Source organism: Campylobacter sp. RM9328, from assembly GCF_012978615.1.
Genome location: NZ_LIWF01000001.1, coordinates 228,373 through 286,043 on the forward strand (window position 1 = coordinate 228,373; position 57,671 = coordinate 286,043).

The following is a 57,671-nucleotide window of genomic DNA, read 5'->3' on the forward strand; positions in this document are numbered from 1 at the left end:
TCGCCGTTGCGCTTTTCGTGTTCAAAAAGCTCATCGTAGCTTATGTTGTGAAAAATTTCTTTCACACCGTTTAGTCCAAGCTTTGCAAGTTCACTGATCATAACATTTCCTTATAAATTTATTTAAATATGGATAAAAGCACACCGGCTGCGACCGCAGAGCCGATAACACCCGAAACATTTGGTCCCATAGCATGCATAAGCAAAATGTTAGTGCAATCTTCCTTAATACCCTCTTTATTAGCAACTCTAGCCGACATCGGAACAGCGCTAACACCGGCTGCACCTATAAGTGGATTTATCTTGTCTTTGCTAAATTTATTCATAATTTTAGCCATTATAATACCAGCTGCAGTTCCTATAGAAAATGCAACAAGACCTAGCATTAAAATACCTAGCGTGTTTGGTACAAGAAATTTTTCAGCGGCCAATTTAGAGCCAACAGAAAGTCCCAAAAATATCGTTACGATATTTATAAGAGCATTTTGCATGGTATCGCTCAAGCGCTGAACTACGCCACATTCACGCACCAAATTTCCAAAAGCAAGTGCACCGATAAGCGGAGTTGCATCAGGAAGCACAAGGACACAAAGCATCAAAATCGTAATAGGGAAGATGATCTTTTCACGCTTGCTTACCTCTCGCAACTGCACCATGCGAATTTTACGCTCTTCTTTTGTCGTAAGCGCTCTCATGATCGGTGGTTGTATAATCGGAACTAACGCCATATACGAGTATGCTGCAACGGCTATAGCTCCAAGCAAATCAGGCGCAAGTCTGGAAGCTAAAAATATCGCCGTAGGACCATCCGCTCCACCTATAATACCAATCGCAGCGGCATCCGCTAAAGAAAAATTAAAAATGGAAGTATGTTGGCTAAGAGCCAATGCGCCAATAAGTGTTGCAAAAATTCCAAACTGTGCCGCGCCTCCTAGCATAGCTGTTTTTGGATTAGCTAGAAGTGGTCCAAAGTCAGTCATCGCTCCGACACCCATGAAAATGATAAGAGGGAAAAGTCCGCTTTCTATACCAAAACCGTAAATAATACCCAAAAATCCGTTTGGACCAGCGATTTCGGCAATCGGGATATTTGCCAGTAGTCCACCAAATCCGATAGGAAGCAACAAAAGCGGCTCAAATCCCTTTTTAATCGCTAAATAAAAAAGCAAAAAGCAGACAAAAAACATTATGATCCTGCCCCAGCTTTGAGTAAATTTGCTTAACTCATGTCCCGAACTATCTTTTAGCCCATCGGTCGGATTTAAAAAAGCATTTATGCCGGTAGTCTTGTAAAAACCCCTAAAAAGATCGCCTATGCTTTTTTCTTTATACTCAACCTTTGGCGCACTAGGAGCGGCTTGAACAGTATCTGCATAACAAAATATCGATGCGAAAGTAACAAGCATCATATAAAGTAAAATTTTTTTCATAAATTTTACATCCTAGCTAAGACTTGTCCATTTTGGACATTTTGACCCTGTATCACTTCAATGACGCTTATTACTCCATCATTTGCAGCAGGAACTTCGATCTCCATCTTCATTGCTTCTAAAATAACAACAGCTTGTCCTTTTTTAACACTATCGCCTACTTTGACTAAAATTTTACTAACAGTACCTGGCAGGCTACTAAGTATCGCTTCTCCGGTTGAAGTTTTAGATGAAGTCTGGACTTGTGGCGCAGACACAGGAGTTATACTTTTTACCTCGACACCATCACTAAAGCCCTCTTTAACTTCGACATTATAGGTCGTGCCATTTACAACTACGCTGTATTTTCCATTATTTGAGCTTGCAACTTGATTTGAAGCAACCTCTTTTGTTTTTTGCATTTGACTTATCTTGCGAACATTAACCTTTGCTTCACCTTTTAAGAATGCGATACCTTTTTCTTTACAGGCGGCGGCTATAAATAAATTCTCATCATTTATTTCAATGCCCTCTTTAGTTAAAATTTCTCTTGTATGAGCCAAAGATTTACTTTCGTCACGATCTGCTATATCAAGCGCTTTTTGCGTGGTAGGTTCTAATTTTAATTGCTCGGCAGCTAATTTTACGACTTCACTGTCTGGAGCGCAAGGGGTTTTGCCGAAGTAACCAAGAACCATTTTGCCATACCCTTCGGCGATCTTTTTCCATTTTCCAAACATTACGTTATTAAATGCTTGCTGGAAATAAAACTGACTAACAGGCGTTACACTTGTGCCATACCCACCCTTTTCAACGACTTCGCGCATGGCGTCAATTACTTGAGGAAATTTATCAAGTATGTTATTATCACGCATCATTTGAGTGTTTGCCGTAAGTGCGCCGCCAGGCATAGGAGAAAATGGTATCAAAGGACTTACTTGCGTTGCCTCAGGCGGAGTGAAATAATCACTCAAGCAACCTTTTAACACATCTTCGTATTTTAAAATTTTCTCTACATCAAGACCGCCAAGATCATAATCCTTACCTTTAACAGCATGAAGCATAGTTAGGATATCAGGCTGAGATGTTCCGCCGCTAAGAGGCGCGGCAGCCAGGTCTATACCGTCAGCCCCTGCTTCAAGTGCAGCCAAGTAACATGACACGCTCACGCCAGCCGTCTCATGAGTATGAAGTCGCACATGAGTGCCTTCAGGCAGTAGTCTTCTAGCCATTTTTATGGTTTCGTATACTTTTTGGGGGCTACTTGTACCGCTTGCGTCTTTAAAGCAAACACTATCATAAGGTATGCCTGCATCTAAAATTTCACGCAAAATTCTCTCATAAAAAGCAACATCGTGAGCACCAACACAGTTTGGCGGTAGATCCATCATCGTAACGACGACTTCGTGTTTGAGTCCGTGATGAACTATCCTTTCGCCAGAGTATTTTAAATTTTCAACATCATTTAAGGCATCGAAATTTCGTATCGTAGTTGTGCCGTGTTTTTTAAACATTTTTGCGTGCAGGTCGATAAGCTCTCTACTTCCAGTGTCAAGCATAACGGTATTTACACCGCGTGCGAGTGTTTGTAAATTTGCATCTTTTCCCACGATAGATCTAAATTTATCCATCATCTCAAAGGCGTCTTCGTTTAGATAAAAATACAAACTTTGAAAACGTGCGCCTCCGCCAAATTCAAAGTGAGTTATGCCGGCATCTTTTGCAGCCTCAAGAGCCGGGAAAAAGTCATTCATAAGCACGCGTGCACCATAAACCGACTGAAAACCGTCACGAAAAGTCGTGTCCATAATGTCAATAAATTTCTTTGCCATTTTTTACCTTCTTGTGTTTTTCTTGTATTGATTTATAGCGGCGCCTATGACTGCCACCAACTCGTTATTGTTTATCGAAGTTTGATTTGGTTTGGATGGGGGTGGTAAAACATCAGGCATACTTGCAAAGCGTTCAAAAATTTTAGCCTGAACCTTAAGCACAAGAACCATTAGCATGAGAAATAAAAATACACTACTCATGCCAAGGATCATAAATCTAAAACCTTCAGCAACTAGATTTACTTGCATAAAAATTTCCTTTAAGATCTCAAATTTTCTAAAAATATATCAAAAAACAACTAAAAAAGAGTTTGTCTACACTAAAAATATATCAAAAAATTTAAAAGTGTAGCAATCAGAAAACGGCACCTTTAAAACCAAAAAGATGCCGTTTGTCTATCAGCTAAAAAACAACATATTTATCATAATAGCTAGCACGAAAATAGGCGATACGTATCTAACCAGAATATACCAAACATCAAACATAAAATCAGTCATATATGGGCTAAATAACGTATATAGCGCCTCTTTTTTGATAATATATCCGGCAAATATAGCCCCGCCTATACCACCAAGCGGAAGTAAAATTTTCTCAGCCGTAAAATCAAGGAAACTAAAGAAATCTTTGCCAAACACCATGTATTTGTCACCAACTCCTTCGATATTTGCAAATATACAAAGTATACCAAGAGCAAAAATTCCACCGCCAACGATAGCTAGCGACTTTGCACGACTTATATCAAATTCACGTATAAGGAAAAATACAAAAGGTTCAATGATAGATATCGCAGAGGTTAGTGCCGCAAAACTAAGCGCCGTAAAGAACATGATCGCAAGAATATTGCCCGTAAAGCCTAAATTTGCAAAGAGTGTAGGAAGCGACATAAATACCAGCCCAACACCTTGAGACGGTTCTGCATCAAATTCAAATACAAATGTAAATATCACAAGTCCTGCTATGATAGCTATGAGGATATTTATACCGACAACGCTTATTGTAGACCTAAATAAATTTGCATCATCAGAGAGTGAAGCCGAGTAAGTAATAATAACTGCCATACCTAACGACATAGTAAAAAATGCAAGTCCAAGTGCTGAAAAAAACGAAGCTAATGTTATTTTGCTAAAATCAGGAACAAGTAAAAACTGTGCAGCTTTTATAAATCCATCCATGGTGCATGAGTAAAATAACATAAATAAAAGCATCAAAAATAGAGCAGGCATCATCCATACACTTATCTTTTCTATACCGCTTTTAACACCGCGAGAAAGGATAAGCAAGCAAGTAGCAAACGCTAAAGCAAAAAATACAAACTGCCCCAACGAATCTTTTGTTAAAAACTCAAGAAAATAATCCTTAGAGCTTTCGATATTTTTAGGCAAAGATGTAAAAGAGAGCGTAAGATACTTAAATACCCAACCTATAATCACTAGATAATAACTAGCGATAACAGCCGCAGTAACCATAGTAAGACCGCCGACATAACCCCAGAATTTTTTGTTTTTAAACGCTAATTTTCTAAAGGCGTTTACACTATCACTTTCACTAAGCTTACCTATGCTTAATTCTGCTAAAAAAACCGGTATCGCTACTAAACAGCAGATCAAAATATAAAGCATAACAAAGGCTGAGCCACCATTTTCTCCTACGACATAAGGAAATTTCCATATCGCACCAAGTCCTACGGCAGAGCCTGCCACCGCAAGAACATAACCTATCCTACTAAACTGTTCTTTTTGCACTATAAAATTCCTTTCACTAAAACTATAAATACACACACGGGAGCAATGTATCGGACTAGAAAATACCAAATTTTAAAGACCCTTTCTCCCATATATGGTACAAATAATTTTTTTAATGTATTAACTTGCATGAAGTATCCGACAAAAATCGATATAACTATACCACCAAGCGGAAGCATGATGTTTGAGCTTAGATAATCAAGACAATCAAAAAAACTTTTATCAAAAAATTTGAGTATCTCCTTAACCTCGTTTATATTTGAAAGCGCACAAAGTACACCCAAAACATAAACTACGCTACCTACTATAAGAATTGATCTTACGCGACTTAAGCCAAAATTTCTATTTAGATAGAAGATGCATGGCTCCACCATCGAAATGGCAGATGTAAGTCCCGCAAAGACAAGTGTTATAAAAAACGTAAAACAAAGCACATTACCAAGCACTCCCAGCTTAGCAAAAAGTGTAGGAAGCGAGATAAAGGCAAGACCGACACCTTGAGACGGCTGGGCATCAAATTCAAACACAAAGGTAAACACGATCAGACCGATGATAATGCTGATTATGATATTTAAAAAAACTACATATAAAGAAGAGGTAAATAAATTTGTATTATCATCAAGACTTGAAGAGTATGTTAAAACCGCCCCTATACCGATGCACATGGTAAAAAACGCAAGCCCAAGCGCCATAAAAATACTATCTGAATTTATCTTAGAAAAGTCAGGGACAAGCAAAAACTCCGCCGCCTTATCAAATCCATTCATGCTTGTAGAATAAGCAAGCATTAATAAAAGTAGGACAAAGAGTATCGGTATAAGCCATAAATTTATACGCTCTATGCCACTTTTAATACCCTTTGTAAGTATAAAAAAGTAAGCAAAAAATGCTATGGAAAAATACAAAATTTGTTCCCAAGCGTTAGTTGAGATAAAATTTCCAAACAAATTTGTCGAAGTCTCAATATCGGCAGGTAGCTTTGAAAGCGCAACGACGCTATATCTTATGACCCAACCGATAATAAGCGTATAAAAAGAGGCGACAAATAAACCAGTGATCATAATAACGCCGGCAAATCCCCACTCTTTAGAATGAGAAAGGGCTAGCTTTTTAAATGCATTTACCGTATCGCTAAGTGAAATTTTACCCATAGCCATCTCGGCAAAAAATATACTAAGCCCAACGACAATGGCGAAAAACAGATATAATAAAACAAATGCCGAACCGCCGTTTATGCCTACTAGATAAGGAAATTTCCACGCATTTCCAAGCCCTATAGCTGCTCCGACGATAGATAAAATAAAGCCTATTTTGCTAAATTTTTCACTCATATCAACTGCCAAAAATTTGATAAAGCATGATAGCAATTATCGCAAGCGGAGTAATATAACGAAGTAAAAAATACCAAATTTCAAACACTTTCTCATTCATAAATGATCCAAAAAGTGTAAGTAAAGCCTCTTTTTTAAGCATAAATCCAACAAAAAAGCTAAATACAATGGCACCAAACGGCATTAAGACGTTTGAAGTAGCATAGTCAAGAAGGTCAAACATCGGTTTACCTAAAAATGTAAAACTCTCAGATGTCGGCTTATAGTAAGAAAATATACAAAATGCACCCAAGACGTATACGACCATACCGATATAAATCAAAGCATTTAGACGAGTTATTTTAAATTTATTTACAAGATAAAAGACAAATGGCTCTATCATGGAAACCGCACTTGTAACACCTGCAAACAAAAGTGATGTAAAAAATGCAACCGATAAGATGTTACCCACTATTCCAAGCTTTGCAAAAAGAGTCGTTAAAGATACAAAGATAAGTCCTGGTCCAGCCTGTGTAGTGTCTCCGCCGTAAGCAAAAACAAAGGTAAACACGACAAGCCCCATCATGATACCGATTAAGATATTTATAAATATGATAGAAAGCGTAGCTTTTACCAAATTTGTTCCGTCAGAGAGATTTGCAGCGTATGTAGGAACAGTGCAAACGCCCATGGATAGTGAAAAAAACGCAAGACCAAGAGCCATCAAGACTGTATCTGCAGTTATAGCACCAAAATTTGGAACAAATAAAAATTCAGCCGCTTTTAAAAATCCATCAGCCATTGAGAACGAATAAAACAGCATTAAAACTAGCAAAACAAAAAGTGTCGGCATCATCCATATATTTAGCTTTTCTATACCGCCCTTTATGCCTTTTGAAACTACAAAAAATACAATAAAAAACACGACACTAAAACAGATTAAAGCACTAAAGACATCGCCGCTTAAAAGCAGGCCAAATATCGCTCCGGCCTCTGACACATCTTTAGGAAGCGCAGTAAAGCTTATGTATATATAGTATAGGATCCAGCCGATAACAACCATATAAAACGAAGCTATCAAAACAGCCGTTATCATAAAAAACCCTGTAAGTGACCATGCTTTTTTGTGTTTTGGTGCTAATTTATACATGGAATTTACTATATCCGTCTCACCTAATTTTCCTATGCTCAATTCAGCCAAAAAAGCAACAAAAGCAACACCAAAGGTAAGAGCCAGATAAAGCACTATGAAGGCAGAGCCTCCGTTATTTCCAACCATAGTTGGAAATTTCCAAGCATTACCAAGTCCTACGGCAGAGCCTGCCATCGCCAAAACAAATCCTATTTTTGAAAACTTATCATTTAACATTTGTAGCCTATTTTAAATTTTTTTTAAATAAATCAAACGATACCATAAAAATCATAAAAAAACTTTTATTTTTGAATAACTTTAAGAAATTTTACACTGTTTTAAAAAGCTTATGTTTTTATTTGAAACACAGCATAAAACTTTAAGAAAATCAAAGCTTTATTTTTGTATCATACGACTTCAAAAGTCAAGTAGGGGACAGATCCGAAAGCTTTTAAAAATTTCACAAGGAGTTACGATGAAAAAAGTCGTATTTTTAATGTTAGCTCTTGCTGGTTTTGCATTTGGCGCAGACGGCGAGATGGTTAGATCTTATTCTGTTATCGCAGCCGGTATCGGTCTTGGTCTTGCTGCTCTTGGCGGCGCTATCGGTATGGGTAACACAGCTGCAGCAACTATTAGCGGTACAGCTAGAAACCCTGGCGTAGGTTCAAAACTTATGACCACAATGTTTATCGCACTTGCGATGATCGAAGCACAAGTTATTTACGCACTTGTTATTACACTTATCGTTCTTTACGCAAACCCAATGCTTGGCTAAGCGCTAGACGTTAAATTTAGCCCCATTCTTGGGGCTTTTGTTCTTTCTTAAAAATTATTTTTGCGATCATGGTGGAATTGGTAGACACGCTATCTTGAGGGGGTAGTGCCAGTAGGTGTGCGAGTTCGAGTCTCGCTGATCGCACCATACACTTAAATTTAAACCGTCTTACATATCTTATATAATTAGGCTCAACTGTTAAAAATATTTATTGACTTTGTGATTTATAAAATTTTATAAAAGAGGACAAAACGGCAAGAGTGCCGTTTTGCGTGGATTACATAAATACAGGGATATTTGTATGCTCTAGGAAAAATCTTGATGTTCCGCCAAGTACCATTTCCATTAAGCCATTTTCTCCGTGTCTTCCGGCTACTATAAGGTCGGCATTTGCTTCATTTGCCACCTTAAGAAGAGCTTCGCCCGGTATAGAAGTTGTATCTACGACATCAAAAGTAGCTTTTATGCCGTGAAGACCAAAATACTCTTCAAGCTTTTTAAGATTAATCTCCGCATTTTCTCCAAGGCTTGCCTTAGATGTTACGCAATGAACATTTTGGGCACGTTTTAAAAGATCTAGTGAACTAGTTAACGCACGTGAACTTTGTGGAGTAGCCGTCCAGCTTACAAGGATATTATTTGCACTAAATTCTTTTAAATTTCTTGGTATAGCTATCACGTTTTTGCCACTTTTTATAACAGCGGCTTCAAAAGTCCCGGTTATCTTACCATTTAAAGGAACGGCAGCAACAACCATATCACAAAATTTAGACTCTTGCTCTACTATCGCGCTACGCTTTCCTTGATGTGTTACGAAATTTGCAGTGCACATGCCATCTATTGACTTGTCACTGATTTTAATATCAAGCTCTTTGCAAATTCGTTTAAACATCGCTTCATTTTGCTCGTGTTCTTCTTTCATGTCCGCCTTTGCCGACTTTAAAAATTCCTCAAACAAAACTCCGCCTCTTAACGTCATTTTCATGTTATAAACAATGCTAGGATCAAGCTGGCAAGCCATGATCTCCATGTGTGAATGAAACCACTTTGTAACTTTTAAAGCACCATAAACGCGTTGCTCTATATCATCACCTGCGCCTATTGGAAATAAAATCTTTTTATACTTCATATCAGATCCTTTGTGAAATTTTACTCTGCTAAAGATAGCGAAATTTTATTACCTTTTTGTTCGCTAACTACAACCTCTACAACATCGCCTACTTTTAGTGGAGTTTTTATTTTAGATATATGTAAAAGCCCGTCTACACCATCTTTTAACTCAACAAAAACACCAAAATCGACAACATTTTTTACAGCACCTTGAAATTTATCTCCGATATTAAACGTAGGCTTTACTCTATCTTTATCACGGTCGCGTCCATGTGGTTTCTTAGAAAAACCTCTTGAGCTATCTTTTGACGTGATTTCTATAATATAATCTTTTGCCGCATCAACATTTCTCTTAGCGCCACCGGCTATTTTAACCTCACCTTTTTCTCTATCAAGATCAATTGATACTTCAAAGCGTTCGATTATCTCTTTTATGGTTTTGCCGGCTTGTCCGATGATATCTACTATCTTACCCGGATCAACACTAAAGAGCTCAAGCTTTGGCAAAATTTCTTCATTAACAACGATCGCATTGTCTGCTTCTTCCATTAAATTTAAGATATGCTCGCGACCGCGTTTTGCCTGTTCAAGCGCCTCTTTAAGAACTTCAAGGCTAATTCCGCCAAGTTTTATATCCATCTGAAGCGCAGTTATACCGTCACGACTTCCAGCGACCTTAAAGTCCATATCGCCATCATGGTCTTCAAGCCCCATAATATCGGTTAAAACAGCATGCTTGTCGCCTTCAAACACAAGGCCCATCGCAACTCCCGCAACCAACTTTTGCGTGTCTACACCGGCTGCACGAAGCGCCAAAGAGCCACCACAAACACTTGCCATAGAGCTTGAGCCGTTACTTTCTAAAATTTCAGAAACAACACGCATTGTATATGGAGAATTTACATCTATGCTTGGAGTTAGTGCACGTTTTGCAAGGTTACCGTGTCCTAGTTCACGTCTGCCCGGTGCCTTAAGAGGGCTTGCTTCGCCAACGCTAAATCCAGGGAAGTTATAGTTAAACATAAATTTTTCTACAAGAGCTGTTTTTTCTGTTAAGATATCATACATCTGTGCATCGCTGTCAGTTCCTAGCGTAGCAACAACCAAGGCTTGTGTCTGACCGCGAGTAAACAAACATGAGCCATGTGCATTTGGCAGGACATTTGTTTCAATGCTTATTGGACGAACCTCGTCAAGTCTTCTGCCGTCAGCACGAATTCCTTCGTTGATGATTTGTTCGCGGACGATTTTTTTCTTAAATTTACCAAGAACATTTGAGATAACGCCCTCTTCCCATCCTTCTTGCTGGGCTATTTCGTCGCTTAAAATTTGCTTGGCTATCTTTGTAAGCTCGCTTGCACGCTCGCTTTTTGCCATTTGGTTGATAGCATTTTTAACATCGTTTTTATAAAATTTATCGATATAAACAGCTATGTTTTCATTTTCTATTTCAGGTTTTAGCTCAAGGACTGCGTCATCTTTTTTATGTTCTTTAAATGCCTCTTCGTAGGCATTGCTCGCGCGAAGTATCGCCTTAGCCGCAAAGTCTATCGCCTCGACCATTTTATCTTCACTAAATTCATTCATGCTTTGTTTGTCGATAATGTTATCTTCAAGGCTAGGACTCATTATCGGATCAATAGCCGCGATAGGTATTATCTGTGCGCTTTGTTGAGGGAGGCTTCTCATCTCTATCATCAAAAGCTCATCTTTTGTACCGGCTACGTAAAGATCAAGCGCGCTCTCTTTTAATTTAGAATTGCTTGGATTTATGACAAATTCATCATCTATATATCCAACCCTAACACCGCAAACAGGACGATTAACCGGTATATCACTTAGATAAAGTGCAACCGAAGCCGCATTAAGTCCTACAACTTGCAAATCAACCTCTGGATCTGCAGATAGCACCATAACAACTATTTGTGTAGGATAGGCGTAGCCTTTAGGAAAAAGTGGTCTTAAAGAGCGGTCAATAATACGCGCTGTTAATGTTTCAAAATCACCCGGCTTAGTTTCACGCTTTACATAACCACCAGGTATCCTTCCTGCGGCGTAAGCTTTTTCTATATATTGGACGGTAAGCGGTAAAAAGTCCTCGCTAACTTGCGTATCTTCCCTAGCTACCGTAGCCAAGACAACCGTGTTTTTAACACGTAGTAAAACCGCCCCAGCTGCTTGTTTTGCAACTTTATTTAGGTCAAAAATTTCAACCTGATTATTTACTTCTATACTATATTGCATTATTTTTCTCTCCTTGTTGTTTTTGTAACGGTAAATAGTAAGGACTCTCTTCTAAAATAGACATTATACTTTCACTTGTTACGGCTATCTTTTTAGCATAATAACTATCCACATCTATAAAGTCGGCTATTTTATTTATCATATAAATTTCATCTACTAAATCATTTAAGCTAGCAGCCACATCGGTTGCTATGACGGGTGTGGCATACGCGATTGATTTTACTTTTAAGCCCATTAAAGTCTTTATGCAAACTGATGCGGTAAGCCCTGTTTCGCAGCCTTCATCTATAAGCAAGATATTTCTATCTTTTAGCTTGCCAAGTAAATTTCCTTTTCTATACTTGTATACGTTTTTTAAAATTTTCTCTTCGTATTTTCTATGTGCTTCGCCGTATACAAAGTCATAACTTATATTAAAAGCTCTTATCAAGGCATCATCTAAAACGATATCTTCGGTTTCGCTTACTATGCCTATGCTACACTCCGGGTTATTTGGCGCAAATATCTGTTCGCTAAACAGCATCTCGTAGCTAAGCCCCAGACCTTTGCATATAAAATCCGTCAGTAAAACAGAATCAAGCGACATACAAACCATTATGGTCTTTCTGTCGACAAGCTCCTTTTTTGGCAAAATTTCAAGTAGTTTCGCCGCCGCATCGAGCTGGTCTTTAAATTTATCTATATTTTCAGCCATTAGTTGCTTCCGGTGCTAGGGTCAGACTCTACTGAGAAATCATAATTAATACCGCCCATAGGGTAAAAATTTACAGTGAATAAAAAGCCGTTTACTTTTCTTGTGGCTGAACCATCGGTTGTAGTTACAGGCTCTATGTCTTTTTTGTATATAAGACCGTAGTTCCAACATTTTCTATGATGTAGCACGCCAACACTCCATGTCTTCGTATAATCCCGCTCAAGGTCATATTGCCAAGTGCCTGTTATTTTATACTGACGAGGTAAATTTATAGATGTAGAGCTAGTTAAATAGCTGTCTTTATCAGAATTTCCTTTTTTTAACATAGTATGCATAATGCTCGCACCAAATCTATCATTTGAGTATCTTGCTCCGCTTTGAAGCTTTTTAAAATCATTATCTACGTGAGAATACTCAAGCTTGTTGTAAAAAGATAAATTTTTATTCGGATATAGTGCGATGGTATTTTTTAAATTTCCATACTCGTCTTCGCCGGTATAGTATCCTTGAGAAATGGTATGCCTTATAATTTTTCTGCCTTCTGAGTTGTAAAAATACTGAGTCGCATATGCTAAAAATTCATCTTTTGTTTTTTCTTGTGCTAAGAAATTTTCGTATTGGTTTTTAAGCCCTGCATATACGGTATCCGAGTAAATATACTCATCACTTAGATCACCCCTATTGTAGCCCTTTTTGATATACTCGACACCAAAATTTATAGCATGAAAGAAGTCATCATAAGGCTTAGCAAGGTCTGTGTGAAGCGCTAGTCTGTGATAATTATTTACATAAATATCGCTCTTGTCCTCGCTTAAATCAATCGCAGAGATTGCTTTTCTATTATAATCTATACGGCTTGCATAGAAATTTTCATAAAAAGAAAATGTCGCAGCTTCGTCAAATACCGGCAAGTGAAATGAAACAGGAACATTTAATTCATACTGAGTCGCCGTTACACCGATATGACGGTCGTATCTATGCGACTGAACATCAACAGAGTAAAGCAAATTTGGCAACACTAAAGTGTCGGTAAATTTATGATACTGAAGACTTGGTAGCTCTTGAAGGGTGGTTTTGTTTTCATATCTGCTACCTACTTTTTCAGTATCTATATAATACTTCGCGTAAGCTCCCAAAAAGTGCTTTTCATTTGCTATAAAATAGTTAAATTTAGAAGTCACCAACGAGTCAAAGTCGTCTTCTCTTCCCTTTAAATTTAAATAGTCTATGTCATTTAAATCAGTAGCATTTATCCACAAACCCTCTTGTAAAGGTGCGTCAGTTAGGTATTTTACAAGCTTATCGCGCTCATACTCAAAGCTAATACCTTTGTGAGTTTTGTTTTTTAGACTTAGCTCTTTTGTGTTTTTATTTGCCTCTCTTTCGCGGTAACTCTCACGGTCTCTAAAGGCTCCAAAGCTAAACTCTCCTCTTGAATCAGGCGAATCAACAAACCTAAACGAGCCATAAAGTCCGGCACCTCTTTTGGTGCGTATTTGCGGGTCAAGTTGCAAGTCCCACTCGTTATACGGGGCAAAATAAACAGGCTGTTTAAAATAAACCCCCTCGCCTGCACTATATCCCATATCAGGCGGCAAAAGTCCAGTTCTTCTAGTAGTATCTGTTGGAAATCCAAAATACGGAAGGTAAAACACCGGAGTATCGCCGACAAATGGTAGATCGACGGTAAAAACCGGGTTAAACATATGCAAAAATTTGCTTTCTTTATTTAACATGGCAGAGCTTGAAGATATACTCCAGTCCGGATCTTGCACATTACAACTTGATACTAAAGCTCTTTTTGTGCGGTAATACTCATCATCAGAGCTACTTTCGTCGCTCTTCATCCAGACTTCCATCTCTTTATCCATCATAAAAAGCGCTTCAAAACTACTTTCGTTGTTTTTTAGATTTATCTTTGCATAACTTGAGCGTGAAATTTCTCCAGCACCTTTCATCATGTTTACATTGCCAAAGAGTTCTATTATGGAATTATTTTGATCATAAATAGCACGGTCAGCCGTAACAAGGTATGTTTGAGAGTAGACAACAACGTTTTTTTTGGCAGTTATTACACCGGCTTCTTGGCTTACGTTATCGGCTAAAAGCTGGACATTTTGGATATCGGCAAAAGAATTTAAGCAGCAAGCTAATGTAAGCGGTAAAACTTTACGCAACATTTACTACGACCGTCTTTGCTAACTTATCATGCCATGTTTGACGAGCCGAGTTGCCAAATGCCCATACAAATCCAAGATAAAAAGACATCTCGCCAAACACTCTCATAGCCGCCCTTGAAAGACTAGCCGCCAAATTTGGCTTATCAAGGACATCAACATCTATGCAAATTATTTTCATCATGATTTTACCGATACTGGCACCATAATACCAAGTAAAAAATGTCTGGTATATTATCTTTAAAACCACCATCTGAAAGACAAGCGCCGAGGCCAATAAAACCGTCTCTTCATATGTAGTCACTTGCGCAAATTTATCCCAGTAAATCACCATAAACAAAATGCTTATAAGCACCTCATCTATGCAAAACGCATAAATTCGTCTTGTAAAACTTGCCAAAGAGATATTTTCTCGTTCAAGCTTTTGGGTTATCGTATCTGTGCTCATCTAAGAGCCTGCCAAGCTATATCTTTGCGGTATTGCATGCCTTTAAATTCTACATTTTTACAAAGTTCATATGCTCTTTCTTGCGCATTTTTTATACTATCTCCAAGACCTACACAGACCAAAACACGTCCACCGCTAGCATAAATTTCACCATCTTTTTCACTAACTCCTGCATAAACTAAATGTGAATTTTCAGGAATTTGCTTAACGCTTATCTTTGCTTTTGGTGAATTTTTATAAGGGTAATTTTCGCTTGATATCACAACACCGACAGCACATTGTGCTTTTAGCTTAACCGCTTCAAGCTTACCATTTGCCGCATTTAGTAAAATTTCACTCAAGTTTCCGTCTATTAAAGGCATTAACACTTCGCACTCAGGATCGCCAAATCTCACATTAAATTCAAGCACATAAGGCTCATCGCCAACCACCATAACACCTACAAAGAGCACTCCGCAAAAAGGCGCGCCCTCATTTTGCATACCTTTTAAAGTCGGTTTTACAACCTCATCCTCAAGACGTTTTATCAAATTTGCACCAGCCAATGGACTTGGGGCATATGCACCCATTCCGCCGGTATTTGGACCTTTGTCGTTATCAAGAAGACGCTTATGATCTTGAGCTACAGGCAAGCTTACAAAATTTTTTCCATCGCAAATAGCAAAAAAGCTTAATTCAAATCCGTCCAAATACTCCTCGACGACAACTCGTTTTCCAGCATCGCCAAAGCTATCTCCGCTAAGCATATCACTAACTGCATCTTTTGCCTCATTGTGGGTTTGAGCGATAATAACGCCTTTACCCGCACATAGTCCATCAGCCTTAATGACAACAGGAAGCCCTAATGTGTCTATAAATTTAAATGCCTCTTCCTTGTTGTCCGTGTTTAGGTACTGCGCGGTTTTTATATTATTTTTAGCCAAAAAGTCCTTCATATATGCCTTACTACCCTCAAGTCTAGCCGCGGCCCTACTTGGTCCAAATACAGCCAGCCCATGTGCTTTAAACACATCTACTACGCCGGCACTAAGCGGAGCTTCAGGCCCTACTATGGTGAGGTCTATGGCATTATCTATGGCAAATTTGGCCAGTTGTTCAAAATCAGACATTAAGATATTTTCGCCGATTTTTGTAGTTGCGCCGTTACCGGGAGCAAAATAGATCTTTTCAACATTTGTTTCACTTTGTAGTTTTAAACCGATGGCGTATTCTCTGCCACCGTTGCCAATGATAAGGATTTTCATGTCTTCTCCGTTTTAAAAACCCGAGTGAGCGTCGCATAAAAGAGTGGCCCAAAATCAAGCCAATCTTGCAAATAGATGACTGACAAACGGTTGCAACTTCTCGCACCCAATGTGCTCAAACGAAGCCACATCACAAGACAACCATACATCTTCGCTAATACAATAGTGTTGGACCCCGTTAAAATGCTTACTCGCTTCACTCAGGCTTAGAAATTATATAAAAAATTTACTTAAACTAACGTTTTGGCTATATTAATACATTCATTTACGCTTTGAAGCTGTGATATTTTTAAATTTTTAGCAAATTTAAGCTCGTTTGCGGTAGTTTTGCCGATAGCAACCGCCTTATAACTCTCGTCAAAGCCAAAATTTTTGATAAAATTTATAACAGCAGATGGAGCGGTAAAGATTATCACGCTACCGTTTGGCGGTCTCTGCTCATCCCTTAACGGCTTGTATAAATTTTCATAAGCTATGATCTGATCTATGCTAACGCCATCGTTTTTTAAAATTTCAAAGATATTTGAAGCGGTGGTTTTGGCTCTTAAAAAAACAACTTTTTTTGCAGCCAAAAACGGCAAAATTTCATGCGCAAATTCATTTCCGTGAGCATTTTTGGCAGTATAAATTTTATTAAAGCCAAACTCCATCGCGGCCTTACTTGTCGCCTTACCTATGGAGTAAATTTGCAAATTTTCAACTGGTAAAATTTCATTAAATTTTAAAGCATTTATGCTGTTTTTTGAAGTTATAATAAGAGCGTCGTAATTATTTAAATTTACATCAAATTTTAAAAAAGAAATTTCGTTTAAAACAAGTGTTTTAACACCTTCAAATTTTAAATCAGAACCGACTAGATAGATCATTTTCATCCTTTTGTCGGCTAATTTTAACGTATTTATTTAAATTTCTATAAATTTAGCTATCTTGCCTTTAAATATCCAAATTTATTTACCATCACGAACGATATAAGCACACCTAAAAAACACAAGCATATCACTATAGTCGTGCTGACAAATATATCTCCAAGCCCAACAAGTGGCGAAACTATACCACCTAGGAAAAACGGGCAAAAACCAAGCATAGCAGATGCCGAGCCCGCATACTCTCTGCCACAATTCATCGCAAGTGCCGAAGATGTCGGCAGTAAAAAGCCCGTAAAAAACATCTGGACAAAAAAGCAAGACACCACAAACCAAACATCAAGTCTTAACCCAAAAACCACGCTAAGATACACGCATGAAACAAAAAGTCCTATAACTCCGACATAAAGAGAGCGCCTTTCTTTAAGCTTGCTTGAGATACCGGCACCAACGCTTAAAGCAAAGCCGTTTGCACCAAAACAAAGTGCATACTCAACTTCACTAAGACCAAATACCTCTTGTAGTATAAACGCACTTGAAGCGATATACGCAAACATTCCGCCAAGCGCAAATGTTAAAATCGCAACAAAAAGCATAAATTTTTTATAAAGTATTATCTTTTTATAAATACCGTATGTCTCAAGCAACGGTACACTCATGCGACAATGCGAAGCAAGGCTCTCTTTGAAGTTAAAATTTGCGACAAAAAGCACAATACCTATCACGCTAAGCACGACAAAAATCCCGCGCCAGTCTGTAACTTTAAGCAGAAACGATCCGCCGATAGGAGAAAGAATGGGTGCTAGCGAATTTATAACCATCATGAGTGAGAAAAATTTAGTCATCTCATGACCGCTGTAAAGATCACCTACTACCGCACGAGCGATAACTACGCTGCCCGCACTTGAGAGTCCTTGGATAACCCTCATAAAGATAAACATCTCGATACTTGCGGTAAAAAATATACAAATCGTGCTTATAGTATAGATGATAAGCGATATCGTAAGAGGCAGTTTTCGTCCGAATTTATCACTTATAGGGCCGATTAACAACTGTCCGATCGCAAGTCCTGCCATACTTGTGGTAAGGGTGAGTTGCGTAAGCGAGGTTGAGACGTTAAACCAATGCGAGATAGACGGAAGTGCTGGAAGATAAAGGTCGATGACAAATGGTCCAAATGCGGAAAGTGCACCCAAAAAGAGCAATAAAAATATTTTTGAATTATGTTTGCGTTTCATGATTTCCTCAAATTTTAAAGGGGCGATTATACTATTTCAAACTAAATTTAAATGAAATTTGGATTTCACTTATTTAGTATAACCGCATACTCTTTTATAAGTCTTTCGAGGCTAAATTTGGCATTTCTAGGGCTTGTCGAAGGAAGAGGCGTGACGTTTTTGCCCGTTGCTTGTAAAATTTCGTCTTTTAAAAATTTGTTGCAAATTTCATAAGCTTTACCGCCGTTTGCATAAACTTGCCTGATCTTTGCCGTATCAAAAATCGGCCTTAAATTTACAGGAATTATCCGCCTCATATCAGCGTCACTTGAACCCTTTATCTCGCACATCAAAGCGGCGTCATAAAGGGCGATCTTATGTTTTAGCAAAAACTCTATCTTGCCATTTGTCTCTTTTGGAATTTGCTCGTTAAAAAGTGAAGCAAGAACTTTATAAAAGCGATTTTGAGGATGTGAATAATAAAATCCGGCCTCACGTGAGATAACTGACGGAAATGAGCCGAGTATTAAAATTTGCGAATTTTTATCGAAAATCGGCTCAAAAGGATGAGTATAACTAGCGCTTTTCACTTCGCTTGCTCTTTTTAGCGCTTAATGTAAAGCTCTCGTCTATGAGGTCAAAAACTTGTTCTTTTGAGATATCGCTGTTTAAATTTATGCTTACCCAGTGCTTTTTACTCATATGATACGCCGGGATTATACGAATTTGATCGTGCAAAAGATAAGCAAGAGATGGATCGCACTTTAAATTTAAAAGTTCGACTTCGCCTTTAAATTTCTGCCTTGCCTCATCGCTAAAATCAAGACTTTTAGCATCTGCCGATAGTATGATAGCAAACCATTTTTGGTTGTCCTTATGTCTAAAAACATTTATTTTAGGGTATTTTTCAAACACCCTTTCGCCCTTTATATCAAATTTATCTTTTATGTAGCTTGCGATACTTTCTTTTAGACTCATACTTTTCCCCTTTAAGATAATCACAAAATGTATTTTACCTCAAATTTATTTTAATCCCTTGTAACGATCAAAAGCATCTTAAATTTATCCATCACCTTTAGTCCATGTGGAACTTTACCGGGCATCACGATACTATCGCCCTCTTTTATGTTAAATTTCTCATCACCTATGGTAAGATCAAGCTCTCCGTCAAGCGCAACCAAAAGTGCGTCTCCTGGTGCTGCATGCGTAGAAAGTTGTGTATTTGCACCAAAACTCATCAAAGTCACAGTTGCTTTATCGTTTTTAACAAGAGTTTTACTTACCACCTTGCCATCTTGATATCCTACCGCTTGGACTAGGCTAAATACAGCCGCCTTATCTAAATGCTCTATCATTACATTCTCCTTAAAAGTTATCAAAATCAATTTACTCTGCTTTTTTGCAACAAATTTACGCCAAACACCATTTTCTATAAGACAGCTCTCGCCCGTTTTTAGCATAACTTCCCGAGTGTCATAGGTAAGCAAAATTTCACCGTGCACTACCCATGCAAGGCAGTCTGAAAAAAGCTTTTCTTTATCGATCTCCTCGCCTTCATCAAGAGCGTAGATATCTGTGTGTAAAATTTTATTTATAAATAATCTTTGACTAACTATGCTAGCATGCTCCATCAAGATATCATTGGTGAAATTATAAATTTTTGCCATTTTTATCCTTTTTATTTATTTCGGATAATTATAGTATGATTTAAAAATGTTTTTATAGATGTAGGTCAAGGGTTAAGGGAGTATATAAAATATTAATGATTATTTTCTTTATATTGGCTCAAATTTATATCATTTTTACCAAATTCTTTCTTCTAATTCCTTTTGATAAATTTTATATAATTCAATAAAAATATTATCGATCAATAATAAAATAGAAAACCATAAAAAATAATTTCTTGCATGCTCATCTTGATTCTTCAGCACAGTCAAATCTGGTAAATTTTGCTGGTAAGATAGTGTATTGTGTGCGATTCTGTTTCTTTGACTGTATAACAACTCGTATTTATTTTGAATTATATTTTCCACTAAATTATTTTTATTGTTTAAATATTGATTTTCTTTTATAATATCACTTTTAGAAAAATTTTCAAAAGAGCATTGGTCCCATATTGCTAAATTTGTATTTTCAAAAACGCTCTTTACAAATTGAAACGAACCCTCTTTTACTCTTTTTTTAATATCTGCATTATCAAAAAGATTTAAATCTTTTATTTGCTTACATAGTGATTTGTATATATCATTCTTTGCCTTATATGTTGAGCACTCTCCTAGTTGAAATTTATTACTTAAGAAATCTCTTCTAAATTCAAAGTCGTTGGTTGCGATTTCCCATATTACGCATTTCATTTTTTGTTCTTGATAACCTGTCATTTTTAGAAAAGTAGACTGCATTATATAGTCGCATAGCGGGTATGTTTCCACACCTGCGCCTATACCTGAACTGGCAATAATAGTCTCTTTTAAAACAACCGACATTGATGTTAAAATAAAATCATCATGCTTGCTCATATGTTACATCCCTTATAGCATATTTGCTGTATATCTCTATGGAACTGCCGATCCTTGATTTAAGATATTTAATTGCGCTTGGATTTTTTTTATGTAAATACACATTTTTAAACTTTGAAATTTCTTGATTTAACTCGCCAAGCAACTCATCTTTCTTTTCAAGTTCTATTTTAAATTTTTTAAACATAATAAAATAGATCAACCCAAACAACTTAACGTCCATATCAATAATTGATTCATATTTTGCAAATAAACCAAGCTCAGATAAAGTTTTTTCTATACTATTAAATGCAAATTCATGATTTGTATCTTTAAAAATATCATAATATGACACAAATAAATTAGACGTATTTTCTCCCACTAAAGAATAAATATACTCTTCATAATATTTTTCCATTTTTCTAGCAAATCCTTTAGCTAGACCATCTTGACTGCCATTTTTTTGATATTGAGACAACAAGGCAAGATATCTTACAAAATCCATCTTGGCATCATTGACAAATATTTTGTTGACAAATTCAGGCTTAAAATATTTTGTCAAATCTTTGTTTAAGTAATACAACGCAGATCTACTTTCTTGAGGCAATAATGTTTCACCCTGCATATTTATATTTCTAAATACTTTGGAATAAAAATTTTGTTGTTGTTTTTGGTCGTTTGTATTAGGAACTAGATATGAAAAACCTAAGAAATTATTATTAAAAAAATCATCATCAACCTCATAATCTATATTTGCATAATTACCGTCAATTATATTATTTTTAATTTCGTTCTTCTCTCTTCCTTTTTTGACAAGACTATTAAAATTCCACTCTAAAATATTATCCATAAGCCCTTCGTCTATAGGATTATCATCTTCGTCCGCAAAGCCAATTTGCTCCTTGCTAGCAAAAGATTTTTTGTCGGGAAACAATCCAAGATATGCCAGCAATATACTTGTTAGGCGTTGCTGTCCATCCAAAATTAAATTAACATTTTTTCCATCTTCTTCAAAACTTCCTATCGTTATAGGCGGAATAAATTGTTTTTCTTTAAAAGCTTTTATAAGTTCTTTTGTTTTTTCTTGTTTCCAAACAAAATATCTCTGGTATTCTGGCAAAATAATATTTCTTTTTAAAATTAAATTTATCCAATGCTTTAATGAATACTCACCGTAATAAATTTTATTATCCACAATCTTTCCTTTGTTTAAAGATTACAATTACTTATTTGACTTGTTATTACAATCTTATCTTAATATTTGTCTTTTTTGCAATGGGTTATAGAAAATAGATTTTCATCAATTATATATTTTTAAACATTCGATGTATAATTTTGTTTATGGCATTGGTTTTAACGATGGCTTGCATCAATAGCACATGCCACTAAAAACCACTTTTAAAATTTTTAATAAATTTATGTAATTTTATATTTTATTTTAAAACAACCAGGATTGCACTGTATTATTTTTACAAATAACACAATTTAACCCTAGTTGCTTAAATGCTTTTTATTTAATAATAGCTTATTCCCACTCGATCGTTGCAGGTGGTTTTGAGCTTATATCATAAACTACGCGGTTTATTCCCTCAACCTCGTTAATTATACGACGTGATACATTTTCAAGCAGGTCATAAGGAAGTCTTGAAAAGCTTGCCGTCATGCCATCACTAGCATCTACCACACGGATACAAACAGCGTTTTCATAAGTGCGGTTATCACCCATTACGCCTACGGAATTTACATTTAAAAGCACGCAAAATGCTTGCCATGTTTTGTTATACCAGCCTGTGCTTTTTAGCTCATCGCGAAGTATCACATCGGCTTTACGAAGAAGCTCCAAGCTAGGCACATTTACTTCACCCATTATGCGTATAGCAAGTCCTGGTCCCGGGAACGGATGACGGAAGACAAGATCGCGAGAAAGTCCTAGCTCAAGGCCAAGCTGTCTAACCTCATCTTTAAAAATTTCACGTAACGGCTCGATAAGCTCAAATTTCATCCAGTCAGGCAAACCACCGACATTATGATGACTTTTTATCGTTTTACTAGTACCAACAACCGAACTCTCGATGATGTCGGTGTAAAGTGTGCCTTGTGCTAGGTATTTTACATTTGTGTGCTTTTTGGCTTCAGCGTCAAACACCTCGATAAACGTCTCGCCGATTATTTTACGTTTCTTCTCAGGATCGGTAACTCCTGCTAAACGACTTAAAAACATTTCACTCGCATCAATAACTATCAAATCAACGCCTAGACGAGTTCTAAATGTAGCCTCAACTTGCTCACGCTCATTTGTGCGAAGTAGACCGTTATCAACAAAAACAACTATTAAATTATCTTTTATACAATGTGCCAAAAGTGCCGCTACGACAGAGCTATCAACACCACCGCTAACTGCACAAAGTACCTTGTCATCGCCTACTTTAGCCTTTATACGCTCCATTTGCATTTTAGCAAAGCTTCCCATATTCCAAGTGCTTTCACAACCACAAATATGCTTAGCAAAATTCTTTAAAATTTGAGAGCCAAACTCGCTGTGCTGGACCTCCGGGTGAAACTGCATGGCATAAAATTTACGCACATCATCGCCAAACACACAAAACGGTGAATTTTCGCTAGTCGCCAAAGGCTCAAACCCTTGCGGTAAATTTTCAACTATATCAGAGTGGCTCATCCATGCTATTTGAGAATTTGGAGTATCGGCAAACAAAACATGCTCTTTTACTACATTTAGCTCTGCCTTACCATACTCTTTTTTATTTGCCGCAGCAACCTTTGCTCCGAAGTTATGAGCTAGAAGTTGCATGCCGTAGCAAATTCCAAGTATCGGAAGACCTAAGCTAAAAACTCCCTCATCGCAAAAATAAGCATCGGCCGCATATACACTTGCAGGACCTCCACTTAATATTATACCTTTTGGCTCTTTTGCCTTTATATCGTCAAGCTTGGCGTTAAACGGTAAAATTTCCGTATAAACACCCTGCTCTCTTAAACGACGAGCGATTAGCTGAGTATACTGCGAGCCAAAATCCAAAACAATAATGTCAGATGTTTTCATTAATAAATCCCTAAAATTTCAAACTGGACATACCAAATAGCGATCGAAACAACATATCCGACAACTATTTTCCATGCCTGGCTCATATGTGCGCCAAATGTGTAAATGCCTTTTAGTTTTCCCATTACGCCTACACCGGCAGCAGATCCAAAGCTTATCATAGAGCCACCGATACCTGCTGTTAACGTAACAAGCAACCACTGATCTAGACCCATACTAGGGTTTGATTTAAGAACTGCAGACATTACCGGAACATTATCAACGATAGCCGAAACGAAACCGACCGCGATGTTGATCGCGCTAAGACCGAATACATCATAAAGTTTGATAAGATAATCCAAGAAACCAAGGAAGTGAAGCGCGCCGACGGCTGAAAGGATACCAAAGAAAAATATCAACGTATCATTTTCTATCTTTGACATAAAGTGAAATAAGCTTATAGGCTCTTCGGTTTTATTTACTTTCTTAAAGATGTATGTGTAAATTCCTAAAAGTGACATACCAAACATCATGCCAAACATCGCAGGAAGATGGAAAAGCTGGTGTCCAAGAACCGCCGAAACTATCGTAAACACACCAAGATATATGATAACTTTACCACCCTTTTTAATTGAAAATTTAGGCTCGTTCTCAGGGTCAAAGTGCGGGCTTCCTTCCGGAACGCTCTTAACAAGCAAAAGAGCGGTAACAAGCCAACCGATGATAGAAGCCGGAAATAAAAACAAGAAATCCACAAAAGGAGCTTTACCTGCAGCCCAAACCATAAGCGTAGTAATATCGCCAAACGGGCTCCAAGCACCGCCGGCATTAGCCGCTACAACGATATTTATAGCGCCTGCAACCAAAAATGGCTTATTGGTTCTATCTATCGTCAAAAGAACAGTTGAAAGGATAAGCGCAGTAGTTAGGTTATCGGCAACCGGGCTTAAGAAAAATGCAATAACACCTGTTAGCCAAAATAATTTTTTATACGTGTAACCTTTTGAAACAAGGTTGTATTTAAGGGTATTAAATACGTCTCTGTCGATAAGTGCTTCTATATAAGTCATCGCAACTGTTAAGAAAAATACAATCTGCGCGATCTCTAAGATAAGGTGATTTACTTCGTTATTTAACGGATGGACATCCATGCCATGGATAACCATGTAGATGCCAATTAGCATAAACATAAACGTACCTATAAAAAGCGCGGGTTTTGCTTTATTTACGTGGTATTTTTCCTCGGCGGCGATAAAATAATAACCGACGACGAATATAATTAAGCAAAGTATTCCGACCCATGTCGTGCTAAGGTCGATGTGCTCCGCACCGGCTGACTCTGCACCGCTTGCAAATAGCGAACAAAGCATCAGCAACATTAATGAAAGAATTTTCATAAATTTCTCCTATTTTTGGTTTTAAAAACGATGTATTTTACTTAAAACTACATAAAATTTATTTAAATTTTATTTAAAGGTTTGAGTTTTGCTCTCTTTCACAGGCTTATCTCCATAAAACGGATCCGCCTTGTAACCGCACCCCATTAGGAAACTTAAAATAAAAAATGATAAAATCGTCTTATGAAAGATGCTAAAAATTTGATTGAACATATCTATAAAAATCCTCTATATAAAAATTTACACAAAGCCAATGACTGCAGAGAGCTAGTCTTGCTTATGAGTAAAACGTATCAAAGTTTAATAGCCTTTTGCTACCTAAAACACACCACACTTTACTTTGCTCTTAAACATCCTCTAGCCCTGCAAGAACTTAGGCGAGATAGTAGTATAAATATGATAAAAGGCTTATTAAAAGCGCATTCAAGCATCAAAAAAGAGAGCAACTTAGGCTCAGTAGAGGATATAAAATTTTTTGTTACAAAAAGTCTTAGATTTTTGCAGCCAACACAAAACGAGTTAAAAATTTTATGCCCAAAAAGCAAAGGAAAATTTGCAAATTTAGCCAAAGATGAAAAAATACACGCCAAATTTGAAGAGATAAGAGCTATTTTGCAAGCTAGAAACGATAAATTTAATGCTAATTGACGAGATAAAAACTCTACCAAACGAACCTGGCGTCTATCAGTATTTTGATAGTGCAAACCGCCTTTTATACGTAGGCAAGGCTAAAATTTTGAAAAATCGTGTCAGAAGCTACTTTAGCTTTTCTAACGGACTTTTGCCAAGCCCAAAAGTAAGCCCGCGCATACATAAGATGTTAAGCGAAACCGTCCACCTTGAATACATCGTAACGTCAAGCGAAGCTGACGCATTAATCCTTGAAAACTCCTTTATCAAGCAACTTAAGCCAAAATATAACATCTTGTTAAGAGACGACAAGACTTACCCTTATATATTTATAAATTTAAATGATGATTTTCCTAGGTTTGAGATAACACGAAAGATAGTAAAAGGTTCAAATATACGCTATTTTGGACCATATTTCAGTGGAGCTAGAGAACTACTTGACGCTATTTACTTAAATTTTGCTCTTGTGCAAAAAAAGTCATGCCTTAAAAGCAAAAAGGCGTGTTTGTTTTATCAACTGGGTCGCTGTAAAGCACCTTGCGAGGCTAAAATTTCAGCAAGCGACTATGCTTTAATCGTAAAGGAAGCCATGCATGCTTTGCAAAATCCAAATTTGCTCATTGAGCGCCTATCAAAAGTCATGTTAAGCTATGCGCAAACCCAAAACTACGAACAAGCCGCAGCTGTTAGAGATCAGATAGAGACGCTAAAAAACATGCAGATAAAAGTCGAAGTCGATCTTGCCAAGCTTGAAGACTTTGAAGCTTACGCAGTAGTTGCTTCGCACTCTTTGCTTTGTGCGATTAGATTTAGTGTTCAAAACGGTAAGATAAACGGAGTAAAAACATCTATCGCAAATGCAAAAGATAGCGATGAAAGCACGATAAACGAAGCTTATAAACACATTATCCTTGAAAGCTTCGCGCCTGATCAACCATTTATAAGCACTAAAATTTATACCCTTGATGAATTTGAAGATGCAGCGCTGGTTGAGAAAATTTTAAACGAGAGGCACTCTACTAGGAAATTTAGCATACAAACGCCAAAAATCGGCGAAAAACGTAAAATTTGCGAGATCGCCGCCAAAAATGCCCACATAAGCATAGAAAAATATCTTAAAACAACACAAAGCGAGCTACTTGAAGAGATCGCAAACTACTTTGAACTTAGCACGACACCTTATGTTATCGAAGCTTTTGATAACTCACATTTATTTGGAGAGGCAACAGTTGGTGCTATGGTGCGTTATGAAAACGGTGAATGGACAAAACAAAACTACCGCCACATGCATTTAAGTGCTAAAAACGACTACGACCAGATGAAAGAGAGCCTAAGTGCTCGAGCGCTTAGATTTGACAAACTTTCCCCGCCCGATCTTTGGGTGCTTGACGGCGGAGAGGCTATACTTAATCTAGCTTGCGAAATTTTAGCAAGTAGTGGGACAAATATCGACGTTATCGCCATTTCAAAAGAAAAAATAGACGCAAAAGCATACCGCGCAAAAGGCTCGGCAAAAGATAAAATTTATACATTAAAAGGCAAATTTAGCCTTGGCACAGATGATAAAAAACTACAATTTTTCCAAAAGCTACGCGATGAAAGCCACCGTTTTGTTATAAATTTCCACCGTAAAACAAAACAAAAACAAGACATGCAAAACTCAAAACTCGCACAAGCCGGGATTTCGGCGGGACAGATTGTGAAGTTATTAAATTTTTATGGAAGTTTCGATAAAATCTATACGGCAAATTTGGACGAAATAGCAAACGTTACAAATAAAAGCGTTGCGAGAAAGATCGACAGCCTTAGGCAATCCGAAACATAAAGGAAGCTTGTGATACTCTATGATAGTTCTTATAAAATTTTCGGCATGGGCGATAAAAGCCTTAGAATTTTACATTACGACAGTTTTGATGACTTTATGGCTAGAAACAGCGATCTTGACGATATTTGTGAAAACTATAAAAAAGAAGACAACTTAAGCTTTGTTCAAGATATCCTAAAGTCCCCAAAAAGCACAAAAGCAATTACTTTACGCACCAAAGACAATAAAAAAATAGAAGCAACCGCCAAGGTTTTACAGCTAAGCCTTGCTAGCGGCGAGAGTATGTATGAGGTTGTTTTACTTTTAGACGAGGACTTACTTCCGGTTGCTAATACAACATACGACGACGAACTTCCTGCACTTAGACTTCCTGTTTTTAGATACCTAAGCATGAACGAACAAAGTAAAATTTCAAACACCATGCTTGATGATACTTGGTTTGAAAGAACGAGCAAATTTCTAAACATCAGCCATGAAGAATTCGCCTCATACCTAAATGTCTTGGTAAAAGGGATAAATAAAAACAGCATAGCTTTGCATAACGCCTTGATGTCGCACGACACGACGCATGTAGCAAAGATAATCTCCATACTAAAAGAACCTGCCGTAAATTTACACGTAACACCTCTTGTTAAAATTTACGAGTCGGTTCAAAATGACAATGCAATAGACCTCGGTGCGTTTATACTAAATATCCGCAACAGCCTAAAAAGCCTAAATAGACTAATAAGAAAATACGGTAGAAAAGTATAATATGAAATTTTTTAAAGACTACACACTTTTGATCTCGATTGTAGTAGCGATAATGTTTAGCGCCTACACAAGTTACGAATACATGCAAAAAGCCACCATCTCAAACGAGCTAATCTCAAACATCAAAAAGCAAACCCTGCTTAAACAGATGACTCAAACCCTCATACAAGAACGTAGAAGTGCATTAAATTTTATAAATAATCCAACCCCTAAAAACGAAGAAGACTTTAATAACCTACACGCAAAAAGTAAAAAAATCACCGATGAAATTTCAAAACTTTTTGAAGACATGCCAGAATACAAAGCCGATCTCATACAAAATATAAAATTTCTAAGAGAAAACATACAAGATGCTAAGCAAAAGTATTCGACTGCGTTTTTATACTTTTTTCAACGCATAAATAGCTCAATGATAGAGAGTTACTTAACAGCTCAAAATTCAGACATCAACTTGGACTTAAAAATTTATATCACGATCTTAAATAAAATTTACTCAAATTTAGGGCTCATAAACGAATCCCGCAGTTATATTTCCGAAGCACTGTCAAACCACCAAATCGTAACGCAAGAAAATATCATGAGATGGCTAAATGATGAAATTTTAGAGCAATCCCAAATCAACCTCTTGCCACAAAACGAAGTAAAAGCCCAGATAGAAAAGCTTATAAACAGTAAGCAAACCATAGATATGCTAAGTGAATTTTCAGATCTATATCTTAACATCGTATCATCTAAAGCGCATGAAATTTCATCTGATGATATAAAAAAGATAGATCAATTCGAATACTATAAATTTAGTATCTTGCTTGAGTTTTCAGATCTTGTCGAAAACAAGCTGATACGTGATGCAAGTATATTTTACTCCCAGGCGCACTCTAAATTTATAGCATTTTTAGCACTTACCGGCTTTTTGGTGTATTCGGTGATTGTGCTGTTTGCTAGGTTAAGACTACTTAATGAACTAAACGAGGATCTATCTTACATAAAAGAATATATGATAAAGAAAGATATCACCCCAGAAGCCGTGCTAAAAGAGCTAGTAGCAACCCATAGAAACCTGTCTGATAAGTATAACCGTAACAAGATGTTTAACGGGATAAAAAATATATATCTAAACAAACTTATAAAAACACATAAAAACAAACATAAACAAAATGCCCAAAGTATAGCATTTTTAAAGAGGTCGTTCCTGTCTGCAGATAAAACAAAAGCCATAAATACCCTTGATGAAAACACAACTTTGACATATGCAAATTTTGAAAATATCAAAAATATCCTTGATATAGAGTCAAGTGATTTTGTCCTTAACAACGAGGAATTTGATCCGCAAATTTTGTTTAAAAATATCCTTGAGAGCAAGATGGGTGATGTTAGAGATAAAAAGATAAATTTTATAACTTTTATCGATCCGAAACTTGACAAATACCTAGTCGGAGATGATAATAAGATCAAAATTATCACTTCAAACATCATCTCAAGTGCCATATCACAATGTAACCAATACGCAAATATCACAGTCGAAATAAAAACCCTCCCTCAAGAGCTAGGAAGCGAGTTTGTAAATTTAAGCGTAAGTGTGCAAAATGACGCCAACACCTTAACCCAGTCACAGATACACACTCTTTTAAACTCAGATGCAAATTTGCAAAACTACCAAGAGGATACGGAGTTTTGGATAGCAGTTGCAAATATGTATCTTGAGCTTATGAATAGTAAAATTTTTATAAATGCCGCCAATGCCACCGGTGGCATAGGTAACGAATTTAGATATACGATAAAGCTTAGGACCACCGACAAACCTGACATCCCTAAGTATAATAAAAATTTACAAGTGTGTTTTGTAAATGACATAAATGCAAAATACAATAGCTTTTTTACCCAGATTTTAAAAGATTTTGGCATAGACTTTCAAACGGTGTCAAATTTATCAAGGATAAACGACCCTAAAAAATACAACATGATCCTCATGCGCGAAGACAAAGAGATACAAACAAATATCAAAAATTTATCGATGGTAAAAGATCCGCTTACTCCAATCGGTATTTTAAGCAAATTAAAGCATGATTATTTGGTGCATTACGCGCAAGATTTTAGCCTAAATAGACCTCAAGTGCTTATATATGACAACAACTCTATCGTCTTAAATATGTGTGCTACGGCATTTGAAACTTACGGCGTTGATATTGTGCTAAAAAACAACTATGAAGCCATGCTTGAAATGACTAAAAATATCTACTTTGATATCATTTTTATAACAGCGCAACTTCACGGCGATATAACCGCCACAATGAAAGAGTATGATAGATTTAAAGCACTAACTATAAACGCCCAAACTCCGGTTATCGGCATGCTTTCAAACACGAGTTCCGCATCAGAAAAAGACATCGAAAGTCTATTTGACGCTCACATCAAAAAGCCGTTTAATACAGAAAACTTAAAGATGCTTTTATACAAATTTATACCGAATTTTAAAAATTTCGTAAAAAAAGAGAATGATCTTGCAAAAAATAAGGAAATTTTACTTTGCAAAAAGTCACCTATCGAAAATAAAATTTTTGTAAGAACACTTGAGGAATTTAACGACAAGCTAACTGTTGCAAGCAGCTTTGACGAGGTAGTGCAACATCTAAGAGATAAGATATATGGTCTTGTTTTGGTTGATGAAGAGATAGAGGGATTTAACATAGAAACATTATCAAATTTTATGGAAACGGCTATTGAAGAGCATAAAATAGACGCAAAGCTATTTGTATTTAGCAACAAAAAGATACAAAAGCAAAAAAGCAAATCATACATAAAAGAGTTCTCGCCACACATCGGCAAAATTCAGCTTGCAAACGCTATCAGGCAAGAGTTAGGGCATGGACCAAGAGGAGCTGTAGGCACTCACCTATAAAATACTACTTGCTTGTTAATAAAACAAGCAAGTGAATTCTTAGCCAGGTTTAAGACTTTTTAAACCAGCTTTTTATCTTATCAAAGACGCTGTCGTTGTCGTGTATCGCGGTGCCACTTTTTATATCAAAGCTTTCTTGGAGTTTCGTAAGCAGTTCTGTTTGCTCATCGGTTAATTTTTGTGGATTTTGTATCGAAATTTGAACTATCAAGCGACCGACACGCTTTGAATTTACATTTTTTACACCCTCGTTTTCAAATATAAACTGCTGTTTGTCTTTTGCTCCGACAGGTAGTTTTAGCTCTGTTTTGCCACGAAGTGTAGGTATCGTTATGCTTTCTCCGAGTATCGCTTGGGTAAAAAACACAGGAAAATCAACATAAATATCATCATTATGTCTAATAAAATAATCATCCTCAGCCACATTTATATTTACATAAAGATCCCCGCTCTCGCCTCTTGAACTTATGTTTCCTTTACCGGAAACCCTCATTCTCATGCCGCTATCAACACCCTCCGGAATGCTTATCTTTATAGTTTTTGACTCTTCTTTAAAGCCGTTTCCATTACAACTAGGGCATTTTTCGCTGATAGTTTGACCGCTACCATGGCAGTAAGGACACTCTTGAACAAGACTCATAAAGCCTCTGTTTTGAGAAATTCTTCCCGTTCCTCTACAATACTGGCATGTATGGGTTTTGCCATCTTTGCTTCCGGTTGATTTACACTCGTCACAAGGGACTTTAATCTTGTAACTTATCTCTTTTTCGCAACCAAAAACAGCCTCATGAAATTTTATATCTATAGGTACTTCAAGATCAACCGAGTATTTATCGGTATTTCTACGACGTGTCCTTGAAGAACCAAAGTCGCCAAAAAACGAGCTAAAGATATCTGATATATCAAAGTCGGCACCAAAACCTCCTCCAAAACCACTCGATCCATTTAAGCCATCTTTGCCGTATCTATCGTAAATTTCACGCTTTTTTTCATCGCTTAAGACTTGATAGGCTTCATTAACTAACTTAAATTTATCTTCAGCTTCTTTATCTCCGGCATTTCTGTCCGGGTGGTATTTTAAAGCAAGTTTTCTGTAAGCTTTTTTTATCTCATCCGCATTTGCGCTCTGAGAAATTTCTAATATTTCATAATAACTAACTTCCACAACATTTCCTAAATTTATTATTAAAATCCGTTATTCTATCTAATATTTTATAAAATTTAGAAATAAATTTATCTTTTTTGCGTATAATCATACAAATTTTTAACACAAGGATACAATAATGGTTAATGTTTTAATGATTGAAGACGATCCGGAATTTGCACAAATTCTCTCTGAGTATCTTGATAATTTTAATATAAAAGTAACAAATTTCGAAGATCCGTATTTAGGTCTTAGTGCCGGTATCAAAAATTTCGACCTACTTATACTTGACCTTACTTTGCCTGGCATAGACGGACTTGAAGTATGTAAAGAGATCAGACAAAAATATGACATACCTATCATCATAAGCTCTGCTCGCTCCGACATAAGCGATAAGGTTGTAGGACTTCAAATAGGTGCTGACGACTATCTGCCAAAGCCATACGATCCAAAAGAGATGTATGCTCGCATAACAAGTCTTATCCGTAGATACAAAAAAACAAACGAGGTTCAAGAAGAAGTTATAGACAGTGCATTTAGAGTAGATGAAAAACGTCATGAAATTTACTTTAACAATGAAGCTTTAACACTAACTCCTGCTGAGTATGAGATACTAAACTATCTTATCAAACAACACAGCTTTTCAGTATCTCGCGAGCAACTTGTCTATAACTGCAAGAGCCTAAAAGATAAGGACTCAAAAAGCTTAGACGTTATCATAGGTCGTCTTAGAACAAAAATAGGTGATAGCTCAAAATCACCTAAACATATATTTTCAGTTCGCGGCATAGGATATAAACTCATCGGATGAAATACTCTATCACCACGAAAATTACGATAATATTTGCCATCGCGTTTTCGCTGATGTGTTTGCTGTTTTTAACTTTTGCAAACATTCAGCGAGACAACGCCGTGGACAAACTTCGAAGCAAACAAGTAAGTGCCATAAGTTATCTTTTAACGCTTTACGAAAGAGCTAATCCACCAAAAGATCTGGAGCACTACTTTAAAAATTTCGGGCTTGAATACGTCGGTAATAAAAATTTAGCAAACGCAGTTGTGGATAACGGAGAGCATATCTTTGCAAGACATACCCCGCTAGGACTTGTGCAATCCATACTTTATAAAAACGACCTTTATTTGCTTATTAAAAACCCATCCTTTCAGCTACTACTTGAAAGCAACGACGTAAGGCATGTAAATGACCCGCTTTGGATGGGATTTTTTGTTATTTCCGCATTGCTTATATCACTTTATGTGTCGGTACTAAAAAGTCTTTTACCGCTTAAAAAGTTAAGTAAAGACATAAGAAGATTTGCCGCTGGAAACATGGACACGGTTATCTGCCCTCTACCTAACGCAAAAGCCCAAGATGAAATATCGCAAGTCGCGCTTGAATTTGATAACGCAGTTTGCAAGATAAGAGAGCTCATACGCTCAAGACAGTTGTTTTTGCGAGCTATAATGCACGAGTTAAAAACACCCATAGGCAAGGGTCGCATAGTCTCTGAAATGGTGTCAAACGATACGCAAAAATCACGCCTCATAAATGTCTTTGAGCGCCTTGAAATGCTAATTAATGAATTTAGCAAAGTCGAGCAACTTCTATCAAAAAGCTACGCACTAAACTATCAAGAGTGTCATTTTTCACTGATACTCGAACAAGTCGAAGACATGCTTATGCTTGATAAATTTCACGAAAAAGTAACTTGCGAGATAAAAGAGGATATGCTTTTAAGGGTTGATTTCCAGCTGTTTTCTCTTGCGATCAAAAATTTAATAGACAATGCCCTAAAATACGCCAACGACAAAAAGGCTATCGTGATATGCGAAAGCAACAGAATAACTGTTAAAAATTTAGGCAACCCTCTAGCTCACCCGATAGAACACTACATGCAAGCCTTCGTAAGAGGCGATAAAAACACCAGTGCAGGCATGGGTCTTGGACTTTACATCATAGAGCAAATTTGTCAAATGCAAAAATTTGAATTAAACTATGCATACGAAGATGGCTATCACTGCTTTAAAATTTCTCCATCTACCACTAAAAAATAATCACAATGAAAAAAGACTTAGAGAAATTTAACGAATTAGTAGAGGCGTTTAACAAGCTGCCAGGTATAGGCAAGAAGTCGGCTACTAGATTTGCTTATTTTGTAAGCTTGCAAGATACATTTGGCGGACTAAAGCTGGCCCAATGCATAGAAGATGCGGTTAGATTTATCAAGCGTTGCGAAAGATGTGGAGGACTTAGCGAGAATGAAATTTGCGATATCTGTGCCGATACGACAAGAGATAGTAGTCTATTAACTATAGTTGAAAGCCCAAAAGACATTTTAACCTTTGAACAAAACGGCATATACGATGGATTTTACTTCGTAATGGAAGAAGTAAATGAAGAGGTTATAAACAAGCTAAAAAAAACAATAACCATAAACCAAACAACCGAAGTCATCTTTGCATTTACTCCTGGACTAAATTCCGATGCGCTTATGATCTATATAGAAGACAAGATAAAAAACCCGGACATCAAATTTAGCAAACTAGCCCAAGGTGTTCCTACCGGAGTAAGCCTTGAAAATGTCGATATGCTATCACTTTTAAAAGCATTTGAAAGCAGAACAAAAACTTGATATTTTATTTATTTTAGGATAGATTAAAAACCCTTCAAGCCGATAAAACAGCTTGAAGGGTGTAAATTTATATCTTTTGAGATAGATAATAATCAATCTGGTCGCGTCTTAGAATTCTTAAAAAGTTTGTGCTTCCCTCAACTCCAGTCGGATGTCCCGCAGTTACCAAATACCCCTTTTCATGATCCACAAAACCACCTTCTACTGCTTTTTGTATAGTGTCAGCCAAAAGATCACCAAGTTTATTTTTAGCAACAACAAGCGCAGGAGTTATACCCCAAGATAAGGTTAGCGAATGCGCCGTAGCTTCATCGTGGGCTACTGCATAGATGTCGATATTTGGGCGATTTCTAGCAAGTTTTATGGCTGATTTACCAGACGATGTTATAGATATAATACCATCTAGCTTTAACCTAACGGCAAGAGCGGCTGCACTTGAAGAGACTACATCAGTTTCATCCATAAACTCAAATTCATCAAATTTATTATACGGATATATACTCTGTGTTTGCACGATTGTATTGCTCATCGCCTCAACGACGGCAACAGGATTTTTGCCTATCGCACTCTCCTCGCTTAACATAACAGCGTCCGTTCCGTCCAAAACGGCATTTGCAACGTCACTTATCTCTGCACGCGTAGCGGTTTCATGTTCTGCCATACTTAACATCATTTGTGTTGCAGTGATGACAGGCTTGCTAGCTGCATTTGCTTTTTTGATTATAAGTTTTTGTATAGTAGGCACACGGTAGTATGGGACTTCTATACCAAGATCGCCTCTTGCCACCATGATACCGTCACTTTCTTTGATGATCTCGTCTATATTTTCAACAGCGTCAAATTTCTCTATCTTAGAAAGTACACTCGCTTTTGAGCCAAATCCTCTTAAAATTTCTTTTGCTTTTCGCACATCATCTGCATTTTGAACAAAACTAATCGCAACAAAACTCACCCCACACTTAGCACCAAATTCCATATCACTTCGATCTTTTAGAGTTATAACCTCTATACCTATTTTGGTATTTGGGAAATTTACGCCCTTGTTTGAGCTTAAAGTGCCGTCGTTTTCTATCCTAGTTTGGACAACTTTTGCACTTGCTTCAACAACCTTTGCACGGATGTTGCCATCATAAAGGTAGACGTATTCGTCAGGTTTTAACATTGCCAAAATTTGAGGTTGATTTAGGCAAGTTTTATAGTGATTTTCATCAACTTTAACACCCAAAATTTCATCAGCATATATATCAAGCCTATCGCCAGTTTTTAGCTCAAATGGCACCTCAAGCTTGCCAATACGGACTTTTGGACCGCAGATATCTTGTAAAATTCCTATACGAATATTAAGCTTTTTCTCTACTTCACGAATTTTGTCGATGTTTGATTTATGGTATTCGTGTGTTCCGTGGCTAAAATTTAAGCGAAAGACATTTACGCCTGCTTTCACCATCTCTTCCATCACGGATATGTCGTCGCTTGCAGGCCCTAAGGTGGCTACGATTTTTGTCTTTTTTATCATTTTTATACCTTTTTTGATTTTGATGATTATATCACATTAAGAGGTTAGTTTAAAGACGAAAAACCTCACGCATTGATTTTTCTATCTTTGTCTCGTCCAAACTTGAGTCATAAAATAAATTCAACGCAAAAACAGCTTGAAAAAGCAACATATCCGCACCATTTTTACATGTAAGGTTATGCTGTTGAGCTAAATTTAAAAACGGGGTTGCTCTATTATATATCACGTCAAATGCAAAATTTGAACCTTTTATCACAGGAAGTAAAATTTCAACCGGAGCACATAAAATATCGTCTTTTAAACCTGCAGAAGTTGAATTTATAACAAGGTCATAACCTTTTGGTCTAAATTCATCCCAGCTAAAGCAGTTAAAATTTTGACTTAAATCTTGAATACGCTCTTTGCTTCGGTTTAAAATTTCAACCTCAACTCCGTTGTTTTGTAAAACATACGCAAGCGCCTTTGCTGTGCCACCGGCTCCTATTATAAGAGCTGTTTTAATATCGCCAAACGGCGCAATAGCTCGCATAAAGCCCAAAGTATCGGTGTTATAGGCATAAATTTTATCATTTTTTAAAACCAATGTATTTGCCGAGCCTGCACAAGTGGCAGTCGGCGAAGCAACATCGGCTAAATTTAAAGCATGCTCTTTATGAGGAACCGTGACATTTGCCCCATCAAGCTTTAAGGAGCGAAATTTAGACATTAACTCGCTTCCATCTTTTAGTAAAACACGAGTATAAAGCGCATCAAGACCCAAATCCCCCAAGGCTTTATTGTGAAGCCTTGGAGAGATAGAGTGAGCGACAGGATCTCCGAAAAGTGCGAAGGTTTGCATTACTTTGCCTTATATACAAATGCGTCTTTGTTTACATCTTTCCTAATATCAGCAAGTGCGTTTTTAAGCTCGTTTGCCCCAAAAGGACCGACGATAACTTTAGTTAACTCTCCAACTTTTACAGTTTGGTATTTATAGCCTTTGGCTTGCAATTTTTTAAGATAGTCCGCATTTGGATTATACTTAAGTCCTGCAAAAACTTGCACATAAGAGCCTCCTGTGCTAGCCTGAGTAGTAGGCTTAGTTGGTTGAGTTTTAGCAATCGGGGTTTGAGTCGGTTTTGCAGCTTGAGGTTGTTTTACCTCTTGTTTTTTATCAGCCGCTTTTGTCTCGTTTTGAGTTTTTGTGCTAGTTGTTGATTGAGCCTTTGGTTGCTCTTTAGCAACTACGACTTCAGACTTAAGCTCCTCTTTTTTAGCTTCATTTGCTGCGGCTATTTTATTGCTCTCTTTTTCCTTTAGCCTTTTTACCATATCTTCAAATTCGTCATTACTCTTGCTTTCAGGAACAATAGGTACTTGCTCAAACAACTGATCGTCTTTTTTGTTATTTATAGGAAGAGATGGCTGCTGAGCTACGATATTGTTATCTTTGGGCGTTTGAGTTGGTACAGGTGGCAAAACAAGCCTTGAATCTATATCATTTTGAGCTTGAGGAACATCACTGGAATTTAGCATTTTTATCGCCATAACGATAATTAAAAATAAAATCACAAGAGCCGCAACAAAGACTAAAAGTCGCTTTATCTTTGCACTTTTTATCTCATCGTCGTTATCCAAAAGTATATCTTTTAGCTCATTATCTGTTTGCATATCTTTTCCTTACATGTGTTTCGACCAGCTCGCCCCTCGCTCTTTTTGATAAAGCTCATAAGGCAAAGCCAATATATTAAATTCTCTTGGCATATCGGTATTAGGAAACATTCTCCACTCTTTAGCAAGACGCTGAGACAGCTTCATGCTTAGCATATTAGCTAGCTGGCAAGCCTCGTGAAATGTCGTATGACCTTTGTGAACATATAGATGTAAATGTCCCTCGGTCTTGCTTTTATATGCGGTAAAATTTATAAAACCTTCCTCTCGCAAAAGCAACTGTGCACGATGCCAAAAACGTTCAGGCGTTCTACCGTTATAGTCAAAAACGATATTCTCAACCTTGTCGTTTGCGTTTATCAAAGGGTGAGCGGCAATAATTCTTCCTGCGTCATGATCTTGTATGACTTTATAGTTTAAAAGCTCATTAACACGCTCAAATTTATCAAAAAACAACCTGCCTTTATGTTCTATTTTATTAACTATAACGTCGCGTTTTATAAAATAATGCGATGTTATCATCTTGATAAGTGCAGTATCGATACTTTGCATTAAAACATCGCCCTGTCGTATATTATAAATTTATGCGCTAGTTCTTTTAGTTCGGCCTTTGTTTTTTCCTGGATAGATGTGTTATTTATGTCGCTAAGCACATCTGCGATTTTATTTGCTATTAGCTCAAATTCGGCCTCTTTCATACCGCGTGCAGTAAGAGCAGGTGAGCCTACGCGAATACCGCTTGTTACAAACGGACTTCTTATCTCGCCAGGAACCGTATTTTTATTGACAGTTATGCCTGCATTTCCTAGTGCGATATCAGCATCTTTACCGCTAAATTCTCTATTTAAAAAGCTCATCAAGATAAGATGGTTGTCAGTACCACCGCTTACTAGGTCAAAACCGCGTCCCATTAACACTTCTCCAAGCTTTTTAGCATTTGCTTTAACTTGTTTTGCATAAACTTTCCATTCAGGTGATAGGTTATGCTTAAAGCCTACTGCTTTGCCTGCTATGACATGTACAAGTGGTCCGCCTTGAATTCCAGGGAAGATTGAAGAGTTGATTTTCTTTGCATACTCTTCATTATTTGTCATAATGATACCGCCTCTTGGTCCGCGAAGAGTTTTATGAGTAGTTGAGCTTACGACATCGCAGTGTGGAAATGGATGCATATGCTCGCCCGCTACAACAAGACCTGCAATATGGGCTATATCGGCAAAAAGTATAGCTCCAACCTCATCGGCTATCTCTCTAAATTTTTTAAAGTCGATCTCTCTTGTGTAAGCGCTTGCGCCGCAAACTATCATCTTTGGTTTTACGATCCTAGCGATATCTAAAACACGCTCGTAATTGATACGTCCGTCAAGCTCTACACCGTAAAAAAAGCTCTCATACATCTTGCCTGAGCTACTTACTTTAGCGCCGTGAGTTAGGTGCCCGCCATGACTTAAGTCCATGCCTAAAATTTTATCGCCAGGGTTTAAAAGTGCGCCGTATACACCTTGGTTGGCTTGAGAGCCTGAGTTTGGTTGAACATTTGCAAATTCACATCCAAAAAGCTCTTTACATCTGTCAATTGCAATCTGTTCTATTTGATCAACAAATTCACATCCGCCATAGTAACGCTTGCCAGGATAGCCTTCTGCGTATTTGTTTGTTAGGATCGAGCCCATTACTTCCATTACTTCAGGATATGTGAAATTTTCACTAGCGATCATCTCAAGGTGATCACACTGTCTTTTTAACTCAAGTTGCACTAGATCAAATATTGACTTATCGTAATTTTCTAAACTCATTTGCTCTCCTTTGTTTGGTTTTCATTTTTTAACGGTCTCATAGCGGGGAATAACACAACATCACGAATCGACTTTTTATCGGTAAGTAGCATAACAAGACGGTCGATACCTATGCCCTCGCCAGCTGTTGGAGGCATAGCATATCCAAGAGCACGGACATAGTCCTCGTCCATCTCATGCGCCTCGTCATCTCCTGCGTTTTTGGCTTCTATCTGACCGGAAAAGCGGCTGTATTGATCTATCGGATCGTTTAATTCATTAAAGCCGTTTGCAAGCTCGCGACCTGCGATAAACAACTCAAATCTCTCTGCCACATTAGGGTTTTTATCACTTCTTCTTGATAGCGGAGATATGGAGATCGGAAAGTCAATTATAAATGTAGGATTTATAAGCTTTTCTTCGACATAGTTATCAAAAAGTTCCGCTTGAAGATGTCCTAGATCAAGCTTGTCGTTTGCCTCAAATTCATCTTTTTTAAGCTTGGCTAAAATTTGCTCTTTATCTTCTATGATACTAGGATCGATGCCGCCTATCTCAACAAGTGCTTTTTTATAATTTATCCTAGCAAATGGCTTTGAAAAGTCGATCTTCATACCGTCAAATTCTATGACCTTTTCCATCTCAAGTTTATCGAGAAGGACGTTAAAAAGCTCTTCTGTTATGCCCATCAAATCATGATAAGTATGATACGCCCAGTAAAATTCTATGCTTGTAAACTCGGGATTGTGCGTTAAGTCCATGCCCTCGTTACGGAAATTTCTATTCATCTCATAAACAGCCTCAAAGCCACCCACGATCAAGCGTTTTAGATATAGCTCCGGTGCTATCCTTAGATAACGATCAACACCTAGTGCATTATGAAAAGTAACAAAAGGCTTAGCATTTGCACCACCCGCGATCGGGTGCATCATCGGGGTTTCAACCTCTAAGAAATTTTTATCTTCAAAAAATCTTCTAATCGTAGAAACAATGATCGAGCGCTTTTTAAAGTCATTTCTAACTTCAGGGTTCATTATCATATCAAGATAGCGCTGACGATATCTTGTCTCTATGTCAACCAAGCCGTGGTATTTTTCAGGTAGTGGGGATATCGCTTTTGAAGCAAGTGTTAGCTCGCTAACATGCATAGAAAATTCGCCCGTTTTAGTAACAAAAGCATATCCGCGAACAAAGATGATATCACCTACTTCGATATTTTTCTTAACAACCTTAAACCACTCTGCGTCAAGTGTTTTGTTACTAAAATAAATTTGTAAATTTCCGTCTTCATCTTCGATATTTGCAAATATCGCCTTACCTGCGTCGCGTATCAGCTTAATGCGACCCGCAAGACTTACGAATTGCCCCTCGGCTTTTTTATCTTCCGTATCTTTTATATGATTAAATTTAAGTCTAAATTTAGAAATATCCATATCACGTCTTAAGAAATGAGGGTATGGATTAACTCCCATTTCACGCAGATCATCCGCTCTTTGTAGCCTTTGTTGTTCTAATTGATTATCAAATATCACCTTATCTTTTACCTCTCTTAATTATTTTCCCTTTATATTGTCTTTATTGCATTTTTCACAAATTCCGTAAAGTTGCATCATATGTCCGGTTAGTTTAAAACCGTGTTCTTTTGCGATACCGATTTGACGTTTTTCTATAGTTGCATCTTCAAATTCTATTATCAAACCGCATCTTCTGCATATCATGTGATCATGGTGAGGCTTTGTAGCAAGCTCAAATTTTTTACCTTGTGCACCAAAACTAATAGAAGTTACCATCTCGGACTCTTCAAGTAAATTTAAGGTCCTATATACTGTTGCGATACCAACATTTAACTCAGGATAGTTCTCTTTGATAAAGAGATAGAGTCTTTCCGGAGTAAAGTGTTCGTCGTTGTTATAAAGTGTTTTTAGTAAAACTTCACGTTGTTTTGTATACTTAAGTCCGTTATCTCTAAGAACTTTTTTAAATCTATCAAGCAGTGCATCATACTCTAAATTCTCTATCATATCACTCTCCTTTTGTTGCATTTACTTCAATTTCATTACTTGCGTTTTCATCAGTTGTGATAAAAATATCCGTTTTATTAGGCTCGACTCTTTTTATACCAAGGTCATCCATCTCGTTTTTGATATTTTTTATATCGACATTGATTATCCAATTACCCGCACTCATTAAGATAGGATAAACTTTACTATTTTGAAAATACGGCGCAACTTTGCTATTTAAATTTGTTCCGGCTAAAACCGCACAAACGGCAGCTAAAACAAGAAAAATTTTACCGCTTCCTGCTACAAACCCGCCAAATCTATCTAAAAATCCAAGTCCACTAAGTGCAACAAGTTTTGACATAAATTTGCCGATTAATATACATAAAAACCAAAACACTATCCAAAGTGCGATAAAGCCGACAAACTGAAGCATAGAAGCGTTATCAAATTTATATATATTTTCATTTATAAATTTCTCAGCTACTTCAGAAAACCTAGTCGCTACAACCAAGCCACCTACAAGCCCTATGAGTCCAAAGACCTCTTTTATAAGTCCGTTTAAAATTCCTTTTATGCCAAGCATTAAAATCGCTGCAACGATTATGATGTCAAACCACGCCACAAAATCCATATTAAATTGCTCCTATAGAGTTTAAAAGTTCTTGTTGGTTTGTAGCAAAACGCATGGCAGTATCTTTTGTGATCTGTCCTGCTTTTATGGCTTTTACCAACGCTTGAGTTTGAGTACTCATCCCGCTTTGCTGTTGATTTAACTGCATTTGCGAATAAATTTGATGAATTCTATTTTCGCGTATCAAGTTTGCAATAGCCGGGTTGTTAATTAAAATTTCATGCACGGCGTATCTTCCGCCGCCAGCTTTTGGAAGTAAACTTTGAGAAATGATGGCAGTTAGTGAAGAGCTAAGCATATTTCTTACTTGAAGTTGCTCTCCACCGTCAAAGCTATCTACTATCCTGTTTATAGTTTGTATAGACGAGTTTGTATGAAGTGTGCCAAAGACCAAGTGTCCTGTCTCTGCCGCTGTTATCGCGGTAGATATCGTCTCGCTATCTCTCATCTCTCCTACAAGGATCACATCCGGATCTTCTCTTAATGAGTATTTTAACGCTTTTGCATATGAGCGAGTATCTGTGCCTACGTTTCTATGAGAAAAAAGTGATTTGTTATTAGGATGGACAAATTCCACAGGATCTTCAACTGTGATGATATGTTTTCTGAAATTTAAATTTATCTCATTTAGCATAGCTGCAAGAGTTGTTGACTTGCCGCTTCCTGTTGGTCCGGTAACCAGGATAAGACCTTTTTCACGTTTTATAAGCTCTTTAAATATCAGCGGGCTTCTAAGGTCATCAAGCGACGGGATATTGATCGGTATGACACGAAAGGCGGCCGCTAAATCGCCGTTTGTAGTATAATAGTAGTTTCCTCTAAATCTGCCGATATTTGGCAAGTCAACGGCAAAGTCAAGCTCTTTGTTGTTTTCTAGTTCACTTTTTTGAGCGTCAGTTATAAGCGTATAGCAGATATCTTCTATATCTTTGCCGCTTAAAACTCCAAGCTCAAGCGGTCTTAAAGCTCCGTCTATACGAATTTGCGGCTCAGCCCTTGATACTAGGTGCAAGTCGCTTGCTTTATTAAAAACAACCGTCTTTAATAAAGCCTCTATGTCCGTTTTTATCTGCATCTTAACTCTACTCTATAATCTTTGGAACGACAAAAAAATTTCCTTCTCTTGCAGGTGCATTTTTTAGTATATCGTCTATCACATGGCTGTCTTTTGCAATATCTTCTCTAAGTAAAGTTCCGCCATTTATCGAGCTAACTACGGCGTTATCATTGCTAAGATCAAGCTCATTTAAAACTTCTACGAAATTTACGATCTCACTAAGCTGTTGCTTTATCTGCATACGTTTATCGTCACTCACCTTTAGTGATGATAATTTTTCAAGCTTACTAAGAAGCGCGTCATCAATCTGCATAAAAAACCTTTTTATTAAATTTTCAGCTTATTATAACATAACTAAGCTTTATTTTGGGCTGTTTTAAATTTATTATGCTACAATTACAACCAAAAAATTTCAAAGGATAATACTTTGGCTATACAAGAAAATTTAACCGAAATCAAAAAAGAAATAGGCGCGCAAGAGCAATTTTTAGAAAGCGTCATAAAAAGCGAGAGATTTTTTAAAAAATACAAAAAAGCCATTATCTTTTCGGCTATTATCGCAGTGCTTGGCATTGCCGGATTTTACGGCTCAAAAGCAATAAATGCAAATAGAATATCTGCAGCAAACGAGGCATACTCAAAACTTATCTTAAACCCAACCGATGCCGACGCTCTTAAAATTTTAAAAGAAAAAGAGCCTACACTTTATGCCATACATCAGTTTAAAGAAGCTATGAAAAAAGAGGATACGGCGCAAGTTAAAGAGCTTTTATCCTTGCCTATAGATCCGGTAGTAAAACAAATCTTATCAAGCCAAATAGGCACACAAGATGGATCTATACTTGCAAACTATGAAACACTTATAAAAGGTTATGAACTTTTAAAAGAGGATAAGATAAATGAAGCCAGAGCAGAATTTGCAAAAATTCCTCTTGACTCGCCACTTATGAATTTAGTAAAAAATTTAGAACATTATCAGGGAAATAAATAATGAAAAAAGCAGTACTTTTCCTAACTTTAGCCATTAGTTTGACCTTTGTCGGTTGTGGAACAAAAAGACAATACTTTGAGCCAGAGAGTGTAAACAAAGAAATCTCTTTATCGCACGACCTGCCTTCTTATATAAAATCAGTTAATCCAAACGGCGCTACCCTAAAAAATGGTAATATAATCACAAAAGACGGTCTTGATACCTCCATCAAGCTCGCAAAAGGTTTTGAACTTTTAAATAAAAGCGAAGATGCTGTCATATCTTCAAACATTAACGGCGATCTTAACGTAAGTGATACTTCAGGTAACACGCTATACTTTGCTAGCTTTAAATCAGCCATAGTTTCAGCCTCACTAGAGGGAAATTTACTGGCTGCAGTGAGCGCTGCAAACCAAATTTATCTGATAGATATATTTGAGGCAAAAACATTAATGCAGTATAAATCATCTGAAATTTATTCAGTTGATTCACGCGTAGTTTCACCTTATTTTATGAGTTCACTTATCATCTACCCATCACTTGACGGTAGAATTTACATAGTGCAAAAAGATAGCGGACGCATACTAAGGGACGTTGTTGTTAGCTCAGAGCCGTTTTTTAACAACATCATCTTTCTTGATGTTATCGGTGAAAACATGATCGCTGCAACCGCTAAAAAACTTATCGTTATAAACCCTCAAAGAACTCTTTACTATGACGCAGAAATAAAAAATATCCTTGCAAACGACGAAAACATATATATCTTTAAAAAAGATGGAAATGTCGTTCTTACCGACCTTGGCTTAAGGGTAAAAAATGAAAGAAATTTTAAATTTGCCATCTTTTCAGACGCACTTGCAACAGATAATTATCTTTATATAGTAGAAAAAACAGGATATATTTTTAGAACGGATTTAGACCTTAACAACCCTGAAATTTATGAATTTGACAGCGAAATAGAAGATAAAAGTTTTATGGGCAAAGATGCGTTTTATTATGATGACGAGTTTGTGAATTTTAAATAATGAACCAAAAAATTTGCGAGCTTTTTGAAGATAAAAAAATTCTGCTTAGAGATCTAAGGCGCGTAGATCTTAGTGAATTTTGCAAAAAACGCCTATTTGAAGCATATTTTGGAGTAGATACAAAGGGCTACTATGAGATAGTTTTTATCCGCTATGCAAAAAGTAGGCTTTTAAAAAAAGAGGCTTTAGAAATTTGTGAGTTGTGTAAAAGAATAGAGACAAAATTTGACACCTCTATAAGAAAACGAACCCTCTTCTTTAGCTCGCAAATATGTTCAAAATCGCTTGAAATTTTCAAACAAGACGGTTGGAGAACTTATGATTTTGTGTGATATAGGCAACACCAACGCTACGTTTTTAAAAGACGGCAAAATTTCACGTATGAGCGTAGACGAATTTAGACGATACGAGCCAAAAGAGAGGGTTTATTTTATCTGCGTAAATGATGACCTCTTTGCAAAACTAAAGTCAAATCCAAATTTCATCGACCTTGAGCCTTATTTTGAGATAGATACCATATATCAAGGGTTAGGTATAGACCGCATAGCCGGGTGCTACGGCATAACAGACGGTGTTATCGTGGATGCCGGAAGTGCTATAACTGTGGACATAATGTCAAATTCTATCCATCTTGGCGGGTATATCTTACCAGGAATTTCAAGTATGCTAAAGGCTTATGAGGGCATATCTCCACGCCTCAAACTTCCCATAAATTCACAAATAGACATTGACGCCTTGCCTCAAAAAACAGTTGATGCGGTAAGTTATGGCATACTAAAACCCATAGTCATACTACTTGAAAAACTAGCCGGAAACAAAAAGGTTTATTTTACGGGCGGTGACGGCGAGTTCTTGTCTAAATTTTTCAAAAATGCCGTATGCGACAAAATGCTAGTCTTTCGCTCTATGCAAAAACTAATAAATAATAAAAAGGAAATTTTAAAATGATAACTATTGCACTACCAAAGGGTAGAATCGCAGAAGATACTCTTGAAATTTTTAGGAAAATTTTTGCTTCTAAATTTTTATTTGAAGATCGAAAGCTTATTCTTGAAGAGGAAAATTTTAGATTTTTAATGGTTAGAAACCAAGACATCCCGACTTACGTAACAGAGGGCGCGGCTGATATCGGAGTGGTTGGGCTTGATGTACTTGAAGAGCATAGACCGGATGTTGTAAGACTGCTTGACCTGCACATCGGCAAGTGTCGTGTTTGTATCGGAACAAAAGAAAATGAAGAGCTTGACTACACTCAACCGGAGTTAAAAGTAGCAACAAAAATGCCAAATATCACAAGAAATTACTTTGCACAAAAAGCCATCGCCGTAAAGATCATAAAACTATATGGTTCGATTGAATTAGCCCCTATCGTAGGGCTTAGCGACTGTATAGTAGACGTGGTTGAAACCGGAACTACAATGAAACAAAACGGTCTTAAAGTAGCAGAAACAATAATGCAAAGCTCTGCTCATCTAATCGCAAATAAAAATAGTTTTATCATCAAAAAAGATGAAATTCTAAAGCTATACCACAAGATAAAAGAGCAGATAGTTTAATGTTAAGACTGCCTTGTTTTTAGAAATTTATCTATCGACAAGGCACAAATTTTAGTAAGCTAATCGTTAAAATTTTCTATAAAGTCAAGAAAAATTTGATATAACTTATCTACTTCTTCTACTAAAACCCTCTCATCAACGGCGTGAATTCTATCGTTTCTTACTCCAAATTCAACCACGTTTATACCATATTTAGCTAGATATCTTGCGTCACTGGTGCCACCTTTTGTGTTAAGCGAGGGTTTGGTTTTGGACACCTTAAAGACGCTATCACTCATCTTTGTCACAACAACACTATGTTTATCGGTTAAAAACGGTTGTGAGCTTTGTTTTAAGCTAAGCTCGTAACTAAGCCCGTCTAAAACATTTTTTAGATACTCTTTAATCTCATTTTTGCTTGTAAGATCTGAATTTCTCACATTAAACATGATAGAAATTTCATTTGGAGTTACATTGCATACTTGCATACCGCCTCTAATATCTGTGATGACTATCTTGCTAGGACTAAAAAATTCACTTCCGCTATCCAAGTTATAACCTGCGATCTTGTCAAAAATTTTAGCAAGCTGATGGGCGGGATTTATGCATTTTTCAGGATAAGCGGCATGACCTTGCTTGCCCCTAATCACTATTTTACCATTTATAGAACCTCGTCTTCCAACCTTTATCGTATCGCCAAACACGCTATCACACGTAGGCTCGGCAACTATAGCAAATTCTGGCAATGCGTCATTTTCTTTTAGAAATTTTAGCGCCTCTTGCGTGCCATATATCGCCTCTGCTTCCTCGTCGCTGGTTATTATAATAGTAATTTGTCCATTAAAATTTTTTGCATTTTTACAAGCAAGCAAAAATGCCGCAACGCCGCTTTTCATATCTTGCGAGCCACGACCGTAAATATAGCCATCTTTTATAACAGGGCAAAAAGGATCACTACTCCAGTCATCGCCACTAGGAACTACATCGATATGACCCGCAAAGCAAATATGCCTACCATCACCAAATTTCTTGGTTAAAATTAAATTTTTAACACCGTTTTTTTCTATAAATTTACACTCAAATTCGCTCATAAACTCCGCTATATACTTTAGCGAACCATCATCGTGTGGGGTTATTGACTTAAATTTAAGTAAATTTATTAAAAGTTCGGCAGCGTTCAAATATTTTCGCCCTCCATAGGAGCTCCAAGATAAAAGCCTTGAAATTCATCAACACCAAGGTCTTTACATATCTCAAAAATATCCCTTGAATGGACGTATTCTGCGATAGTTTTTATGCCGATATCTTTAGCGAACGCAACTATAGCGCGTGTAACTACATATGCGTCTTTATTTATATCAAGTTCTCTTATTAAGGAGCCGTCTATTTTTAGATAGTCAGGTCTTAGCTTTAAGATATAAGAGAAATTTGAATACCCCGATCCAAAGTCGTCAATAGCGATCTTAGCGCCCAAATTTTTAACCTTGTCTATAAACATTGTCGCCCTATCAAGATGCTCTATACTCTCATCTTCAACGATCTCAAAGACTATACGATCAGCTACATTTTCGCGGTTTAATAAATTTAAAAGATAAGCACTCACATCGCCATCAGTCATATCTCTACTGCTTAAATTTATGGAGATTATAATGTCTGGATTTGACTTTAGCTTTTCTATACTTTTTTTAATAAGTAGCTTTTCAAGCTCTGCGTAACGCTTGACACGCTTTGATATATCTAGGAAAAGATACGGGGAGACAGTTTCATTACTATCTACTATTCTGATCAGGCATTCGTATTTTAAGATATTTTTATCCGCATCAAATATCGGCTGGTAAAACGGAACGATATTGCCGTTCATGATCGCTCTTTGTATAAGCCTAGAGCGTTCGATCTGGTTTTCGTAGTCGTCTTTTTGACTTAGTCCCTTAAAGTAGCACATGTAGTCTTTGTTTAAAGCCCTAGCCATCTTTAGTGCGATCGAAGCTTTTCTTAGCGTTTGGTCATTATCTATCGAAAAGCCTATGCTTGTATTTACCTCGATACCTTCTATCATATCGCCATTTTCGTCTTCCACACTTATAACACGGCCCTTGAACTGACCCAAAAGATCCTCAGCAAGCTCTTCATATCTATCTATAAAAAACGACCCGTCTTCAAGTAAAGCAAAGGTGTCAGCACCTATACAGTAAGCAACCATCTCCTCTTTTTTAGCAAAGTCATCTATCAAATTTGCCATGTAGCTTAAAATTTTATCACAGACAAATTTGCCGTAAAGATCATTCATCTTACCAAAGTCATCAATATCTATCAAAACAACCTTTGGATTTTGCGCTTTTGCGATATCTCTGATTAGAGATTGTTTGTTTAAAAGTCCCGTTGCAGGGTCTGTATATAGTTCAAAAGTTAAATTTTTTATGCGCTCTGTATCATTTTCATGCATTTTTTGATATCGATATTTTGCGTCAAGATAGATAAATATAAACCAAAGCGTTGCAAAAACAAGCAAAAGTGTTCCAAATATAATAAGCGAAAACACCAACGTTAAATTTTGGACAGCCCATTCGGTAAAGTATTTATCTCTAAAGCCTGTTATATTTTGGTTAAAAATTCCCTTAAATCCAACGATGTAATCACCCACGGTTACAAATTTACATGTCAAAACGACATTATCAGGAAGGGAGCGACGATAGTAGTAGTCTTGATGAAAATCATGGTTATTTACCCCAACACAGTCGCGCTCTTTAAATACTGAGCCTACTTCAAATTCGCTACTACTTGAGGCAAACACCCTATATCCATCTCGTCTTGGGTTATTTTTAAGAAGCACGATGTCGCCGACTGCGCTACCGTTGATAAAATTTTGAAATTTCTTAATGTCTTGTTCGCCCTCGTTTACAAAGTAGTGAACATACACTTCAGTTATAAAATCTAGCTTTTTGTCGGCATTGTAACCAATGTTTATAGTTGCATTTGAGTATTTGTAGTAAAAAACCGCCGAACTTACAAGCAAAAAGAGCAAACCAATAATACTAAGCGCAATGACAGCTGTTTTTATAGCCCCTGTTTGCAATTGTCTTTCGTAATTAAACATTTTATTGCCGCCCTTTTTCTTGATATTTTACCATCACTTTATCTATAAATACACTTAAAATCTAACGATCTTTGCACCAAATCCACCCTGACTCGGAGGTGCGTCAAAAAATTCTTTAACACTTGGGTGAGCTTTTAAGAAATTTTTCACAGCCCATGCAAGTCGACCTGTGCCTATACCGTGATATACGATCACCTCATCAAAACCCATAACCAAACTATCACTTATAAATTTATCAAGCTTATCAATGGCTTCATCAGCCCTAAGACCGTGCAAGTCAAGGTTTAAGCTAGCCGACCTTGGTCTGTCTATGGCTAATTTTACGGCCGGCTTCGGTGCTTGCACGGGATTGCCGTTTTTACGAAGTCCAGAAAGCGGGAGTCTAAGTTTTATCCCCTCACTTATAACAGTCGCTTCATCTTTTGCTATAGCCTGTACGATGCCCTTTACATTGCCGTATTTTACGTTATCGCCTACTTTTAACTCTTCAAATTTTACACTTTGAGGCTTTTTGATAGAACTTTTTTGCTCGTGAGCCTTGTTTATGGCACGCTGTTTATCTTTTGTATCTTTTAAATTTACGGCTTTTTTCGCTTCGTTTATCGCCTTGAAGTACTCAAGCTCCAGCCTGCTTATCGTTTGCTCGATGCGCTTTTGCTCACGCTCTTTTTGTTCTTTTACCTCATTTAGTAAATTCTCAAGCTTTAGCTCTTTTTTACTTGCACTTTCTAGCTTGTCTTTAAGCTCGCTCTCTAAATTTAAAGTCTTTGTGATGATCTCATTTAAATTCTCTTTGTCTTCGCCGTAAAGCTCTTTTGCCTTAGCGACTAAAGTCATAGGTATACCGTATCTTTGAGCTGTTTCAAAGGCATAAGACTTACCGATAGTCCCCTTTAAAAACTCGAATTTAGGACGCTGTGCAACCTCGTCGTAAAGCGCCGCCACAAGCTCGACCTCGTTGTTTTTAGATAAAAGCATAGCCAGTCGTTTGTGGTGCGTGGTTATTATCATCTTCACGTCTTGTGCGATTAATTTTTCTATTATCACGCTATAAAGGCTTGCAGCCTCTTCAAAGTCAGTTCCAAGCTCTATTTCGTCAACGCCTATTAGTAAGGATTTTTTTGTAAAAATTTTTGAAAACTGAAGCATTCTTCCGGCAAATGTAGAGATGTCGTTTTTGACATTTTGCGGATCTTCTATAATAGCGTCAAATTCTTTAAAAGTGCCGATCTTGGAGCCGTTTGGATTAACCCCAAAAGGCAAAAGGTATTTTGAAAGAAATGTCGCGCTTATTATGGATTTTAAAAGCATGGACTTTCCGCCGGCATTTACACCCGTTATCAACAAGACTTTTTTACTAAAATCAATACTCACGCGTTTTGGGTTTTTAAGTGCTGGGTGAGCGAATTCTTTTAAAATGATATCGTGTGAATTATCGTTTAACAAAAAATTAAAGTCATATCTCTTAGCCATTGCAACACGCGCCTGATATGCGTCAAACTGATCAAAAGCAGAGTTTATAAATTTCAAAAATGGCAGCACCTTACTCATCACGCCACTTAAGCGCTTACAGTGTTCGTAAACTATCTCTTCACGCCTATCTATAAGCTCACTTTGCTCCTTTTTAAGCTTATCTATCGCAGTTGGTGTAACATAAAAATATCCGCTTGCACTTCGTGATACCACAACGCCTTTTAGCACATGGTTAAAGCCGCCTCTAACCAGCAAAGCTTCTTGCGAATTTACATAATGCACCTGCGTATCGACAAGATAAGGAGTTATGCTTTTTGAGTATATTATGCGTTTTAATTCAGCGTCTATTTGCTGTTTTTTCATAGCAAAGGCTTGCTTTAATTCGGCAAATCTCACATCCACACTGTCTTTAAACTCACCCTCTTTGTCAAAGCTTTGGGCTAGATCATGCATGTTTTGTTCAAGCTCGATCTTTAAGAGCCATTCGCCTAGTCTTGACTCGAAATTTAGTGTCTTTAAATACAAAAAATACCTCAAAATTTTAGCAAATTCATTTATCTCACTGATATGTAAAACAGCCTGCTTACCAAGACGCATAAGCGCATCATCAAGACTAACGCTTTTTTGGGGAGGCTCATAGTCGTGTCGTGAGAGCTCTTTGATATTTTCAAAATGTATCTTGCTGTCACCTTGCATAAAAAGCGGTTTTGGACGAGACAAAAGCTCTTCAAAGCGGGACATATACTCACTTAAGTCCATTTTTGAGATGATGGCTTTTAAATTCTCGTTTATCACTTTGCACTCTCGCAGTCTGAAATTTTTATCACAAGTCCGCTAAGCTCTTTAAATTCTCGTTTTGGCATGAAACATGATGTGCCAAATTCGTAGTTAAATTTTTCATTTGTAACATTTATATCGCCGCAAACCAAGCTCTTGCCTTGTCTAAATTCCGCTAAAAGCTGTAAGTTTTTATCTGCGGTATCTAGCTTTTTTGTCTCGTAAATATAAGCGAAAATTCCACTAGAAATTATCACAACGGTAATTATGATTTTGATTTTTTTGCTTATGTTTTCGTCTTTTATCATCCATATCGCGCCAAGAAATATCGCGATACCTAAGAAAAATATAACCTCTCTTACCATTTGCCCTCCTTTAAATCACGAATGACATCCTTGTAAAATTCAGGCATTTTCGTTACTTTGTCTATTAATTTTTCTCTATTTTTTTCATTTAAATTTTGAAATTTTATTATGTTAGAAACCACCATGTAAACGCTATTTTCGATTAAAATTTCTATAAATTCATCTTTTAAATTTGTGTGCTTTGAAAGAGCGATATTTATATCTTTTTTATTTAGATCCAAAAGAGCTTTTATCTCTTCATCTGTAAATTCACCTTTTGCTATGAGGTTTAAAATTTTATTTTCGTTTTCGTGGTTAAAATTTTGCGCCAAATTTAACAAATTTTCACTCATTAATACCCGCCTCTAAGCTGCACACTGATATCTCCCGCGCCAAATCCTATAACAAGCCCGTCAGCCAAGCGGTTTTTAACACCAAATTCATCAGTAAATTCGATCGCATTATCAACGCGAGTTATGCAGTCGGTAAATATCGGGTTATAGTCCTTAAATTCAGCCTTCATATCAATATCAACAGGCTTTTCTCCTGCAGCATAAACCGGAAGTATTATAAGCTCGTCAACGTCCTTAAAACACTCTTTAAAGCCCTCTAAATTTGCACTTAGTCTTGTGTATCTATGTGGTTGAAAGACTGCCACGACACGCGAAAGTCCAAGTAGTTTTGCATACTCAAAGGCTGAATTTAAGGTAGCTTTTATCTCGGTTTGATGATGTGCATAATCATCTATCAAGACGAAATTTTTATCTGCACAAAGTATATCAAAGCGCTTTTTTATACCTTTATAGTTTGCAAAATTTTGCTTGATCTGCTTTAGTGAAATTTCATCAAGTGCCGCTAAAATCGCTAAAGAAGCATCGATGGCTATATGCTTGCCCATGCCGTAAGCCTCAAATCTACCTAAATTTTTGAGGTTAAAGCTAGTATATGGCTGAAAATCCCTAACAACCATCGTCATATCCGTTATATCAATACTTGGATAAAGTCGCAACGCATCAAGCTTTAATGTACTTAAAAACTCATCCTCGGCATTTATCACGCGAACCTTAGCGCGCTCTAAAAATCCCCTATAAGCAGCATGAAATTTCTCGATATCGTAGTCGTAATGCTCCATATGTTCGGGCTCGGCATTAGTAACTACGGCAAGATAAGGGTTTGAGTTTAGGAAGCTAGAGTCGCTCTCGTCGGCTTCAAATACAACATTAACACTTGGCTCGTATCTCATGTTTGAGCCAAACTGTTTTGAAACGGCTCCGATTATCGCAGAGCCTTCGATAAGGCTTGAAAGCATGGCGCTAGTTGTGCTTTTACCGTGTGCTCCGGCAACCGAAAACACCTTTTTACCCTCAAGCACGAAAGGTAAAATTTCCTTTCGCGAAAAGCACTCTATCCCGCGCTCTCTTGCCTCTTTTAGTTCTATATTATCATCTTTTATCGCAGCTGAATACACCACAAAGTCTTGATCTTTTATCGCTTCTTTGCAGTGTGGAGTAATGACCTGTATGCCCTCTTGTCTTAATTGTTTAGTGGTTGAACTCTCTTTTATATCGCTACCACTTATCGTGTAGCCTTTTTCGTTTAAAAATCTAGCGATCGCGCTAATGCCGATACCGCCTATGCCTATAAAATGAACTTTTTTCAAAATTTAGCCTTTATTTCTTATAAATTATCTTTTGCCTTAAAGCAATAGCTTAAATGATCGTTGATGACGCCGATGGCCTGCAAAAACGAATACACCGTAACACTTCCTAAAAATTTAAAACCGCGCTTTTTCATATCTTTTGAAATTTGATCACTAAGCTCGGATCTAGCCGGGATTTGCGAAATTTCATTTAGATTATTTTTTATCCTAACACCGTTTGTAAAACTCCAAATATAATCAAAAAAACTACCAAATTCACTCTGAATAGATAAAAATGCTTTAGCATTTGCACTTAGAGCATTTAGTTTTAGGCGATTTTTTATAATTCCCTCTGTTTGCAAAAGCTCTGAAATTTTACCTTCGTCGTATTTTGCTAAAATTTCAGGTTTAAAATCATCAAACGCAACCCTCATCGCCTCTCGTTTTTTAAGTATCGTGTGCCAGCTAAGCCCTGCTTGCATCATTTCAAGCACGATAAACTCAAACAAAAGCCTCTCATCGCGCACTATCTCGCCCCATTCGTTATCATGATATGCACGGTAAAGGTCGTCTTTTTCGCACCACTCACAGCGCTTTTTATCTTCTGCGATATTCAATTTGTCCCGTGCCTCAAAGAAATTTACTCGCTATAGCGTTAAAACACCAGGTGCTTCTTGCGGTTGCGATCTCTTTTTTATTGATATTTGCTATCAACACGCCTTCATCCGCGCCAAGTCTATCTGCTATCTCGCCAAAAGGAGAAACCACAAGACTATCTCCGTAAAATTTCCATGCTTCATCGTCTTTTGCGCCCTTAGTTTTATACGAGCCGATACGATTTGCCCTAATGATAAAAATTCCGTTCATAAGAGCACGAAGCTTTAAAAGCTCTTGCCAACGCGAATTACTATCAAACGTGCTTGCCGTAGGCATTAATAGCACGTCGATCTTTTTTCGCATCAAATTCGTAAAAACAGCATCAAAATGCGCCTCATAGCCAAAGGCAACGCCTATCTTTAAATTTTCATATTTAAACGTCAAAAAACTAAGCTCGTCATTTATTTTATTTGCATAAAATTTAGCCTCGTTCCAGTGAGTGTATGGCATTAAAATTTGCTGTTTTATAAATTTAAACTGTCCGTTTGAAAATTTAGCCACACCCTTGACAAAGCCTTCATTTTCGCTCATAACAATGGGTGCGATAATGTTTAGCTCATATCTTTTGCTAAGCTCGCAAAGTGTCCTTTTTTTCTCTTCACTTTGTTGTTTTATGATGTGCTTTGGCATGCTTTCAAGCTCTTTAAAAAAGCTGTTTAAAACGTATTCGCCAAGCAAAACCAGATGCGCTTCTCTGTCCTTGCAAATTTTAAGATAATAATCCAACCTAGCTTCACTCAAAGGAAGTGTAGGAAGCTGTAAAATCGCTATCTTACTCATCGACCTGCTCTATGCTAAGTTTTGCGTTTTCTAAAATTTTACGCGCTTCATCAAGCAAAACTTTGCCTTGTTTATGAAGCTTCAAGCTTTCGTTGATATTTAGCTCATCTTTGTCTAGTTTAGCTAAAATTTCTTCCGCCATTTTTATCTTATCTTCAAAATTTTGTTCGCCAGTTTGCTCGCCCATATCTTTCCTTTAAATTTATCTTTCCAAGGCTCTTTTTACGTAAATATCAAATTTATCTATCTCAACTAAAAACGCATCGTGCCCGTAATCACTCTTTATCTCGATGTATTCGCTTTGTGCGCCTCGCCCCATCTTACAAAAGGCATCGTGAATTTCACTCATGCACTCAGGAGGAAAGAGCATGTCACCACTAAATGAGATAAGAGTTATTTGTGACTTAACATGTTTGAGTGCACTCTCAAGTGTGTCATAATGCCTGGTGCAATCAAAGATATTCATCATCTTGGCTATATATAAATAACTTAGCGGATCAAATCTTTTTGGAAAGTTAAAACCGTTATACTCCATATATCTATCAACTTGAAAACGCCCAAAAAGCTCATAAAGTCCATCTGTCTCTACGTAATTTCTACCAAATTTATCATCCATCGAGCTTGGACTTAAAAAGCTTATGTGCCCTGCCATACGACCGTAAGCAAGTCCATTTAAGCCATTTTGTTTAATAAAACTTTCATCGTATTGACCGTTTTTAAACTCAGGATCGCGCCTAATGGCTTCAATCGCGATCTTATTAAAAGCTATCGCCCAAGGCTTGCTTTGATAAGTGCTTGCTAAAATTATGGTCTTTTTTGCAAATTCAGGAAATTCTATAGCAAAGCAAAGTGCTTGCATACCGCCCAAACTTCCGCCGATAACGGCATGAGCCTTTTGTATGCCTAGCTTTTTAAAAAGGTTGATTTGCGCTTTTACAACATCACTTATAGTAAGAACAGGGAAATTTAAACGATACTCTTTACCTATACTTTCATCTATGCTAAGCGGCGATGTAGAGCCATAGCAAGAGCCAAGTATACTAACGCAAACAACAAAATACTTACTAGTATCAACACCCTTTTCATGACCGATAAGCCCATCCCACCAGCCGTTTTTACTATCTCCGTCGTAACGACCGGCAGCGTGATGAGAGCCGGTGAGTGCATGACAAACAACTATGACATTGCTTTTATCTTCATTTAACTCACCGTATGTTTCATAGACCAGCTCATACGAACTTAATATCCGTCCGCTTTCAAGATATAGCGGCTCTTTAAATTCGTATTTACCGGTCTTTAAATTTAGCATTAATTCACTTTATAGTTTGGTGCTTCATGTGTTATGACAACATCGTGAACGTGGCTCTCTTTAAGGCCTGCACTTGTTATCTCGACAAATTCAGCTCTTTCTTGTAAAGACTGTATGTCTTTTGCGCCAACATAACCCATAGCGCTTCTAAGACCGCCGATAAGTTGATGTATGACATCTTTCATGCTTCCTACAAAAGGAACACGACCCTCGATGCCCTCAGGAACTAGCTTGTCTTGCGCTGTTCCTTCTTGAAAATACCTATCAGAGCTTCCTCTTGTCATCGCACCGATACTTCCCATACCGCGATAAACTTTATACTGACGACCTTGGAAGGTTATAACCTCACCAGGACTCTCCTCACATCCAGCAAGTAAGCTTCCAGCCATAACACAACTAGCTCCCGCAGCAAGTGCTTTTGCT

General features: G+C 37.1%; 57 protein-coding genes and 1 tRNA gene (2 of these 58 only partly in view). 14 read left to right on the plus strand and 44 right to left on the minus strand.

Features of this window, described 5'->3' with window-relative positions; translation table 11 throughout:
- The 7 genes from pckA to CCAL9328_RS01270 all read right to left on the minus strand — a co-directional run.
- Positions 1–101, minus strand: partial view of a phosphoenolpyruvate carboxykinase (ATP) gene (gene pckA, locus CCAL9328_RS01240; protein ID WP_194239023.1) — the 5' portion only. The gene continues 1,477 nt to the left of window position 1, outside the view; only the first 101 of its 1,578 coding nucleotides appear in the window; the start codon lies at positions 99–101; the stop codon falls past the left edge of the window.
- A gap of 17 nt (positions 102–118) precedes the next feature.
- On the minus strand, positions 119–1,429 hold the full coding sequence (locus CCAL9328_RS01245) for a sodium ion-translocating decarboxylase subunit beta (RefSeq protein ID WP_169936173.1): 1,311 nt from the start codon (positions 1,427–1,429) through the stop codon (positions 119–121).
- 5 nt (positions 1,430–1,434) lie between these two features.
- Positions 1,435–3,240, minus strand: coding sequence for a biotin/lipoyl-containing protein (locus tag CCAL9328_RS01250; RefSeq protein ID WP_169972082.1), 1,806 nt, complete (start codon positions 3,238–3,240; stop codon positions 1,435–1,437).
- A gap of 3 nt (positions 3,241–3,243) precedes the next feature.
- The gene (locus CCAL9328_RS01255; protein ID WP_169936169.1) at positions 3,244–3,489 is read right to left on the minus strand and encodes an OadG family transporter subunit; all 246 of its coding nucleotides are present in this window, start codon (positions 3,487–3,489) and stop codon (positions 3,244–3,246) included.
- Positions 3,490–3,639: 150 nt separating this feature from the next.
- Complete coding sequence (locus CCAL9328_RS01260) at positions 3,640–4,983, minus strand: sodium-dependent transporter (protein WP_169936167.1); 1,344 nt, start codon at positions 4,981–4,983, stop codon at positions 3,640–3,642.
- Complete coding sequence (locus CCAL9328_RS01265; RefSeq protein WP_169972083.1) at positions 4,983–6,314, minus strand: sodium-dependent transporter; 1,332 nt, start codon at positions 6,312–6,314, stop codon at positions 4,983–4,985. Before CCAL9328_RS01265 ends, CCAL9328_RS01260 begins: the two co-directional genes overlap by 1 nt.
- Position 6,315: 1 nt before the next feature.
- On the minus strand, positions 6,316–7,662 hold the full coding sequence (locus CCAL9328_RS01270; RefSeq protein WP_169999821.1) for a sodium-dependent transporter: 1,347 nt from the start codon (positions 7,660–7,662) through the stop codon (positions 6,316–6,318).
- A gap of 238 nt (positions 7,663–7,900) precedes the next feature.
- Here CCAL9328_RS01270 and CCAL9328_RS01275 point away from each other — a divergent pair, with 238 nt between their 5' ends.
- Both CCAL9328_RS01275 and CCAL9328_RS01280 read left to right on the plus strand, forming a co-directional pair.
- Positions 7,901–8,203 carry a F0F1 ATP synthase subunit C gene (locus CCAL9328_RS01275; protein WP_169936161.1) on the plus strand — a complete coding sequence of 101 codons (303 nt, stop codon included), beginning with the start codon at positions 7,901–7,903 and terminating at the stop codon, positions 8,201–8,203.
- A 62-nt stretch (positions 8,204–8,265) separates the two neighbouring features.
- Positions 8,266–8,350: transfer RNA gene (locus CCAL9328_RS01280), tRNA-Leu, on the plus strand.
- Positions 8,351–8,480: 130 nt separating this feature from the next.
- On the opposite strand, the gene CCAL9328_RS01285 is transcribed toward CCAL9328_RS01280, so the two are convergent.
- From CCAL9328_RS01285 to nhaD, 15 genes are all read right to left on the minus strand, one after another.
- The gene (locus tag CCAL9328_RS01285; protein ID WP_169972085.1) at positions 8,481–9,332 is read right to left on the minus strand and encodes a universal stress protein; all 852 of its coding nucleotides are present in this window, start codon (positions 9,330–9,332) and stop codon (positions 8,481–8,483) included.
- A 20-nt stretch (positions 9,333–9,352) separates the two neighbouring features.
- Positions 9,353–11,557 (minus strand): polyribonucleotide nucleotidyltransferase, encoded by a 2,205-nt coding sequence (locus tag CCAL9328_RS01290; RefSeq protein WP_169999823.1) that lies wholly within the window; start codon positions 11,555–11,557, stop codon positions 9,353–9,355.
- Complete coding sequence (locus CCAL9328_RS01295; RefSeq protein ID WP_169972087.1) at positions 11,547–12,251, minus strand: phosphoribosyltransferase family protein; 705 nt, start codon at positions 12,249–12,251, stop codon at positions 11,547–11,549. The genes CCAL9328_RS01290 and CCAL9328_RS01295 overlap by 11 nt, the downstream gene beginning before the upstream one ends.
- Positions 12,251–14,431: an LPS-assembly protein LptD gene (locus tag CCAL9328_RS01300; RefSeq protein ID WP_169999824.1), complete on the minus strand. Its 2,181-nt coding sequence runs from the start codon at positions 14,429–14,431 to the stop codon at positions 12,251–12,253. Before CCAL9328_RS01300 ends, CCAL9328_RS01295 begins: the two co-directional genes overlap by 1 nt.
- Positions 14,421–14,876 (minus strand): RDD family protein, encoded by a 456-nt coding sequence (locus CCAL9328_RS01305; protein ID WP_169972089.1) that lies wholly within the window; start codon positions 14,874–14,876, stop codon positions 14,421–14,423. The genes CCAL9328_RS01300 and CCAL9328_RS01305 overlap by 11 nt, the downstream gene beginning before the upstream one ends.
- Positions 14,873–16,120 (minus strand): phosphoribosylamine--glycine ligase, encoded by a 1,248-nt coding sequence (purD, locus tag CCAL9328_RS01310; protein WP_169999825.1) that lies wholly within the window; start codon positions 16,118–16,120, stop codon positions 14,873–14,875. Before purD ends, CCAL9328_RS01305 begins: the two co-directional genes overlap by 4 nt.
- A gap of 230 nt (positions 16,121–16,350) precedes the next feature.
- The gene (locus CCAL9328_RS01315; protein WP_169999826.1) at positions 16,351–16,986 is read right to left on the minus strand and encodes a uroporphyrinogen-III synthase; all 636 of its coding nucleotides are present in this window, start codon (positions 16,984–16,986) and stop codon (positions 16,351–16,353) included.
- Between the two features lie 56 nt (positions 16,987–17,042).
- Positions 17,043–18,221 (minus strand): multidrug effflux MFS transporter, encoded by a 1,179-nt coding sequence (locus CCAL9328_RS01320; protein WP_169999827.1) that lies wholly within the window; start codon positions 18,219–18,221, stop codon positions 17,043–17,045.
- 65 nt (positions 18,222–18,286) lie between these two features.
- On the minus strand, positions 18,287–18,790 hold the full coding sequence (locus tag CCAL9328_RS01325) for a DNA-deoxyinosine glycosylase (RefSeq protein WP_169999828.1): 504 nt from the start codon (positions 18,788–18,790) through the stop codon (positions 18,287–18,289).
- Entirely contained in the window at positions 18,777–19,178 is a 402-nt protein-coding gene (locus CCAL9328_RS01330; RefSeq protein ID WP_169999829.1) for an MmcQ/YjbR family DNA-binding protein, read from the minus strand. Before CCAL9328_RS01330 ends, CCAL9328_RS01325 begins: the two co-directional genes overlap by 14 nt.
- Before the next feature lie 50 nt (positions 19,179–19,228).
- Positions 19,229–19,867: a cupin domain-containing protein gene (locus CCAL9328_RS01335; RefSeq protein WP_169999830.1), complete on the minus strand. Its 639-nt coding sequence runs from the start codon at positions 19,865–19,867 to the stop codon at positions 19,229–19,231.
- 135 nt (positions 19,868–20,002) lie between these two features.
- Positions 20,003–20,716 carry a hypothetical protein gene (locus CCAL9328_RS01340; protein ID WP_169999831.1) on the minus strand — a complete coding sequence of 238 codons (714 nt, stop codon included), beginning with the start codon at positions 20,714–20,716 and terminating at the stop codon, positions 20,003–20,005.
- Positions 20,703–21,890, minus strand: coding sequence for a GmrSD restriction endonuclease domain-containing protein (locus tag CCAL9328_RS01345; protein ID WP_169999832.1), 1,188 nt, complete (start codon positions 21,888–21,890; stop codon positions 20,703–20,705). Before CCAL9328_RS01345 ends, CCAL9328_RS01340 begins: the two co-directional genes overlap by 14 nt.
- A gap of 330 nt (positions 21,891–22,220) precedes the next feature.
- Positions 22,221–23,756, minus strand: coding sequence for a glutamine-hydrolyzing GMP synthase (gene guaA / locus CCAL9328_RS01350; protein WP_169999833.1), 1,536 nt, complete (start codon positions 23,754–23,756; stop codon positions 22,221–22,223).
- Positions 23,756–25,132 (minus strand): sodium:proton antiporter NhaD, encoded by a 1,377-nt coding sequence (gene nhaD, locus CCAL9328_RS01355; protein ID WP_169999834.1) that lies wholly within the window; start codon positions 25,130–25,132, stop codon positions 23,756–23,758. Before nhaD ends, guaA begins: the two co-directional genes overlap by 1 nt.
- 183 nt (positions 25,133–25,315) lie before the next feature.
- On the opposite strand from nhaD, the gene CCAL9328_RS01360 reads away from it, so the two are divergent.
- Genes CCAL9328_RS01360 through CCAL9328_RS01375 form a run of 4 tightly spaced genes read left to right on the plus strand, consistent with a single transcriptional unit; the run spans position 25,316 to position 31,236 of the window.
- Complete coding sequence (locus tag CCAL9328_RS01360; RefSeq protein WP_169936129.1) at positions 25,316–25,780, plus strand: hypothetical protein; 465 nt, start codon at positions 25,316–25,318, stop codon at positions 25,778–25,780.
- A complete protein-coding gene (uvrC, locus tag CCAL9328_RS01365; protein ID WP_169999835.1) occupies positions 25,770–27,587 on the plus strand; it encodes an excinuclease ABC subunit UvrC in 1,818 nt (605 codons plus the stop codon). The genes CCAL9328_RS01360 and uvrC overlap by 11 nt, the downstream gene beginning before the upstream one ends.
- Before the next feature lie 9 nt (positions 27,588–27,596).
- A complete protein-coding gene (locus tag CCAL9328_RS01370; protein ID WP_169936125.1) occupies positions 27,597–28,340 on the plus strand; it encodes a hypothetical protein in 744 nt (247 codons plus the stop codon).
- A 1-nt stretch (position 28,341) separates the two neighbouring features.
- Complete coding sequence (locus tag CCAL9328_RS01375) at positions 28,342–31,236, plus strand: ATP-binding response regulator (RefSeq protein ID WP_169999836.1); 2,895 nt, start codon at positions 28,342–28,344, stop codon at positions 31,234–31,236.
- A 49-nt stretch (positions 31,237–31,285) separates the two neighbouring features.
- On the opposite strand, the gene dnaJ is transcribed toward CCAL9328_RS01375, so the two are convergent.
- The gene (gene dnaJ, locus CCAL9328_RS01380; protein WP_169936121.1) at positions 31,286–32,401 is read right to left on the minus strand and encodes a molecular chaperone DnaJ; all 1,116 of its coding nucleotides are present in this window, start codon (positions 32,399–32,401) and stop codon (positions 31,286–31,288) included.
- 118 nt (positions 32,402–32,519) lie between these two features.
- Here dnaJ and CCAL9328_RS01385 point away from each other — a divergent pair, with 118 nt between their 5' ends.
- The 3 genes from CCAL9328_RS01385 to recR are packed head-to-tail and all read left to right on the plus strand — an operon-like array spanning position 32,520 to position 35,013.
- A complete protein-coding gene (locus CCAL9328_RS01385; RefSeq protein WP_169936119.1) occupies positions 32,520–33,191 on the plus strand; it encodes a response regulator transcription factor in 672 nt (223 codons plus the stop codon).
- Complete coding sequence (locus tag CCAL9328_RS01390) at positions 33,188–34,435, plus strand: ArsS family sensor histidine kinase (RefSeq protein WP_169972099.1); 1,248 nt, start codon at positions 33,188–33,190, stop codon at positions 34,433–34,435. The genes CCAL9328_RS01385 and CCAL9328_RS01390 overlap by 4 nt, the downstream gene beginning before the upstream one ends.
- Positions 34,436–34,440: 5 nt before the next feature.
- Complete coding sequence (recR, locus tag CCAL9328_RS01395; protein ID WP_169936115.1) at positions 34,441–35,013, plus strand: recombination mediator RecR; 573 nt, start codon at positions 34,441–34,443, stop codon at positions 35,011–35,013.
- A 67-nt stretch (positions 35,014–35,080) separates the two neighbouring features.
- Here recR and pyk read toward each other — a convergent pair whose 3' ends face one another.
- Genes pyk through gatC form a run of 10 tightly spaced genes read right to left on the minus strand, consistent with a single transcriptional unit; the run spans position 35,081 to position 43,958 of the window.
- Positions 35,081–36,529 (minus strand): pyruvate kinase, encoded by a 1,449-nt coding sequence (pyk, locus tag CCAL9328_RS01400; protein ID WP_169999837.1) that lies wholly within the window; start codon positions 36,527–36,529, stop codon positions 35,081–35,083.
- A 49-nt stretch (positions 36,530–36,578) separates the two neighbouring features.
- On the minus strand, positions 36,579–37,367 hold the full coding sequence (locus tag CCAL9328_RS01405; RefSeq protein WP_169972100.1) for a shikimate dehydrogenase: 789 nt from the start codon (positions 37,365–37,367) through the stop codon (positions 36,579–36,581).
- Positions 37,367–38,179, minus strand: coding sequence for an SPOR domain-containing protein (locus tag CCAL9328_RS01410; protein WP_169999838.1), 813 nt, complete (start codon positions 38,177–38,179; stop codon positions 37,367–37,369). The genes CCAL9328_RS01405 and CCAL9328_RS01410 overlap by 1 nt, the downstream gene beginning before the upstream one ends.
- Before the next feature lie 9 nt (positions 38,180–38,188).
- On the minus strand, positions 38,189–38,731 hold the full coding sequence (locus CCAL9328_RS01415) for a DUF1882 domain-containing protein (RefSeq protein ID WP_169936107.1): 543 nt from the start codon (positions 38,729–38,731) through the stop codon (positions 38,189–38,191).
- On the minus strand, positions 38,731–39,975 hold the full coding sequence (locus CCAL9328_RS01420; RefSeq protein ID WP_169999839.1) for a serine hydroxymethyltransferase: 1,245 nt from the start codon (positions 39,973–39,975) through the stop codon (positions 38,731–38,733). The genes CCAL9328_RS01415 and CCAL9328_RS01420 overlap by 1 nt, the downstream gene beginning before the upstream one ends.
- A complete protein-coding gene (gene lysS / locus CCAL9328_RS01425) occupies positions 39,972–41,483 on the minus strand; it encodes a lysine--tRNA ligase (RefSeq protein WP_322619309.1) in 1,512 nt (503 codons plus the stop codon). The genes CCAL9328_RS01420 and lysS overlap by 4 nt, the downstream gene beginning before the upstream one ends.
- Before the next feature lie 24 nt (positions 41,484–41,507).
- On the minus strand, positions 41,508–41,975 hold the full coding sequence (locus CCAL9328_RS01430; RefSeq protein WP_169936102.1) for a Fur family transcriptional regulator: 468 nt from the start codon (positions 41,973–41,975) through the stop codon (positions 41,508–41,510).
- Position 41,976: 1 nt separating this feature from the next.
- Positions 41,977–42,588 carry a CvpA family protein gene (locus CCAL9328_RS01435; RefSeq protein WP_169936100.1) on the minus strand — a complete coding sequence of 204 codons (612 nt, stop codon included), beginning with the start codon at positions 42,586–42,588 and terminating at the stop codon, positions 41,977–41,979.
- 1 nt (position 42,589) lies between these two features.
- The gene (locus tag CCAL9328_RS01440; RefSeq protein ID WP_169936098.1) at positions 42,590–43,663 is read right to left on the minus strand and encodes a type IV pilus twitching motility protein PilT; all 1,074 of its coding nucleotides are present in this window, start codon (positions 43,661–43,663) and stop codon (positions 42,590–42,592) included.
- 7 nt (positions 43,664–43,670) lie between these two features.
- A complete protein-coding gene (gene gatC / locus CCAL9328_RS01445) occupies positions 43,671–43,958 on the minus strand; it encodes an Asp-tRNA(Asn)/Glu-tRNA(Gln) amidotransferase subunit GatC (RefSeq protein WP_169936096.1) in 288 nt (95 codons plus the stop codon).
- A 114-nt stretch (positions 43,959–44,072) separates the two neighbouring features.
- Here gatC and CCAL9328_RS01450 point away from each other — a divergent pair, with 114 nt between their 5' ends.
- The 5 genes from CCAL9328_RS01450 to hisG are packed head-to-tail and all read left to right on the plus strand — an operon-like array spanning position 44,073 to position 47,196.
- Positions 44,073–44,636: a tetratricopeptide repeat protein gene (locus CCAL9328_RS01450; RefSeq protein ID WP_169936094.1), complete on the plus strand. Its 564-nt coding sequence runs from the start codon at positions 44,073–44,075 to the stop codon at positions 44,634–44,636.
- Entirely contained in the window at positions 44,636–45,640 is a 1,005-nt protein-coding gene (locus CCAL9328_RS01455; protein ID WP_169936092.1) for an L-seryl-tRNA selenium transferase, read from the plus strand. Before CCAL9328_RS01450 ends, CCAL9328_RS01455 begins: the two co-directional genes overlap by 1 nt.
- Entirely contained in the window at positions 45,640–45,972 is a 333-nt protein-coding gene (locus tag CCAL9328_RS01460) for a hypothetical protein (RefSeq protein WP_169936090.1), read from the plus strand. Before CCAL9328_RS01455 ends, CCAL9328_RS01460 begins: the two co-directional genes overlap by 1 nt.
- Positions 45,959–46,588, plus strand: coding sequence for a type III pantothenate kinase (locus tag CCAL9328_RS01465; protein WP_169936088.1), 630 nt, complete (start codon positions 45,959–45,961; stop codon positions 46,586–46,588). The genes CCAL9328_RS01460 and CCAL9328_RS01465 overlap by 14 nt, the downstream gene beginning before the upstream one ends.
- On the plus strand, positions 46,585–47,196 hold the full coding sequence (hisG, locus tag CCAL9328_RS01470) for an ATP phosphoribosyltransferase (RefSeq protein WP_169936086.1): 612 nt from the start codon (positions 46,585–46,587) through the stop codon (positions 47,194–47,196). The genes CCAL9328_RS01465 and hisG overlap by 4 nt, the downstream gene beginning before the upstream one ends.
- A 59-nt stretch (positions 47,197–47,255) precedes the next feature.
- Here the strand turns inward: hisG and dapE are convergent, their stop codons facing one another.
- The 11 genes in view from dapE to guaB are tightly spaced (at most 54 nt apart) and all read right to left on the minus strand, a layout consistent with a single transcriptional unit that may run on beyond the window.
- A complete protein-coding gene (gene dapE / locus CCAL9328_RS01475) occupies positions 47,256–48,356 on the minus strand; it encodes a succinyl-diaminopimelate desuccinylase (protein WP_169936084.1) in 1,101 nt (366 codons plus the stop codon).
- Positions 48,353–50,269: an EAL domain-containing protein gene (locus CCAL9328_RS01480; RefSeq protein WP_169936082.1), complete on the minus strand. Its 1,917-nt coding sequence runs from the start codon at positions 50,267–50,269 to the stop codon at positions 48,353–48,355. The genes dapE and CCAL9328_RS01480 overlap by 4 nt, the downstream gene beginning before the upstream one ends.
- A gap of 54 nt (positions 50,270–50,323) precedes the next feature.
- A complete protein-coding gene (locus CCAL9328_RS01485; RefSeq protein WP_211436818.1) occupies positions 50,324–52,501 on the minus strand; it encodes an endonuclease MutS2 in 2,178 nt (725 codons plus the stop codon).
- A gap of 32 nt (positions 52,502–52,533) precedes the next feature.
- Entirely contained in the window at positions 52,534–52,884 is a 351-nt protein-coding gene (locus CCAL9328_RS01490; protein ID WP_169972103.1) for a hypothetical protein, read from the minus strand.
- Positions 52,878–53,216 (minus strand): hypothetical protein, encoded by a 339-nt coding sequence (locus tag CCAL9328_RS01495; RefSeq protein ID WP_169936076.1) that lies wholly within the window; start codon positions 53,214–53,216, stop codon positions 52,878–52,880. Before CCAL9328_RS01495 ends, CCAL9328_RS01490 begins: the two co-directional genes overlap by 7 nt.
- Positions 53,216–54,523, minus strand: coding sequence for a UDP-N-acetylmuramate--L-alanine ligase (murC, locus tag CCAL9328_RS01500; RefSeq protein WP_169999841.1), 1,308 nt, complete (start codon positions 54,521–54,523; stop codon positions 53,216–53,218). The genes CCAL9328_RS01495 and murC overlap by 1 nt, the downstream gene beginning before the upstream one ends.
- A 17-nt stretch (positions 54,524–54,540) precedes the next feature.
- The gene (locus tag CCAL9328_RS01505) at positions 54,541–55,119 is read right to left on the minus strand and encodes a DNA-3-methyladenine glycosylase I (RefSeq protein ID WP_211436817.1); all 579 of its coding nucleotides are present in this window, start codon (positions 55,117–55,119) and stop codon (positions 54,541–54,543) included.
- Positions 55,120–55,132: 13 nt separating this feature from the next.
- Positions 55,133–55,939: a carbon-nitrogen hydrolase family protein gene (locus tag CCAL9328_RS01510; RefSeq protein WP_169999842.1), complete on the minus strand. Its 807-nt coding sequence runs from the start codon at positions 55,937–55,939 to the stop codon at positions 55,133–55,135.
- Positions 55,932–56,126: an exodeoxyribonuclease VII small subunit gene (gene xseB / locus CCAL9328_RS01515; protein ID WP_169936070.1), complete on the minus strand. Its 195-nt coding sequence runs from the start codon at positions 56,124–56,126 to the stop codon at positions 55,932–55,934. The genes CCAL9328_RS01510 and xseB overlap by 8 nt, the downstream gene beginning before the upstream one ends.
- A gap of 15 nt (positions 56,127–56,141) precedes the next feature.
- Complete coding sequence (gene metX, locus CCAL9328_RS01520) at positions 56,142–57,248, minus strand: homoserine O-acetyltransferase MetX (RefSeq protein WP_169999843.1); 1,107 nt, start codon at positions 57,246–57,248, stop codon at positions 56,142–56,144.
- Positions 57,248–57,671 carry the 3' end of an IMP dehydrogenase gene (gene guaB / locus CCAL9328_RS01525; protein WP_169999844.1) on the minus strand. 1,025 nt of this gene lie beyond the right edge of the window, so the window shows 424 of its 1,449 coding nt (coding positions 1,026–1,449); its start codon lies beyond the right edge, outside the window — the gene reads right to left on this strand; its stop codon occupies positions 57,248–57,250. The genes metX and guaB overlap by 1 nt, the downstream gene beginning before the upstream one ends.

Bases quoted from the DNA above. Each gene is read 5' to 3' on its own strand.
- CCAL9328_RS01295 (WP_169972087.1), bottom strand. From the start codon at position 12,251: ATGGCTGAAAATATAGATAAATTTAAAGACCAGCTCGATGCGGCGGCG.
- gatC (WP_169936096.1), bottom strand. From the start codon at position 43,958: ATGCAGATTGATGACGCGCTTCTTAGTAAGCTTGAAAAATTATCATCA.
- CCAL9328_RS01385 (WP_169936119.1), top strand. From the start codon at position 32,520: ATGGTTAATGTTTTAATGATTGAAGACGATCCGGAATTTGCACAAATT.
- CCAL9328_RS01360 (WP_169936129.1), top strand. From the start codon at position 25,316: ATGAAAGATGCTAAAAATTTGATTGAACATATCTATAAAAATCCTCTA.
- CCAL9328_RS01510 (WP_169999842.1), bottom strand. From the start codon at position 55,939: ATGAGTAAGATAGCGATTTTACAGCTTCCTACACTTCCTTTGAGTGAA.
- CCAL9328_RS01480 (WP_169936082.1), bottom strand. From the start codon at position 50,269: ATGTTTAATTACGAAAGACAATTGCAAACAGGGGCTATAAAAACAGCT.
- CCAL9328_RS01265 (WP_169972083.1), bottom strand. From the start codon at position 6,314: ATGAGTGAAAAATTTAGCAAAATAGGCTTTATTTTATCTATCGTCGGA.
- guaA (WP_169999833.1), bottom strand. From the start codon at position 23,756: ATGAAAACATCTGACATTATTGTTTTGGATTTTGGCTCGCAGTATACT.
- nhaD (WP_169999834.1), bottom strand. From the start codon at position 25,132: ATGAAAATTCTTTCATTAATGTTGCTGATGCTTTGTTCGCTATTTGCA.
- CCAL9328_RS01330 (WP_169999829.1), bottom strand. From the start codon at position 19,178: ATGAGTCTAAAAGAAAGTATCGCAAGCTACATAAAAGATAAATTTGAT.
- CCAL9328_RS01245 (WP_169936173.1), bottom strand. From the start codon at position 1,429: ATGAAAAAAATTTTACTTTATATGATGCTTGTTACTTTCGCATCGATA.
- recR (WP_169936115.1), top strand. From the start codon at position 34,441: ATGAAAAAAGACTTAGAGAAATTTAACGAATTAGTAGAGGCGTTTAAC.
- CCAL9328_RS01430 (WP_169936102.1), bottom strand. From the start codon at position 41,975: ATGATAGAGAATTTAGAGTATGATGCACTGCTTGATAGATTTAAAAAA.
- CCAL9328_RS01315 (WP_169999826.1), bottom strand. From the start codon at position 16,986: ATGATCTATCTAGTCGGTTCTGATTTAAAATTTGAAGGTGTTAAAACA.
- CCAL9328_RS01285 (WP_169972085.1), bottom strand. From the start codon at position 9,332: ATGAAGTATAAAAAGATTTTATTTCCAATAGGCGCAGGTGATGATATA.
- CCAL9328_RS01390 (WP_169972099.1), top strand. From the start codon at position 33,188: ATGAAATACTCTATCACCACGAAAATTACGATAATATTTGCCATCGCG.
- CCAL9328_RS01420 (WP_169999839.1), bottom strand. From the start codon at position 39,975: ATGAGTTTAGAAAATTACGATAAGTCAATATTTGATCTAGTGCAACTT.
- CCAL9328_RS01275 (WP_169936161.1), top strand. From the start codon at position 7,901: ATGAAAAAAGTCGTATTTTTAATGTTAGCTCTTGCTGGTTTTGCATTT.
- CCAL9328_RS01495 (WP_169936076.1), bottom strand. From the start codon at position 53,216: ATGAGTGAAAATTTGTTAAATTTGGCGCAAAATTTTAACCACGAAAAC.
- pyk (WP_169999837.1), bottom strand. From the start codon at position 36,529: ATGATAAAAAAGACAAAAATCGTAGCCACCTTAGGGCCTGCAAGCGAC.
- CCAL9328_RS01375 (WP_169999836.1), top strand. From the start codon at position 28,342: ATGAAATTTTTTAAAGACTACACACTTTTGATCTCGATTGTAGTAGCG.
- uvrC (WP_169999835.1), top strand. From the start codon at position 25,770: ATGCTAATTGACGAGATAAAAACTCTACCAAACGAACCTGGCGTCTAT.
- CCAL9328_RS01435 (WP_169936100.1), bottom strand. From the start codon at position 42,588: ATGGATTTTGTGGCGTGGTTTGACATCATAATCGTTGCAGCGATTTTA.
- metX (WP_169999843.1), bottom strand. From the start codon at position 57,248: ATGCTAAATTTAAAGACCGGTAAATACGAATTTAAAGAGCCGCTATAT.
- xseB (WP_169936070.1), bottom strand. From the start codon at position 56,126: ATGGGCGAGCAAACTGGCGAACAAAATTTTGAAGATAAGATAAAAATG.
- purD (WP_169999825.1), bottom strand. From the start codon at position 16,120: ATGAAAATCCTTATCATTGGCAACGGTGGCAGAGAATACGCCATCGGT.
- CCAL9328_RS01460 (WP_169936090.1), top strand. From the start codon at position 45,640: ATGAACCAAAAAATTTGCGAGCTTTTTGAAGATAAAAAAATTCTGCTT.
- CCAL9328_RS01270 (WP_169999821.1), bottom strand. From the start codon at position 7,662: ATGTTAAATGATAAGTTTTCAAAAATAGGATTTGTTTTGGCGATGGCA.
- CCAL9328_RS01305 (WP_169972089.1), bottom strand. From the start codon at position 14,876: ATGAGCACAGATACGATAACCCAAAAGCTTGAACGAGAAAATATCTCT.
- CCAL9328_RS01410 (WP_169999838.1), bottom strand. From the start codon at position 38,179: ATGCAAACAGATAATGAGCTAAAAGATATACTTTTGGATAACGACGAT.
- CCAL9328_RS01405 (WP_169972100.1), bottom strand. From the start codon at position 37,367: ATGCAAACCTTCGCACTTTTCGGAGATCCTGTCGCTCACTCTATCTCT.
- CCAL9328_RS01440 (WP_169936098.1), bottom strand. From the start codon at position 43,663: ATGCAGATAAAAACGGACATAGAGGCTTTATTAAAGACGGTTGTTTTT.
- CCAL9328_RS01415 (WP_169936107.1), bottom strand. From the start codon at position 38,731: ATGCAAAGTATCGATACTGCACTTATCAAGATGATAACATCGCATTAT.
- CCAL9328_RS01340 (WP_169999831.1), bottom strand. From the start codon at position 20,716: ATGAGCAAGCATGATGATTTTATTTTAACATCAATGTCGGTTGTTTTA.
- CCAL9328_RS01320 (WP_169999827.1), bottom strand. From the start codon at position 18,221: ATGAAACGCAAACATAATTCAAAAATATTTTTATTGCTCTTTTTGGGT.
- CCAL9328_RS01335 (WP_169999830.1), bottom strand. From the start codon at position 19,867: ATGGCAAAAATTTATAATTTCACCAATGATATCTTGATGGAGCATGCT.
- hisG (WP_169936086.1), top strand. From the start codon at position 46,585: ATGATAACTATTGCACTACCAAAGGGTAGAATCGCAGAAGATACTCTT.
- CCAL9328_RS01465 (WP_169936088.1), top strand. From the start codon at position 45,959: ATGATTTTGTGTGATATAGGCAACACCAACGCTACGTTTTTAAAAGAC.
- CCAL9328_RS01455 (WP_169936092.1), top strand. From the start codon at position 44,636: ATGAAAAAAGCAGTACTTTTCCTAACTTTAGCCATTAGTTTGACCTTT.
- CCAL9328_RS01255 (WP_169936169.1), bottom strand. From the start codon at position 3,489: ATGCAAGTAAATCTAGTTGCTGAAGGTTTTAGATTTATGATCCTTGGC.
- CCAL9328_RS01300 (WP_169999824.1), bottom strand. From the start codon at position 14,431: ATGTTGCGTAAAGTTTTACCGCTTACATTAGCTTGCTGCTTAAATTCT.
- CCAL9328_RS01485 (WP_211436818.1), bottom strand. From the start codon at position 52,501: ATGGACTTAAGTGAGTATATGTCCCGCTTTGAAGAGCTTTTGTCTCGT.
- CCAL9328_RS01250 (WP_169972082.1), bottom strand. From the start codon at position 3,240: ATGGCAAAGAAATTTATTGACATTATGGACACGACTTTTCGTGACGGT.
- CCAL9328_RS01490 (WP_169972103.1), bottom strand. From the start codon at position 52,884: ATGGTAAGAGAGGTTATATTTTTCTTAGGTATCGCGATATTTCTTGGC.
- CCAL9328_RS01290 (WP_169999823.1), bottom strand. From the start codon at position 11,557: ATGCAATATAGTATAGAAGTAAATAATCAGGTTGAAATTTTTGACCTA.